This window comes from Mesorhizobium sp. LHD-90 (assembly GCF_030929505.1).
Lineage (GTDB): Bacteria > Pseudomonadota > Alphaproteobacteria > Rhizobiales > Rhizobiaceae > Kumtagia.
On record NZ_JAVFVV010000019.1, the window covers coordinates 1 to 55,884 of the forward strand.

Annotated in this window: 55 protein-coding genes (1 of these 55 only partly in view); 32 read left to right on the forward strand and 23 right to left on the reverse strand. The window is 65.2% G+C overall.

What is annotated here, in order from left to right; all coding sequences use genetic code 11:
- Positions 1 to 163 precede the first annotated feature (163 nt).
- Positions 164 to 385, reverse strand: coding sequence for a 50S ribosomal protein L31 (gene rpmE / locus RB623_RS23250; RefSeq protein WP_308059404.1), 222 nt, complete (start codon positions 383 to 385; stop codon positions 164 to 166).
- A gap of 172 nt (positions 386 to 557) precedes the next feature.
- Between rpmE and RB623_RS23255 the strand changes: the two genes are divergently transcribed.
- Positions 558 to 2,345 carry an ABC transporter transmembrane domain-containing protein gene (locus RB623_RS23255; RefSeq protein ID WP_308059405.1) on the forward strand — a complete coding sequence of 596 codons (1,788 nt, stop codon included), beginning with the start codon at positions 558 to 560 and terminating at the stop codon, positions 2,343 to 2,345.
- A gap of 4 nt (positions 2,346 to 2,349) precedes the next feature.
- Here RB623_RS23255 and RB623_RS23260 read toward each other — a convergent pair whose 3' ends face one another.
- From RB623_RS23260 to RB623_RS23285, 6 genes are all read right to left on the reverse strand, one after another.
- Positions 2,350 to 2,781, reverse strand: a complete 432-nt coding sequence (locus RB623_RS23260) for a type II toxin-antitoxin system VapC family toxin (protein WP_308059406.1) — start codon at positions 2,779 to 2,781, stop codon at positions 2,350 to 2,352.
- Positions 2,778 to 3,050, reverse strand: a complete 273-nt coding sequence (locus RB623_RS23265; RefSeq protein ID WP_308059407.1) for a hypothetical protein — start codon at positions 3,048 to 3,050, stop codon at positions 2,778 to 2,780. The genes RB623_RS23260 and RB623_RS23265 overlap by 4 nt, the downstream gene beginning before the upstream one ends.
- Before the next feature lie 66 nt (positions 3,051 to 3,116).
- Positions 3,117 to 4,265: an amidohydrolase gene (locus RB623_RS23270; protein WP_308059408.1), complete on the reverse strand. Its 1,149-nt coding sequence runs from the start codon at positions 4,263 to 4,265 to the stop codon at positions 3,117 to 3,119.
- Positions 4,266 to 4,304: 39 nt separating this feature from the next.
- A complete protein-coding gene (locus RB623_RS23275; RefSeq protein ID WP_308059409.1) occupies positions 4,305 to 5,078 on the reverse strand; it encodes a glucose 1-dehydrogenase in 774 nt (257 codons plus the stop codon).
- 31 nt (positions 5,079 to 5,109) lie between these two features.
- A complete protein-coding gene (locus RB623_RS23280) occupies positions 5,110 to 6,762 on the reverse strand; it encodes an FAD-binding dehydrogenase (RefSeq protein WP_308059411.1) in 1,653 nt (550 codons plus the stop codon).
- 237 nt (positions 6,763 to 6,999) lie between these two features.
- The gene (locus RB623_RS23285; protein ID WP_308059412.1) at positions 7,000 to 8,043 is read right to left on the reverse strand and encodes a 2-dehydropantoate 2-reductase; all 1,044 of its coding nucleotides are present in this window, start codon (positions 8,041 to 8,043) and stop codon (positions 7,000 to 7,002) included.
- A 114-nt stretch (positions 8,044 to 8,157) separates the two neighbouring features.
- On the opposite strand from RB623_RS23285, the gene RB623_RS23290 reads away from it, so the two are divergent.
- Positions 8,158 to 8,511: a DUF1304 domain-containing protein gene (locus RB623_RS23290; RefSeq protein ID WP_308059414.1), complete on the forward strand. Its 354-nt coding sequence runs from the start codon at positions 8,158 to 8,160 to the stop codon at positions 8,509 to 8,511.
- A gap of 130 nt (positions 8,512 to 8,641) precedes the next feature.
- Here the strand turns inward: RB623_RS23290 and RB623_RS23295 are convergent, their stop codons facing one another.
- The 7 genes from RB623_RS23295 to RB623_RS23325 form a co-directional block, all read right to left on the reverse strand.
- A complete protein-coding gene (locus tag RB623_RS23295; RefSeq protein ID WP_308059415.1) occupies positions 8,642 to 9,673 on the reverse strand; it encodes a peptidoglycan -binding protein in 1,032 nt (343 codons plus the stop codon).
- A 1-nt stretch (position 9,674) separates the two neighbouring features.
- On the reverse strand, positions 9,675 to 10,694 hold the full coding sequence (locus tag RB623_RS23300; RefSeq protein ID WP_308059416.1) for a MotA/TolQ/ExbB proton channel family protein: 1,020 nt from the start codon (positions 10,692 to 10,694) through the stop codon (positions 9,675 to 9,677).
- A 272-nt stretch (positions 10,695 to 10,966) separates the two neighbouring features.
- Positions 10,967 to 11,647, reverse strand: coding sequence for a hemolysin III family protein (locus RB623_RS23305; protein ID WP_308059417.1), 681 nt, complete (start codon positions 11,645 to 11,647; stop codon positions 10,967 to 10,969).
- Positions 11,648 to 11,769: 122 nt separating this feature from the next.
- Positions 11,770 to 12,570, reverse strand: coding sequence for an inositol monophosphatase family protein (locus RB623_RS23310; protein ID WP_308059418.1), 801 nt, complete (start codon positions 12,568 to 12,570; stop codon positions 11,770 to 11,772).
- Between the two features lie 17 nt (positions 12,571 to 12,587).
- The gene (gene efp, locus RB623_RS23315) at positions 12,588 to 13,154 is read right to left on the reverse strand and encodes an elongation factor P (protein WP_308059419.1); all 567 of its coding nucleotides are present in this window, start codon (positions 13,152 to 13,154) and stop codon (positions 12,588 to 12,590) included.
- A gap of 89 nt (positions 13,155 to 13,243) precedes the next feature.
- A complete protein-coding gene (locus RB623_RS23320) occupies positions 13,244 to 14,254 on the reverse strand; it encodes a tetratricopeptide repeat protein (protein WP_374121731.1) in 1,011 nt (336 codons plus the stop codon).
- A 3-nt stretch (positions 14,255 to 14,257) separates the two neighbouring features.
- Positions 14,258 to 14,914 carry a thiamine phosphate synthase gene (locus RB623_RS23325; RefSeq protein ID WP_308059558.1) on the reverse strand — a complete coding sequence of 219 codons (657 nt, stop codon included), beginning with the start codon at positions 14,912 to 14,914 and terminating at the stop codon, positions 14,258 to 14,260.
- Positions 14,915 to 15,079: 165 nt separating this feature from the next.
- On the opposite strand from RB623_RS23325, the gene RB623_RS23330 reads away from it, so the two are divergent.
- Together RB623_RS23330 and RB623_RS23335 are read left to right on the forward strand one after the other, a co-directional pair.
- Positions 15,080 to 15,850 carry a sulfite exporter TauE/SafE family protein gene (locus RB623_RS23330; RefSeq protein WP_308059420.1) on the forward strand — a complete coding sequence of 257 codons (771 nt, stop codon included), beginning with the start codon at positions 15,080 to 15,082 and terminating at the stop codon, positions 15,848 to 15,850.
- Positions 15,851 to 16,020: 170 nt separating this feature from the next.
- The gene (locus tag RB623_RS23335; RefSeq protein ID WP_308059421.1) at positions 16,021 to 17,199 is read left to right on the forward strand and encodes an OpgC domain-containing protein; all 1,179 of its coding nucleotides are present in this window, start codon (positions 16,021 to 16,023) and stop codon (positions 17,197 to 17,199) included.
- Here the strand turns inward: RB623_RS23335 and RB623_RS23340 are convergent.
- A complete protein-coding gene (locus RB623_RS23340) occupies positions 17,156 to 18,073 on the reverse strand; it encodes a LysR family transcriptional regulator (protein WP_308059422.1) in 918 nt (305 codons plus the stop codon). The two genes, RB623_RS23335 and RB623_RS23340, sit on opposite strands and share 44 nt — an antisense overlap.
- Before the next feature lie 178 nt (positions 18,074 to 18,251).
- Between RB623_RS23340 and RB623_RS23345 the strand changes: the two genes are divergently transcribed.
- From RB623_RS23345 to RB623_RS23395, 11 genes are all read left to right on the forward strand, one after another.
- Positions 18,252 to 18,716, forward strand: a complete 465-nt coding sequence (locus RB623_RS23345) for a DUF1348 family protein (protein ID WP_308059423.1) — start codon at positions 18,252 to 18,254, stop codon at positions 18,714 to 18,716.
- 47 nt (positions 18,717 to 18,763) lie between these two features.
- Positions 18,764 to 19,396, forward strand: coding sequence for a pyridoxamine 5'-phosphate oxidase family protein (locus RB623_RS23350; RefSeq protein WP_308059424.1), 633 nt, complete (start codon positions 18,764 to 18,766; stop codon positions 19,394 to 19,396).
- A gap of 75 nt (positions 19,397 to 19,471) precedes the next feature.
- Positions 19,472 to 21,118, forward strand: a complete 1,647-nt coding sequence (locus RB623_RS23355; RefSeq protein WP_308059425.1) for an acyl-CoA synthetase — start codon at positions 19,472 to 19,474, stop codon at positions 21,116 to 21,118.
- A 177-nt stretch (positions 21,119 to 21,295) separates the two neighbouring features.
- A complete protein-coding gene (locus RB623_RS23360; RefSeq protein ID WP_308059426.1) occupies positions 21,296 to 21,697 on the forward strand; it encodes a hypothetical protein in 402 nt (133 codons plus the stop codon).
- Positions 21,698 to 22,026: 329 nt separating this feature from the next.
- Positions 22,027 to 22,563 (forward strand): DUF1465 family protein, encoded by a 537-nt coding sequence (locus RB623_RS23365; protein WP_308059427.1) that lies wholly within the window; start codon positions 22,027 to 22,029, stop codon positions 22,561 to 22,563.
- A 213-nt stretch (positions 22,564 to 22,776) separates the two neighbouring features.
- Positions 22,777 to 23,289, forward strand: a complete 513-nt coding sequence (gene ruvC, locus RB623_RS23370; RefSeq protein ID WP_308059428.1) for a crossover junction endodeoxyribonuclease RuvC — start codon at positions 22,777 to 22,779, stop codon at positions 23,287 to 23,289.
- A gap of 47 nt (positions 23,290 to 23,336) precedes the next feature.
- Positions 23,337 to 23,957 carry a Holliday junction branch migration protein RuvA gene (ruvA, locus tag RB623_RS23375; RefSeq protein ID WP_308059430.1) on the forward strand — a complete coding sequence of 207 codons (621 nt, stop codon included), beginning with the start codon at positions 23,337 to 23,339 and terminating at the stop codon, positions 23,955 to 23,957.
- 59 nt (positions 23,958 to 24,016) lie between these two features.
- Positions 24,017 to 24,319, forward strand: a complete 303-nt coding sequence (locus RB623_RS23380; protein ID WP_308059431.1) for an AbrB/MazE/SpoVT family DNA-binding domain-containing protein — start codon at positions 24,017 to 24,019, stop codon at positions 24,317 to 24,319.
- Entirely contained in the window at positions 24,306 to 24,704 is a 399-nt protein-coding gene (locus RB623_RS23385; RefSeq protein ID WP_308059432.1) for a PIN domain-containing protein, read from the forward strand. The genes RB623_RS23380 and RB623_RS23385 overlap by 14 nt, the downstream gene beginning before the upstream one ends.
- A complete protein-coding gene (ruvB, locus tag RB623_RS23390; RefSeq protein ID WP_308059433.1) occupies positions 24,701 to 25,741 on the forward strand; it encodes a Holliday junction branch migration DNA helicase RuvB in 1,041 nt (346 codons plus the stop codon). Before RB623_RS23385 ends, ruvB begins: the two co-directional genes overlap by 4 nt.
- 169 nt (positions 25,742 to 25,910) lie before the next feature.
- Positions 25,911 to 26,819, forward strand: coding sequence for a metallophosphoesterase (locus RB623_RS23395; protein WP_308059434.1), 909 nt, complete (start codon positions 25,911 to 25,913; stop codon positions 26,817 to 26,819).
- A gap of 14 nt (positions 26,820 to 26,833) precedes the next feature.
- On the opposite strand, the gene RB623_RS23400 is transcribed toward RB623_RS23395, so the two are convergent.
- Complete coding sequence (locus RB623_RS23400; protein WP_308059435.1) at positions 26,834 to 28,084, reverse strand: cellulase family glycosylhydrolase; 1,251 nt, start codon at positions 28,082 to 28,084, stop codon at positions 26,834 to 26,836.
- A gap of 52 nt (positions 28,085 to 28,136) precedes the next feature.
- Here RB623_RS23400 and ybgC point away from each other — a divergent pair, with 52 nt between their 5' ends.
- Entirely contained in the window at positions 28,137 to 28,616 is a 480-nt protein-coding gene (ybgC, locus tag RB623_RS23405) for a tol-pal system-associated acyl-CoA thioesterase (protein ID WP_308059436.1), read from the forward strand.
- 4 nt (positions 28,617 to 28,620) lie between these two features.
- Here ybgC and RB623_RS23410 read toward each other — a convergent pair whose 3' ends face one another.
- On the reverse strand, positions 28,621 to 29,400 hold the full coding sequence (locus RB623_RS23410; protein ID WP_308059437.1) for an acyltransferase: 780 nt from the start codon (positions 29,398 to 29,400) through the stop codon (positions 28,621 to 28,623).
- Between the two features lie 235 nt (positions 29,401 to 29,635).
- On the opposite strand from RB623_RS23410, the gene tolQ reads away from it, so the two are divergent.
- The 9 genes from tolQ (at position 29,636) to ftsH (ending at position 39,332) form a co-directional block, all read left to right on the forward strand.
- The gene (tolQ, locus tag RB623_RS23415; protein WP_308059438.1) at positions 29,636 to 30,352 is read left to right on the forward strand and encodes a protein TolQ; all 717 of its coding nucleotides are present in this window, start codon (positions 29,636 to 29,638) and stop codon (positions 30,350 to 30,352) included.
- A gap of 10 nt (positions 30,353 to 30,362) precedes the next feature.
- On the forward strand, positions 30,363 to 30,821 hold the full coding sequence (gene tolR, locus RB623_RS23420) for a protein TolR (RefSeq protein ID WP_308059439.1): 459 nt from the start codon (positions 30,363 to 30,365) through the stop codon (positions 30,819 to 30,821).
- A 7-nt stretch (positions 30,822 to 30,828) separates the two neighbouring features.
- Positions 30,829 to 32,037: a TonB C-terminal domain-containing protein gene (locus tag RB623_RS23425; RefSeq protein ID WP_308059441.1), complete on the forward strand. Its 1,209-nt coding sequence runs from the start codon at positions 30,829 to 30,831 to the stop codon at positions 32,035 to 32,037.
- Positions 32,038 to 32,128: 91 nt separating this feature from the next.
- Complete coding sequence (tolB, locus tag RB623_RS23430) at positions 32,129 to 33,391, forward strand: Tol-Pal system beta propeller repeat protein TolB (RefSeq protein WP_308059559.1); 1,263 nt, start codon at positions 32,129 to 32,131, stop codon at positions 33,389 to 33,391.
- A gap of 311 nt (positions 33,392 to 33,702) precedes the next feature.
- Positions 33,703 to 34,206, forward strand: a complete 504-nt coding sequence (pal, locus tag RB623_RS23435) for a peptidoglycan-associated lipoprotein Pal (protein ID WP_308059561.1) — start codon at positions 33,703 to 33,705, stop codon at positions 34,204 to 34,206.
- A gap of 87 nt (positions 34,207 to 34,293) precedes the next feature.
- Positions 34,294 to 34,644 carry a hypothetical protein gene (locus tag RB623_RS23440; RefSeq protein WP_308059442.1) on the forward strand — a complete coding sequence of 117 codons (351 nt, stop codon included), beginning with the start codon at positions 34,294 to 34,296 and terminating at the stop codon, positions 34,642 to 34,644.
- 156 nt (positions 34,645 to 34,800) lie between these two features.
- Positions 34,801 to 35,808: a tol-pal system protein YbgF gene (ybgF, locus tag RB623_RS23445; RefSeq protein ID WP_308059443.1), complete on the forward strand. Its 1,008-nt coding sequence runs from the start codon at positions 34,801 to 34,803 to the stop codon at positions 35,806 to 35,808.
- A gap of 146 nt (positions 35,809 to 35,954) precedes the next feature.
- The gene (gene tilS / locus RB623_RS23450) at positions 35,955 to 37,283 is read left to right on the forward strand and encodes a tRNA lysidine(34) synthetase TilS (protein ID WP_308059444.1); all 1,329 of its coding nucleotides are present in this window, start codon (positions 35,955 to 35,957) and stop codon (positions 37,281 to 37,283) included.
- Between the two features lie 108 nt (positions 37,284 to 37,391).
- Entirely contained in the window at positions 37,392 to 39,332 is a 1,941-nt protein-coding gene (gene ftsH, locus RB623_RS23455; RefSeq protein ID WP_308059445.1) for an ATP-dependent zinc metalloprotease FtsH, read from the forward strand.
- A gap of 428 nt (positions 39,333 to 39,760) precedes the next feature.
- Here the strand turns inward: ftsH and RB623_RS23460 are convergent, their stop codons facing one another.
- Positions 39,761 to 40,759, reverse strand: coding sequence for a hypothetical protein (locus tag RB623_RS23460; RefSeq protein ID WP_308059446.1), 999 nt, complete (start codon positions 40,757 to 40,759; stop codon positions 39,761 to 39,763).
- Between the two features lie 533 nt (positions 40,760 to 41,292).
- On the opposite strand from RB623_RS23460, the gene glmM reads away from it, so the two are divergent.
- The 5 genes from glmM to serA all read left to right on the forward strand — a co-directional run bounded on the left by glmM (position 41,293) and on the right by serA (position 48,204).
- Positions 41,293 to 42,645: a phosphoglucosamine mutase gene (glmM, locus tag RB623_RS23465; protein WP_308059448.1), complete on the forward strand. Its 1,353-nt coding sequence runs from the start codon at positions 41,293 to 41,295 to the stop codon at positions 42,643 to 42,645.
- A 419-nt stretch (positions 42,646 to 43,064) separates the two neighbouring features.
- A complete protein-coding gene (locus tag RB623_RS23470) occupies positions 43,065 to 43,892 on the forward strand; it encodes a porin family protein (protein WP_308059449.1) in 828 nt (275 codons plus the stop codon).
- A gap of 201 nt (positions 43,893 to 44,093) precedes the next feature.
- Positions 44,094 to 44,924, forward strand: a complete 831-nt coding sequence (locus RB623_RS23475; protein WP_308059450.1) for a porin family protein — start codon at positions 44,094 to 44,096, stop codon at positions 44,922 to 44,924.
- A gap of 354 nt (positions 44,925 to 45,278) precedes the next feature.
- Positions 45,279 to 46,457, forward strand: a complete 1,179-nt coding sequence (locus RB623_RS23480) for a phosphoserine transaminase (RefSeq protein WP_308059451.1) — start codon at positions 45,279 to 45,281, stop codon at positions 46,455 to 46,457.
- Positions 46,458 to 46,605: 148 nt separating this feature from the next.
- Entirely contained in the window at positions 46,606 to 48,204 is a 1,599-nt protein-coding gene (gene serA, locus RB623_RS23485) for a phosphoglycerate dehydrogenase (protein WP_308059452.1), read from the forward strand.
- Positions 48,205 to 48,232: 28 nt separating this feature from the next.
- Here serA and RB623_RS23490 read toward each other — a convergent pair whose 3' ends face one another.
- On the reverse strand, positions 48,233 to 49,129 hold the full coding sequence (locus RB623_RS23490; RefSeq protein ID WP_308059453.1) for a fructose bisphosphate aldolase: 897 nt from the start codon (positions 49,127 to 49,129) through the stop codon (positions 48,233 to 48,235).
- A gap of 318 nt (positions 49,130 to 49,447) precedes the next feature.
- Here RB623_RS23490 and RB623_RS23495 point away from each other — a divergent pair, with 318 nt between their 5' ends.
- Entirely contained in the window at positions 49,448 to 50,737 is a 1,290-nt protein-coding gene (locus RB623_RS23495; RefSeq protein WP_308059454.1) for an adenylosuccinate synthase, read from the forward strand.
- A gap of 69 nt (positions 50,738 to 50,806) precedes the next feature.
- Positions 50,807 to 52,834 carry a hypothetical protein gene (locus RB623_RS23500; protein ID WP_308059455.1) on the forward strand — a complete coding sequence of 676 codons (2,028 nt, stop codon included), beginning with the start codon at positions 50,807 to 50,809 and terminating at the stop codon, positions 52,832 to 52,834.
- 22 nt (positions 52,835 to 52,856) lie between these two features.
- On the opposite strand, the gene RB623_RS23505 is transcribed toward RB623_RS23500, so the two are convergent.
- The 4 genes from RB623_RS23505 to RB623_RS23520 form a co-directional block, all read right to left on the reverse strand.
- The gene (locus tag RB623_RS23505; protein ID WP_308059457.1) at positions 52,857 to 53,156 is read right to left on the reverse strand and encodes a CcdB family protein; all 300 of its coding nucleotides are present in this window, start codon (positions 53,154 to 53,156) and stop codon (positions 52,857 to 52,859) included.
- Entirely contained in the window at positions 53,156 to 53,398 is a 243-nt protein-coding gene (locus tag RB623_RS23510; RefSeq protein ID WP_308059458.1) for a type II toxin-antitoxin system CcdA family antitoxin, read from the reverse strand. The genes RB623_RS23505 and RB623_RS23510 overlap by 1 nt, the downstream gene beginning before the upstream one ends.
- A gap of 75 nt (positions 53,399 to 53,473) precedes the next feature.
- The gene (locus RB623_RS23515) at positions 53,474 to 55,288 is read right to left on the reverse strand and encodes an ABC-F family ATP-binding cassette domain-containing protein (RefSeq protein WP_308059460.1); all 1,815 of its coding nucleotides are present in this window, start codon (positions 55,286 to 55,288) and stop codon (positions 53,474 to 53,476) included.
- A gap of 11 nt (positions 55,289 to 55,299) precedes the next feature.
- On the reverse strand, positions 55,300 to 55,884 hold the 3' portion of the coding sequence (locus tag RB623_RS23520) for a thiamine diphosphokinase (RefSeq protein WP_308059461.1). It continues 63 nt past the right edge of the window; the window shows 585 of its 648 coding nt (coding positions 64-648); its start codon lies off the right edge, out of view; its stop codon occupies positions 55,300 to 55,302.

The window sequence follows — 55,884 nt, forward strand, 5'->3', positions numbered from 1 at the left end:
GGGACCAACTGATCCAACGTCACAATTTCGAGCGCGGTCTGTTCGGGGACGGGTCGCTTCAACATGACCCAGTGAATCAAAAACCCCCGGCTAATGCCAGGGGTTTGTCAGCAGTCTGAACCCCGCCGAAGCGGGGCTTTGAAAACCGTCGCTGTGCCGCGGCTTAGATGCCGAGATTGGCGAACTTGTTCTTGAACTTGGAGAGGCGGCCGCCGCGGTCGAGCAGCGTCTGCTGGCCGCCGGTCCAGGCCGGATGGGTGGTCGGATCGATGTCGAGGTTCATCGTGTCCCCTTCCTTGCCCCAGGTCGAGCGGGTGAGGTATTCCGTACCATTGGTCATGACGACCTTGATGGTGTGGTAGTCGGGATGGATCTTCTCTTTCATCGGTCTGTTCCTGGCTATCGCGGGCATGCCGGCCGAGCCCTGCGGCGATGCGCGCACTGTCAAAACGAATGAAGCCGCAGCTATGGAACTGCCGCGGCCACAAAAACGGTCGGCCGGCCTATACACCAGCCGGATTTGAATCACAAGGCCGCCGCGCCCTGGAAGGAAACCGATGGAGGAAACGAAAAGGCGCTCGCTGAAGCCGCTCCGCCGCCTGCTGCCCTACGTGCTGCGCTATCGGGTGCTGGCGATCGGCGCGGGCATTTCGCTGGTGGCGGCCGCCGCAACGACGCTGACCTTGCCGCTCGCGGTGCGCCGGATGATCGACCACGGTTTCTCGTCCTCGGACTCCACCTTCATCGCCAATTATTTCTCGATGCTCGTCGTCCTGGCGGCGGTGCTCGCGGCGGCTTCGGCGGCGCGGTACTATTTCGTCATCACGCTGGGCGAGCGCGTGGTCGCCGATTTCCGCCGCGACGTGTTTTCGCATGTCACCACGCTCTCGCCGGCCTTTTTCGACACGGTGCAGTCCGGCGAGATCGTGTCGCGGCTCACCGCCGACACCACGCAGATCAAGTCGGCGGTCGGCGCCACCGCTTCGGTGGCGCTCCGCAACATCATCCTCGGCCTCGGCGCGGTCGGCATGATGATCGTCACCAGCCCAAAGCTGTCCGGGCTGGTGATCGTTGCCATCCCGGTCATCGTGCTGCCGCTGGTCGCCTTCGGCCGCTCGGTGCGGCGCAAGTCGCGCATGGCGCAGGATACGCTGGCCGAGGCGTCGGCCTATGCCAGCGAGCAGATCGGTGCGATCCGCACGCTGCAGGCTTTCACTAACGAGACATTGGTGACCGGGCGCTTCGCGCGGTCGGTCGAGGCAGCCTTCGAAGCAGCCCGGTCTTCCGTCTTCGCGCGCGCGCTGCTCACCTTCTTCGCCATTTTCACCATCTTCGCGTCCGTCGTCGCGGTGCTGTGGTTCGGTTCGCGCGACGTGCTTTCGGGCGAGATTTCGCCCGGCACGCTGGGTCAGTTCCTGCTCTACTCGGTGTTCGCCGCCGGCGCGCTTGGGGCATTGTCGGAAGTGTGGGGCGAACTCAGCCAGGCCGCCGGAGCGGCCGAGCGGCTGACGGAACTGCTGGCGGAGACGCCGGCGGTCGCACGGCCGGCCGATCCGAAACCGCTGCCGAAGAAGCCGGCGGGCTCGGTCGAGTTCCGCGACGTCTTTTTCTCCTATCCGTCGCGGCCCGACCTGCCGGCGCTGCATGGCTTGAGCTTTTCGGCCAGACCGGGAGAACGAATTGCGGTCGTCGGTCCGTCGGGTGCCGGCAAGAGCACGATCTTCTCGCTGATCCTGCGCTTCTATGATCCGCAATCCGGCACGGTTCTGGTCGACGGCGTCGATACAGCAACGGCCGATCCCGCCGAGCTGCGTGCCAGGATCGCCATCGTGCCGCAGGACGTGACCGTGTTCGCTGCGACGGCGAGCGACAATATCGGCTTCGGTCGGCCCGGGGCGTCGGTTGGAGAGATCGAGGCAGCGGCCCGCGACGCATTTGCCGACGAATTCATCCGCAAACTGCCGGATGGTTACGAGACGCAGGTCGGCGAGCGCGGGGTGACGCTGTCGGGCGGCCAGCGGCAGCGTATCGCGATTGCCCGCGCCATATTGCGCGATGCGCCGATCCTGCTGCTTGACGAAGCCACTTCGGCGCTCGACGCGGAGAGCGAGAGCGCGGTGCAGACCGCGCTGGAACGGCTGATGCAGGGACGCACGACGATCGTCATCGCCCACCGCCTGGCGACCGTGCTCAAGGCCGACCGCATCCTGGTCATGGATGGCGGGCGGATCGTCGAGCAAGGCACGCACGACAGTCTCGTCGCCCAGGGCGGGCTTTACGCGCGGCTGGCCGAATTGCAATTCGCCGACGGCAAGGTGACGGGCTTCTCAAGGGCGGCGGAGTAGCGGTTCAACCGGGACGCCAGTCGGCCAGCAGCGTCACGTGGCCGAAATGCCCCGCCTTGGCGACGTGGCGAGCGTCGGCGGTGACGAACATGCCACCACGCTGGATCGCCATGGCATGGTAGATGCTGTCTTGCGATCCCGCATAGCCTGCGGCTTTGTTGCCCGTCGTCGCGATCCGTTCCGCCAGCAAAAGATCGCTTTCGGCCGGTTCCGAGATTTCCAGCCGGGCGACGCGTAGGCGCCCGAGCAAACCCATGATCGCTTCGAACGGGACGCCATGCCGGAGCCCGATCGACAAGGCCTCATACAAAAGCAGGCTTGGCGCGACCAACGGCAATTCCGCTTCCAAGGCATGAGAAAACAATGCCTCGGCCTGGTCGTGGTCCGGTTCGTCGAGAAACAGCTTCGCGAAAACGGACACATCGACAACGATCATTCGTCACCATGGCGGGACGCCAGTTCCTCATCGCGCCGCGTCCGGATTTCCCGCAAGGTCTCCACCGCGCCGGGGCCTTTTAGGGGATACGGTTTGAAATCTCGAATTGCCGCCAGCGCTTCCCGCTTTTTGACGCCCCGCAAAGCTTGCTCGATCGCGTCTTCAACGAAACCCGATCGCTTGCTTTTGGGCACAGAGCGCTCGAGCCGACGCTTGACGTCGCGGGCGATTGAAAACGTCGCGCGTTCCTTCGGACCGGATGCGTTCATTGCCGTATCTCCTGCGCGTATCGTATCCTCATACTGTTTCGTATGCAAATTTCGGTCGTACGCCTTTCACCCGAGCAGATTGCGTGCAGTGCGCATAAAAATGCGGGCGCCGATGGCGATCAGGTCGTCAGGAAAGTCGTAGTCCGGATTGTGCAGGGCCGGCCGGCCGACGCCGGCGCCAAGGTAGAACATCGCTGATTTCGACGAGCGCCCGAAGATACCGAAATCCTCGGAGCCGCGCATCGGCAGTTCTTCCTCGTCGTGTGAAATGCCCTCGGCGTCGAGCGCAGCGCGCAGATGCTCCACGGCTTCCGGCGCGTTGAGGCTGGCGACAAAAATCTCGTGATAGTCGATCGTGTGGCGCAGGCCTTCCTTTTCGGCGGCTTCGCGCACCAGCGTTTCGGCCGCCGCGCAGAGGCCGGCCATCCGCTCGTCGAGGCGGGTGCGCAGCGTGGCGCGGATCTCGGCATGGCCGGGCGCGATGCCGAAAACCGGCTCGCCCATCGACGCATGGGTAACGGTGACCATGGCGAAATCGTCATCGTGAAAACTGCCGCCGCCGAGTTTCGCCAGCGCCGGCATCAGCCGGCTGACGGCGAGCATCGGCGAGATGCCGGTTTCCGGCATGGAGGAATGGGCCGTCTTGCCGTCGAGCACGATGCGCATGCCGCGCGAGGCGCAATTGACGACGCCGGGCTTCAGCCGGACATGGCCGAGCGGCGTGCCGGGCAGATTGTGCAGCGAGAAAGCGAAATCCGGCCGGATCTTTTCGTAGCGCGGATCGGCCACCACGCCTGCCGCCCCGTCGCCGGTTTCCTCCGCCGGCTGGAACATCAGCACGACGCGCCCGCGCGCCGGAGCGCGGCGGCCGAACTGGCGTGCGAGCGCGGCGAGGATGGCGGTGTGGCCGTCATGGCCGCACATATGCGACTTGCCTTGTATGGTGGAGCGGTGCGGGATTTCCGGCAATTCTGCGATGGGCAGCGCATCGAGTTCGCTGCGGAAAAGCACGGTCGGCCCCGGTTCGACGCCGTTGAAAACCACCGCGACCCCGTGGCCGCCGAGGCCGGTGAGCACGTCGCTCGGGCCGGTGTCGGCGAGGAAATCGACCACCCGCTTTGCCGTCCGCTCCTCCTCGTTGGAGATTTCCGGATAGCGATGCAGCTCGCGCCGGAAGGCGACGAGATCGGCGATATCTCGATTGGTCAGTTCCATGTGTATTCCGATCCCTGCGTTATTGGCGGCATGCTGTCCTCAGCGCGCCGTCCAGCCGCCGTCGATGATCAGCGTCTGGCCGGTTATCAGCGAAGCGGCGGGGGAGGCAAGGAAGGCGACCGCGCCTGAGACTTCGGCCGGCCTGCCGATCCTGTGGAGCGCGGCGATGCGCTCGATCACGTCGGCCTTGAAATCGGGGTTTCCAAGGGCTTCCGACGTACCGTCTGTTTCGATGAAAGTCGGGGCGACGGCGTTGACGGTGATGCCGTGCCTGCCCCACTCGACCGCCATGCATTTGGTCATGTGGGCGATCGCGGCCTTGGTCAGGCAATAGATGGCCTCGCCGGGAAGTGCGATAAAGCCAGCCTGCGAACTCATGTTGACGATGGCGCCGCCCTTGCCGCGCGCCATCATCTTCTTCGCGACGCGCTGGGCGATGAAAAAGCTTGCCTTGACGTTGTAGCCGACGGTCCAGTCGAATTCTTCCTCGGAAAAATTCTCGACCGGCCCCTCGGTGCCGCCGCCGGCATTGTTGACCAGAATATCGACGCTGCCAAAATGCTTTTCCGCCTCGTCGACCGCTGCGTAGGACTGTTTCAGGTCGAGAACGTCCATCTGCAAGGGCAGCGCCTCGCGGCCGAGCGTCCTGACGTCGGCGGCGGTGCCGCCGTCCTGGTTGCGATCACGAAGCCCGAGAGCGATGTTGGCGCCGGACTGCGCCAGCGCCAGGCAGATCGCCCGGCCGAGGCCGCGCCCGGCGCCGGTGACCAGCGCGGTCTTTCCTGAAAGGTCGAAACTCGGCAGTTCGCTCATCGAATTCCCTCCTTCTGTCGTCTGATGCGTATCAGCGGGCGGCCGCCCGGCCGGCGTTGCGCCCCGAAAAGATGCAGCCGCCGAGGAACGTGCCCTCCAGTGCGTTGTAGCCGTGATAACCACCGCCGCCGAAACCGGCGGCCTCACCCGCCGCGTGCAGGCCGGGGATCGGCGCACCGACGGCGTCCAGCACCTGTCCGTCGAGGTCGGTGTGGATGCCGCCCAGTGTTTTTCGGGTTAGGATGTTCAGCTTGACGGCGATTAGTGGGCCGTTGGCCGGGTCGAGGATCTTGTGCGGTTTTGCGGTGCGGATGAGCTTGTCGCCGAGATAGGCGCGGGCGCCGCGCATCGCTGTGATCTGCGCGTCCTTCGAAAACGGATTGTCGACCTCGCGGTCGCGCGCCTCGATCTGGCGTTTCAGCCGCTCCAGGTCGAGCAGAGGAGAATCGGTCAGCCGGTTCATGCCGGCGACGAGGTCGGAAAGATTTTGCGCGACCACAAAATCCTCACCCTTGTTCTTGAATGCCTCGACTGGCGGCGGCGCGCCCGCGCCGCGCCGGCTACGCAGCACGTTGAGCCAGCTCTTCGACGTCAGGTCCGGGTTTTGTTCGGAACCGGAGAGCGCAAACTCCTTCCTGATGATCTTCTGGGTCAGCACGAACCAGGAAAAATCGTAGCCGGTCGAGAGGATGCGCTTCAGCGTCGACAGCGTGTCGAAGCCGGGCAGGCAGGGTGCCTCCAGCCGCTCGCCGAGCGCGTCGAACCACAGCGAGGACGGACCGGGCAGGATGCGGATGCCGTGGTTCGGCCAGATTGGCGCCCAGTTGCGCAGACCCTCGGTATAATGCCACATGCGGTCGGCGTTGATCACCGCCGCGCCCGCCTCCTGCGCAATGCCGATCATGCGGCCGTCGACATGCGGCGGCACGCCGGCGACCATCGAACGCGGCGGCTCGCCCAACCTGTCGCGTGGCCAGTTCTTTCGCACCAGATCGAAATCGCCGCCGATGCCGCCCGACGTGATCAGCACTGCGTCGGCGGCAAATTCGAAATCGCCGATGACCGTGCGGCCGGATTTCTGGCCGCGCCCGACAGTTGACGGTTCCAGCAATTCGCCGGTGACGCCGGTGACTGAGCCGTTCGTTTTCGACAGGTGCGTCGCCCGATGGCGGAAGCGGAACTGCACGCGGCCGGCGGCCTCGTGCTCACGCACGCGCCGGATGAAAGGCTCCAGCACGCCGGGGCCAGTGCCCCAGGTCAAATGGAAACGCGGCACCGAATTGCCGTGGCCATGCGCGTGGCCACCGCCGCGCTCGGCCCAGCCGACGACCGGGAACCAGCGCATGCCTTGCGCGTAAAGCCAGGGCCGCATCTCGCCGGCTGCGAAATCGACATAGGCCTCGGCAACCTTGCGCGGCCAAAAATCCTCTGGCCGGTCGAACTGCGCCGAACCGAGCCAATCCTGCAGCGCCAGCGCGCGGCTGTCGCGGATGCGCATGCGCCGCTGCTCCGGGCTGTCGACAAAGAACAACCCGCCGAGCGACCAGAACGCCTGGCCGCCCAACGAGTTTTCGCCCTCCTGGTCGAGGACGATGACGCGCTTGCCGGCATCCGCCAGTTCGGCAGCCGCCACCAGCCCAGCCAGCCCGGCGCCGACGACGATGGCATCGGCTTGTTCGGCCATCTTTCCTCCCGTTTATGCGGCGCATACAAAGCGCAACGGATTTAACCGCCTCGTACCCCCACCCCTAGCCCCTCCCCACAAGGGGGAGGGGGACTTTGCGGCCGCTATGCCGACCAAAACCGTCGATGATTGGTGCTTAGCGGAGATGCATCTGGTCCCCCTCCCCCTTGTGGGGAGGGGCTAGGGGTGGGGGGTATACTCATACGCGATAGTCCTGCTTTTCCGTGACTGTACCGGCTAGCGGGCCGAACGCAATTCTGCGAGCAGGTCCGGGCCGCTCCAGCGGCGGCGATTGCCGCTCTCGGCGCAATGCACCAGTTCGACCAGTTTTAGGTTGACCGGGGCTGGGACCCCGTTCTTCTTCGCCAGCCGGACGACCTCGCCGTTCAGCCAGTCGACGTCGGTTTTTCGGCCGGCGTCGAGCGCGTCGATCATCGACGAACGAGCGGCGGCATCGACCTCCAATACGCTGCCGGCGATCCGCAAAAATAGCCAGTCGGGAAGCCCGAGCAGCCACGGCACCAGCGCTGGCGGCAGCGCGGTCAGTTTTGCCGGGCGGATGCCGGCGGCTTTCATCGCCGCCAGCGCCTCGCGCTGCGCCATGGCAAGGCATTGCCTATAGGCGCGCTGCGACAGTTCCTCGCGCAAGGTCAGGCCCGACAGGCCGCTGACGGCGTTGTTGAGATTGAGCAGCAGCTTTCCCCATTGCACGGGCCGAAAGTCTGCGTGTTGCGTGAGCGGCAATCCGGACTTCTCGAAGGCCGGCAGGAAGGGAGCCAGCGCCGCGCTTTGCTCGACGTCGAGTGCACCCTGGGTCGCCTGCTTGAAGGCAGGGCCGGGAAGCTGCACGACATTGAACGGCACCATGCCCGCCAATACCGTCCGGCCGGGCAGCGCCTCGCGTAAAATTTCCTCGTTGCCGATGCCGTTCTGGAAGCTGACGACGATCGCCTCCGGCGGCGCATGGTCGGCCAGCACGGCAGCCGCGTCCGCCGTGTCGCCAGCCTTGACGGTGACCAGCACGAGGGCGGCGTCGCGAAGGGCCTGCGGATCGGTGCGATAGTCGACCGAACCGGGTTCCAGCCAAAAGTCGGCGCCGCGATGGTCGGCGAGCCGCAAGCCGCCTTTGGCGATCGCCTCGCCGAACCGGGCGCGGCCGATGAAGCGCACTTTTGCGCCGGCCGCGGCCAGCCTGCCGCCGACATAGCAGCCGATGCTGCCGGCGCCGAAGACGCAGATCGGTCCCGATGAAGAGTCCGGAATGCCGCCGTCGATCGTCATCGCTCTTCCCGCAATCCTGTTCGCCCGACAGGACACCGACTCGCCGGTTGACGCAAGGCGCGGTGATGCGCTCAGCTTGGCAAGGGCGTCGACACGCCGGCGGGAGGGCAAAAAATGATCGCGAATGTGCTGATCGGCGTGGTGGCGCTGCTCCACCTCTATTTCATGTATCTGGAGATGATCGCCTGGGACCAGCCGCTGGGTCGAAAAGTGTTTCGCACGACACCTGAGTTCGCGGCGGCTTCGAAGGCGCTGGCGGCCAACCAGGGTCTTTACAACGGTTTTCTCGTGGCCGGACTCGTCTGGGGGCTCTGGCTCGGCGAGGCGGGGTTTGCGATAAAAGTGTTTTTCCTTGCCTGCGTCGTCATCGCCGGCGTGTTCGGCGCGGCAACCGTGTCGCGCCGCATCCTGTACGTTCAGGCCGCGCCGGCCGCCTTGGCGCTTATCTGTCTCTACGCAGGCCTGTGAAAGCAGGCCGACCGCCGGCGGCCGCTGAATTTCAGATTGAGGCAGAGGCGTTGCGGTCGGATGGTCGTGCCGAGACGGCTTTCCGCAGTTCGTTGGCCCTCCATGCGGATGTCGTAGCCGCGCCTCGATCTCACCTTTCCGTAAGCTTCAGCTCGATGCGGCGGTTGCGGTTGCGCGCCTCGTCCCCGTCGGCGGGGTCGAGCGGCTGGTATTCGCCAAAACCGGCGGCGACGAGGCGATTTGCCGGCACGCCGTTGGCGATCAGGAATTTCACCACCGAGGTGGCGCGCGCCGACGACAGCTCCCAGTTGTCGCGGTAGCGCCCTGTGCCGGAAAGCGGCCGGTTGTCTGTATGGCCGTCGACGCGCAGCACCCAGTTGATCTCCGGCGGGATTTCCTTCTGCAGTTCGATCAGCGCCTGCGCCAGCTTGGTCATCTCGACGCGGCCGTCCTCGTTGATCTCGTCCGAGCCGATCGGGAAGAGCACTTCCGACTGGAAGACGAAGCGGTCGCCGACGATGCGGATGTTCTCGCGGTCGGACAAGATCTCGCGCAGCCGGCCGAAAAAGTCGGAGCGGTAGCGATTGAGTTCCTGCACACGCTGCGCCAGAGCGACGTTCAGCCGGCGCCCGAGATCGGCGATCTTGGTGTTGGATTCGCGGTCGCGCGACTCCGAAGCGTCCAGCGCGTCCTCCAGCGCGGCGATCTGCTTGCGCAGCGCCGATATCTGCTGGTTGAGCAGCTCGACCTGGGAGAGCGCCTGCTGGCTGATCTGGCGTTGCGAATCGAGTTCGCCAGAAAGCGTACCGATGCGCTGATCCGCAGCCGCGCCGGCGCCGGCGCCGCGGTCGAGCAGTTGCTGCAAGCGGGAGCGTTCGGTCTCGGCAGCCTGCAGCGAGGCCTGGAGGTTGATGAGCTGGTCCTCGGCGTCCTGGGTGCTGGATTTCTCCAGCGCCAGCAACTGGGTGAGTTCGTTGATCTGGGAGTTGAGGCGGGTCAGCGCCTCGTCCTTGCCGGAGATTTCGCGCGACAGCAGGAACTGCGCCAGCACGAAGACCGACAGCAGGAACATGATGGCGAGCAGCAGCGTCGACAGCGCGTCGACGAAACCCGGCCAGTAGTCGATGCGGCGGTCGTTGCGGCGCGCGCGGGCCAGCGCCATGTCAGTTCATCTCCCGCTTCTTCAGCGCTTCGGCAATCCTGTCGAGCGTGGTGCGCAGCGCCTTCTGTTCCTGCGACTGCGCCTCCACCCAGTCGCGCATGATCTGCTGCTCGCTGCGCATGTTCTTGACCAGGCCGGAAATGCCGTCGGCCAGATTGGCCATGGCGGTGGCGACGCGCGGATTGGAGCCGCCGTTCTCCTGCAAAGCGCGCAGCCGCTCGCCGAGCACCTTCAATTCGTCGGCGGCGCCGGAGCGCGCCAGCTCGGACGGCACGGCGACGTCGGAGGACAGGTCGGTGACCGAGGACAGCCAGTTCTCGAGCTCGGTGTAGAAGCGCGTCTGCGCCCGGCCGGCCTGCAGGTCGAGGAAGCCGAGGATCAGTGATCCGGCCAGACCGAACAGCGACGAGGAGAACGCCGTGCCCATGCCGGCAAGCGGCGCCGACAGGCCGGCCTTCAAGGCTTCCAGCACGGCTGCCGTGTCGCCGGATCCCGCATCGAGCGACTGGATGGTCTCGCCGATCGAGCCGATGGTGCCCAGAAGGCCCCAGAATGTGCCGAGCAGGCCGAGGAAGACCAGCAGCCCCACCAGATAGCGCGAGACGTCGCGGCTTTCGTCGAGGCGTGTGGCGATCGAATCCAGCATGGTGCGCATCGAATTGGTCGACAGCGCCATGGCCGAGGAGCGGCTGAGCATCGCCTTCATCGGCGCCAGCAGCACCGGCTCGTTCGCCTCCGAGCCGGCGCGGAACGAATTCACCCAGCGCACCTCGCGGAACAGCCGCATCACCTGGCCGAAGGCGAGCAGGATGCCGACCAGCAGCACACCGGCGATCAGCCCGTTGAGGCCCGGATTGGTGGCAAAGGCCGACGTGATCTGGCGGGTGAGGATCGCCGCGATGAAGGCGACGATCGCCAGGAAGATCAGCATGGACAGCAGGAAAACCTGCGGGCTCGACAGCTTGTAGGGATCGAACTGATCGGTCGTTTCGCCGCCCCCGAGATTTTTCAAGAAGGACATCAGAGCAATGTCCGATCAGATTGGTCGGGCCGGTTTGAGCGTCCTTCGGACCCTTCGGACTTTGTCTCGACCGCACCTCCAGTGCGGCCATTCGACAAAGCCCTCGACCTTGGCCCAAACCGTCGCCGGCAGAATGGTTCAATCTGGTCGGACATTGCTCTGGTGCCCCGAATCCATGCCGCATTTTCCTTTGCCCGGGACTCTAAACGGAAATGTGACGAAAATGAAAGGCGCGGCGCCCGCAATGCGTTGAGCGGCGCGGGTTTGCGCGGTCAGGCCCGGCCGATCACCAGGCAGTCCATCATCGCTGCCAGATGCAGCCCGGCGCCGGCAACCACAAAACCATGCCACGCGGCGGACTGGAATTTCAACCGCTGCCAGGCGAAGAAGACGACGCCGCAGGTATAGGCGATGCCGCCGGCGACGATGAGCCACATCGTCGTCTCGGACAAGGTCGCGACCAGCGAACGCGCCACCACAACACCGCTCCAGCCGATGGCGAGATAGAACACCACCGACAGGCGGTCGAAGCGGCCCGGCACGAAGATCTTGATCGCCATGCCGGTCGCCGCGGCGCCCCAGACCAGCGCGGCCATGCCGCCGGCGAGCGCCGGATCGTCGAGTTGCGCCAGGAAGGGCGTGTAGGTGCCGGCGATCAGCAGATAGATCGCCGCGTGGTCGAGCCGGCGAAGTTTCCATTTCGTCGGCGACACCGGCCACAGGTTGTAGGCGAAAGAGATCGACATCAGCGTCAGCAGCGACGCGACGTAGAGCAGCGTCGCCACATATTCCCAAGGGCCGGTGTGGAAGGCGGCGAAGGCGAGCAGGATCGAGCCCGCCGATATCGCCGCGACGAGGCCGACCGCATGAACGACGCCGTCGGCGATCAACTCCGCCCTCGAATAGGCGAAGCGGCCACGAAACGGGATGTCGATGGCGGAAATGTCGTTCATCGCCCTCATGCCAGCAAGGAGCCCGATATCAGCATTCCGGGCAGCAGGCTGGCAAGCGGCGGATGGTCGCGGGCGTGGCGGAGCCTGAAGCTTCGTTCGAACCGAGACGCCCGAACCCCGGCTCAGCGCGCGCTGACGGGTTTCTTGATCGTCTTCAGCAGTGCCTTGTGGATCGCTTCGTTGCCGGCGACGACGGTGTGGTCGTCGAACATCGCCTGCCCGCCATCGAAATCCGACACGAAGCCGCCCGCTTCGCGGATCAGCAGCATGCCGGCGGCGATGTCCCAGGGGTGCAGGCCCGATTCCCAGAAACCGTCGAAGCGGCCGGCGGCAACATAAGCGAGGTCGAGCGAGGCGGAACCCAGTCGGCGGATGCCTGACACCTCGCCCATGACGTTGCGCAGTTCGACCAGATAGTTGCCATGAGCGGTCATGCCGAGATGCGGCACGCCTGTGCCGATCACCGCGTCCGACAGTTTTGCGCGCGCCGCAACCCGCAGGCGGCGGTCGTTCAGGAAGGCGCCGCCGCCGCGCTCGGCGGTGTAGAGTTCGTCCATGGCCGGGTTGTAGACAACGGCGGCGACGACATGGCCCTGGCGCTCAAGCGCGATGGACACGGCGAAGATCGGCAGGCCGTGCAGGAAATTGGTGGTGCCGTCGAGCGGATCGACGATCCAGCGGTGCTGGTCGTCGTCGCCAGCAACCGCGCCGCGCTCCTCCATCAGGAAACCGTAGCCGGGCCGGGCGCGCGACAATTCGGTGAAGACGATCTCTTCCGCCTTGCGGTCGGCCTGGCTGACATAGTCGCCGGGACCCTTCAGCGAGACTTGCAGGTTCTGCACCTCACCAAAATCGCGCGACAGCGAGCGGCCGGCCTTCATAGCGGCCTGGACCATGACGTTGAGGAGAGCGGAGCGGGCCATGTCAAGAAACTCCGGCGTCAGTCAGCACGGCGCAGATAGGCGACTTCGCTGGTGTCGACCAGGATGCGCTCGCCGGCCTCGATGAAAGGCGGCACCAGCACGCGGATGCCGTTCTCCAGGATCGCCGGCTTGTAGGACGAGGCCGCCGTCTGGCCCTTCACCACCGGATCGGCCTGGGTGATCTCAAGCACCACCTGGTCGGGCAGGCGGATGCCGATCGGCTTCTCCTCGTAGAGTTGCACCGTCACCATCATGCCGTCCTGCAGGAAGGCGGCGCGGTCGCCGACGAAATCCTTCTGCAGTTCGAGCTGCTCGTAGCTTTCCGTGTCCATGAAGATCAGCGCGTCGCCCTGCTCGTAGAGGAACGAAAAGTCCTTGAGTTCGAGATCGACCTGCTCGACCGTCTCGGCGGAGCGGAAGCGCTCGTTGAGCTTTGTGCCGTTGATGAGGTTCTTCAGCTCGACCTGGTTGTAGGCGCCGCCCTTGCCGGGCTTCACCGTGTTGGTCTTGACCGCCACCCACAGGCCGCCCTGGTGCTCGATGACGCTGCCCGGACGGATTTCGTTGCCGCTGATCTTGGCCATTTCTTAGGTTTTCCGGAAAAGGGATGTCGCCGGCGGGCGATCTTGGCGCCTCCAGACCATAAAACGGCCGAAGAGGCAAGGGAGCGCGCCTATCTCAGCCGGTTCGCGCGCTCCAGCGCCTGCTTGATCTCCTCGTCGGTCAGGCCGTCGAAAAAATCCTCCATCGTCGGATCGACCAGCCCTGATCGGCGGGCGAGGATATACCAGGCCGCTGCCAGCCGGTTGTCCGGGTCGGTGCCCAGCCCCTGCATGTAGAGTTTCGCGACCTCGTTCTGCGCCGCGACATTGCCGCCGCGCGCCGCGCGCAGCATCCAGCCGAAACCGGACTTGCGGTCGCGCTCGCCGCCGCGCCCGGCCATCAGCCAGCGGCCGAGGTCGAGCTGCGCGGTATCGTAATTCTGGCGCGCGGCAAGCAGCAGCCATCGGCGGGCCTCGGCCTCGTCCTTGCGCTTGCCGCCGCTGCCATTGGCGTAGAGTTGGGCCATGGCGTATTGCGCATCGGCGAGGCCGCCGTCGGCGGCACGCTGGTAATAGGCGACGGCCTTTTCCAGCCCGCGCGCGTCCGGCTCGCGCTTCACCAGCATCTGGGCGAAGTTGAACTGGGCGAACAGATTGCCGGCCTCGGCCGCCGCCTGCATCAGCGCATAGGCCTCCTTGTCGTCCTTCTTGACGAAGCGTCCGTCCATCAGCACCAGCGCATACTGGAACTGCGCTTCCGGAACGCCCCGCTCGGAAGCGCGCGCATACCATTGCGCCGCCTTGGCCTCGTCGCGTTTCATGCCGAGGCCGCGCGACAGGATTTCCGCTACCAGCGTCTGCGCCGCCGGGTCGCCGTTTTCGGCGCGCGGCAGGGCAAGGTTGTAGGCGGTGATGTAGAGCCCACGCTGGAAGGCGCCATAGGCGGCGTCCGGCAGCTTGCCGAAGCGCTCCGGGTCGACATTGTTCTCGCGCGTCAGGCCGCCGGAAAAGCGCTCCGGATCGGCCGGGATCACCTTGAGCGGGTCGCCCTCCGTTTCCACGGCGGACGCCGGCATGGCCGCCGAAGCGGCAAGCGCCAGAGCGAGCAGGACGAGACAAACACGATTCCTGGACAGCGGCACGGTCTAGTCCCCGAATGCCGGGGCGGTGCGATCGAGGATCGCATTGGCGCGTCCGACCGCCGCACGCGGGTCGACGCCGTCGCCGAACACCGCGCTGGAAAGCGCCACGAACTCCGCCCCGGTGGCGGCGACCGCCTCGACGGAGGCGACGTCCGAGCCGCCGAGCACGATGCAGGGAATCTCGACGACCGCCGCCCACCACTGACCGAGCGCGAGATTGCGGCGGTGCGGCTCCGGCTTGGTGTCGAAACCGAAGCGGCCGAAGAAAATATAATCGGGCTGGGTCTCGCCGAGTTCCAGCGCGTCGTCGCGGGTGGCCGCGCCGCCGGCGCCGACGATCATCTTGCCTTGCCAGCGCCCGACCGCCTCCCCGAGCTCGTCCTTGCCCGCCTGCAGATGGATGCCGTCGGCGCCGACGCGGCCGGCGATGCGGCTGTCGTCGGCGACGATGGCGGCGATGCCGGCGGTCTGGGCGAGACGCACGACCGGCGCGGCGAAATCCTGGAACGACGCTTCGTCGCCCCGCGCCGGGATGATGATCGAGGCGATGTCGCCGCCGGCCGCGGCCTCCAGCAGGCGCGGGCCAAACGTCTCGGCGCTTTCATCCCGCGGGGCGATCAGCACGAGGCGGCAGCGGTTCGGGGGCGATTTGTCGGTCATGTCGATGCGGCGCAGCGCCTTGTGATCTCGATTCAAGCGGAAGCGCGGAGCCATGCCGCGCGATCGTGTTTGCATTTTGGCATAGAGCAGGCGGCCGGTTTTGAACAGGGCGCACTCGCCAAAGCCGGCGGCGCGCGTTAGGAGAGGCGCGAAAGGCCCCTCCGCATGCTTCCTCTCCTCACCGACCCGTGGTTCTACGCCGCAGCGATCCCGGCCGTCATCCTGGTTGGCCTGTCGAAGGGCGGCTTCGGCGGCGCCGTGGGTTTCGTCGGCGTGCCGCTGATGTCGCTGGCGATCTCGCCGGTGCAGGCGGCGGCGATCCTGCTGCCGATCCTGGTTCTGATGGACATCGTCTCGCTGTGGAGCTGGCGCGGCGTCTACGACCGCGCCTTGCTGGGGTCGATGCTGCCCGGCTCGCTTGCCGGCATCGGCGCCGGCTGGCTGACAGCCTCGCTGGTGACGGCGGACATGGTGCGCCTCATCGTCGGGGCGGCGGCGCTGGTCTTCGTGCTGCGCTGGGTCTTCCAACAGCTTCGCCACGGCGCCGCCCACAGGGCGGAGCGCAACGGCGTCATGGCCGCATTCTGGGGAACCGTGGCCGGCTTCACCAGCTTCGTCGCGCATGTCGGCGGCCCGCCTTTCCAGGTCTACGCCCTGCCGCTCAGGCTCGACCCGAAGGTGCTGTCCGGCACCGCCGCCATCTTCTTCGCCGTCAGCAACGCCGTGAAACTCGGGCCCTATTTCGCCCTCGGCCAGTTCGACACGGCCAATCTCGCTGCTTCCTTTGCGCTGATGCCGATCGCGCCGTTGGCGACGCTTGCCGGCGCGTGGCTGGTGCGCCGCATGCGGCCGGAGATCTTTTATCCGTTCACCTACGCCACCGTCGCGCTGATCGCGGTGAAGCTGCTGTGGGACGGCGCAGCGCAGCTATTTTAGCAGCGCTGAGCGAGGCCGAACCTCCGGTCGAAATATTTCGTGATCGCGTCGCAGCCGAAAGCCCAAGGCTTTTCAACAGGCTCGCCACATCGCTGCCGCATCCGGCCGCCAGTGGCAGATTCGGGTAATGCGGCGGGAACTTTATCCGGACGAGGGGCTTTAACGCCGCGATGACCATTCGTGCGATCTCACAGCGGGACACCCGCATCGACGTGTTCAGAGCGCTGGCGCTGCTGACGATCTTCGTCAACCACGTGCCCGGCACGATCTTCGAGCACGTCACCCACAAGAATTTCGGTTTTTCCGATTCGGCCGAAGCCTTCGTGCTGATTTCCGGGATCGCGCTGGGGCTGGCCTACGGGATGAAATTCGAGCCCGGCAACCGGCTGCTGCTGACGCTGAAGGCGTGGCGGCGCGCCGGCACGCTCTATGTCGCCCATATCGTGACGACGGTGGCGACGCTGGCGATCTTTTCGGCCTCCGCGCTGTGGTTCGCGCGGCCAAAACTGCTGGAGATGATCAATATCGGCGCGCTGGTCGAGGACACGCCGCGTGCGCTGGTCGGTCTCGCCACGCTCGGGCACCAGGTCGGCTACAACAACATCCTGTCGATGTATGCCGCGGTGCTGCTGATCCTGCCGCTGTTCCTGCTGCTCAGTCGCATCAACCTGGTGCTGATGGTGACTGTATCGGGGCTGGTGTGGTTCGCGGCCGGCTACTGGCAGATCGCGCCGGAAAACTATCCGACCGACGGGTTCTGGTTTCTCAACCCGCTGTCCTGGCAGTTCCTGTTCGTGATCGGGATGGCCTGCATGCTGCACGTGCGGCGCGGCGGCACGATCTGCTACAGCACGCCGCTGGCGGCGATCTCGCTGGCCTACATCGTGCTTTCCTTCGTCTGGATCCGCTGGCATCTGTGGGGGCTGGAGGCTTCGGTCGACCTGCCTGTGGTGCTGGCCGGCTTCGACAAGACGTTTCTGTCGCTGCCGCGGCTGCTGCATGTGCTGGCGCTCGCATATCTGATCGTGGCGATCCCGTCGCTTTCCAACCTCGCCCGCACCAGCCCGGACAACCCGCTGGCGATCCTCGGAAAGCACTCGCTGCCGGTGTTTATCGCCGGCACGGTGCTGGCCATGGTGGCGCAGGTGCTGAAGGCCGTCTATGGCGGCCACCTGCTGTTCGATGCCAGCCTGATCGCCGCCGGCATGGCGCTGCAGTTCGCGCTCGCCTATTGGCTGGAATGGCTGCCGTCGATCGGCTGGGGCGGCAAGCGCCCGGCACAGCCGCGCGTTCCACAGGCCGAGGTTACGCGGGAGATGCAAGCGGGCTTGGTGCGAGCCTCCCCCTGAGCTGCGGCGCGGCGAACTCAAGGAAGGCACGCAGTTTGAGCGGCAAGAGCCCGTGGCCGGCATGCACCAGGCTCACCGGCAACGGCGCCGGCTCGAATTCCTGCAGCAGGATCGCAAGCCGTCCCTCCTCGACCGCGCTGGCCGCCTGATAGGAGAGAACACGCGTGATGCCGACGCCGGCGGCTGCGGCGTCGATGGCTGCCTCGGCGGTGTTGACGGTGAGACGCGGTTTGATGGGAACCGATATTTCGGACTTGCCGGCGCCGAAGGTCCAGGCCGCCAGGGAGTTCAGTCCCTCGAAGGTCACGCAGTCGTGCAGAGCGAGGTCGGCGGGCGTCTTCGGGGCGCCGTGCCGGGAAAGATGGCCGGGACTGGCGCAGATCACGCGCCTGACAGTGCCAAGCTGCGTGGCCACGAGGCTGCTGTCGGGGAGCTGGCCGATGCGCAGGGCGACATCGATATGGTCTTCGAGAAGATGCACCACCCGATCTGACAGAACCAGGCGCATGTCGATCTCCGGATAGGTTTTCAGGAAGTCCGACACGACGGGCAACACATGCAGACGGCCGAACACGACCGGCGCGGTCAGTGTCAGATCGCCACGTGGCGCGCTGTATTCGCCGCCAGCGGTCCGTTCCGCGTCGCCGACCTGTTCGAGGATACGCCGGCACGCCGCGACATAGGTTCTGCCTGCCTCGGTCAAGGTCAACTGGCGTGTCGAGCGATTGAGGAGGCGTGCCTTCAGATGTGCCTCCAGGCTGGAAATCTTCCGGCTGACACTGGCGAGCGGCATGCCCAGTCGCCGCCCCGCCGCCGAGAGGCTGCCGGCGTCGACCACGTCGAGGAGTACGGTCATGGCTTCGAGCCGGTTCATGATTCTTCCATTTTTCGGAAGGGCGACTATCAGTATCGCCATCTAATTCCGAATTTTGCAATGGCTTATATGAGGCTCGGATGCAGGGTTGCTTTCGGGCGAAATGGCCGGGCAAAGCGAAAAGACGGACCGGGCGCCTCGGTTCAGAGAGCGGCGCCCTCAAACAGGAGATGAACCGATGAGCCGACCGCCCTTGCCGCCATTTACAGCCGCGACCGCCGCGCAGAAGGCGCGGATGGCCGAGGATGCATGGAACAGCCGCGACCCCGCCAAGGTCGCGCTTGCCTATTCACTCGACAGCCGCTGGCGCAACCGCGCTGAATTCATTCAGGGCCGCGAGGCGATCGAAGCCTTCCTCCAGCGCAAATGGGGCCGGGAGTTCGAATATCGGCTGATCAAGGAGGTGTGGGCCTTTCACGACAACCGTATCGCCGTGCGCTTCGCCTATGAATGGCACGACGACAGCCGCAACTGGTTCCGCAGCTACGGCAACGAGAACTGGGAGTTCGACGGCGAAGGCCTGATGCGTCTGCGCATCGCCAGCATCAACGACCAGCCGATCGCCGAAAACGAACGCAAATATCACTGGCCGCTCGGCCGCCGGCCGGACGACCACCCATCGCTTAGCGACCTCGGCCTTTAGACAAGGCGGATCATGGACGGCGTTCCGTTCCCGCCAAGGGGATTTTCATGGACAGTCACCCGACCTATTCGAGCGACATCGCTTTCACGCCGTCGGTCAAGGCCGTGCAGAGCCGCAAGGGATCGCGAAATGCCTATGAGCGCGTCGAGGCGAATGGCGGCTGGCAGACCCGGATCATGCCGGACCTTGCCGCCTTCCTGGCGGAGCAGACCAGCGTGTTTCTCGGCACGGCCAGCCATGACGGCCAGCCCTACATCCAACACCGCGGCGGTCCGCCGGGGTTTCTCAAGGTACTCGGTGACACCACGATCGGTTTTGCCGACTATGCCGGCAACCGGCAGTACATCACCACCGGCAATCTCGCCGAGAACGCCAGGGCCTACCTGTTTCTGATCGATTATGCACACCGGCGGCGCGTCAAGATATGGGGCACGGCGCGGGTGGTGGAGGACGATCCGGAATTGGTCGGCCGGCTGATGCCGGAAGGATACAGGGCGCGCGGCGAGCAGGCGATCCTGTTCTCGGTGGGGGCCTGGGACGTCAACTGCCCGCAGCATATTCCACAACGTTTCGACGCGGCCGACGTTGCGGCGGCTCTCGCCGAGCGGGATGGCCGTATAGCTGCGCTAGAGGCTGAAATCGCGGCGCTGAGGGAAAACGCTTCCTCGCCAAGCGGCTGAATTGCGGCGGAAGGGTCTGCAATTCTGGAAGAGTTTGCATTAGGTTCCCCCACCAGGAGACAACGGGGGAAAACCTTGACCAATATCTACGAGATCGGGCTGGACCGGACCGCGGCCAACCACCAGCCGCTTACGCCGCTCACCTTGCTGGAGCGTGCGGCCAAAACCTATCCGGACCACACCGCGATCATCGACGGCAGATCGAAAACCAGCTACCGCGACTTCTGGCGGCGCTCCTTGCAACTCGCCTCGGCGCTGGCGCAAAAAGGCATCGGCAAGGGCGACACGGTCACCGTCATGCTGCCGAACACGCCGGCGATGCTGGAGGCGCATTTCGGCGTGCCGATGACGAAGGCCGTGCTGCATTCGCTCAACACGCGGCTCGACGCCGCGGTGATCGCCTTCCAGCTCGACCATGCCGAATCGAAGATCGTCATCGTCGACCGCGAGTTTTCCGGCGTGATGAACCAGGCGCTGGTGCTGGCCAAGGTCAAACCGCTGGTGATCGACTATGACGATCCCGAATATCCCCAGGACGCGCCCTATGCCAAGGGCGAACGGATCGGTTCGCTCGACTACGAGGCCTTCGTGCAGTCGGGCGATCCGGATTTCGCCTGGCAAATGCCGGACGACGAGTGGGACGCGATCTCGCTGAACTACACATCCGGTACCACCGGCAACCCGAAGGGCGTGGTCTACCATCATCGCGGCGCCACCCTGATGGCGCACACCAACACCGTCCATGCCGGCATGACCAAACACGCCGTGTATCTGTGGACGCTGCCGATGTTCCATTGCAACGGCTGGTGCTTTCCATGGACGCTGGCCGTGCAGGCCGGCACGCATGTCTGCCTGCGCTGGGTACGGCCGAAGGCGATGTATGATGCCATCGCCGACCACGGCGTCACCCATCTTTGCGGCGCGCCGATCGTCATGGCGACGCTGATCAACGCCGAGGAGAAGGACAAGCGCGCCTTTTCGCAGCAGGTGACCTTCAACACCGCGGCAGCGCCACCGCCTGAATCGGTGCTGTCGGGCATGGCTGACGCGGGCTTTGCCGTCACCCATCTCTACGGACTGACCGAGACTTACGGGCCCGCCGTGGTAAACGAGTGGCACGGCGAATGGGACGCGCTCGACCGCGGCGGCCGCGCCGCGAAGAAGGCGCGGCAGGGCGTGCGCTACGCCTCGCTGGAAGGGCTGACGGTGATGGACCCCGAAACGATGACGGAAACGCCGGCCGACGGCGAGACGCTGGGCGAGGTGATGTTCCGCGGCAACATCGTCATGAAGGGCTATCTGAAGAACCGCAAGGCGACCGACGAGGCTTTTTCGGGCGGCTGGTTCCATTCCGGCGATCTCGGCGTCATGCACCCCGACGGCTACATCCAGCTCAAGGACCGCTCAAAGGACATCATCATCTCCGGCGGCGAGAATATTTCGTCGATCGAGGTCGAGGAGGCGCTCTACAAGCATCCGGCGGTGGCCTTCTGCGGCGTGGTGGCGCGCGCGGACGACAAATGGGGCGAGGTCCCGGTGGCCTATGTCGAGCTCAAGCCGGGCAAGGCCGCGACGGAAGCCGAGATGATCGAGCATTGCCGTTCGTTGCTGGCGCGTTTCAAGGTTCCGAAAAGCGTGACATTCACCGAAATCCCCAAGACTTCCACGGGAAAGATCCAGAAATTCCGGCTGCGCGAGATGGCCAAAATCCGGGAATCGTAACCGGAGCGTAACGGCCCGTATCGTATTGTTGCGACGCCGGCATGAGTCCGAAACAGTACGGATGTCTAAGAGCCGTGTCCTGAACAAGGACTCTGACGGCATCCGCCGACAGACAGCCGGTCCGCGCGGGGCGACCGGCGTAGCTCCCTCGGTATTCGGACTGAAAAGGACAAAGCAATGCACGGCGTTGCACGGAATTTCTTCACGCTCGCCATCCTCTACGCGATCTGCGGCATGGCGCTCGGGCTGCATATGTCGATCACCCACGACCATTCGCAGATGCCGGTGCACGCGCACGCCATGGTGGCGGGCTGGCTGATGTCGGCGGTGTTCGCCTTCTTCTATCACCTCATGCCGGCGGCCGCGGCGTCGCGGCTCGCCGCCGTGCATTTCTGGCTGACGGCCGTCAGCGGCGTGGCGCTGATCGTCGGGCTCTATTTCCTGCTCGCCGGCAAGGCCGCGGTCGAACCGGTGGTGGCCACCGCGTCCATGGCCTTCTATGCCGGCATCCTGCTGTTTGCAGGAATCGCGTTTTCGGCGATGCGCAAGCCGGTTGGAGTGCAAACTGTCTCCCGATGATACAGTTTCGGGCCGGTCGGTAAAAAATAGTCCGGCCCGTTAAGCGTCCATTAAGCATTATGGTTCATTACTGTGCGTATCCAGTTATCTGGATTCTTACCGAGTGGTTGGAGCCACTTCGTTTGACGCCTCCCTGTTAACTCTCGAGAGCCGCGTTCCCGCGGCTCTTTTTTTTGTTCACGCTCCGGCGGCGACCGCGTTAACCCTTTATTAAACATGTCCTTGCCTTCGCCGGCGCGCGGGAGCATCTTTCGCAGGCGAGGGGAATCGGCAAAAAGCGCCATGTCCGGCAAACGAAGCCGGCGCGATTTTCCTCCGCCGGGGCGAGAATGACGGGCAGACTTTCGATGGGCAGCGGACAACCGATCAAGCTGGCGGAACGCCGGGTGTTCTCGGATTCCTTCAAGCCGCTCTATAATGAAGGCATGAGCCTGGTGGAGCGCGCCGCCGAATATCTCGACGGCCCTGGCCGCGTCGAGGCGCGGAAGCTGTCGCGCATGGCCGCCACGCTCTATGCCGCCGAATCGATGCGGCTGACCACGAGGCTGATGCAGATCGCCTCCTGGCTGCTGTTGCAGCGCGCCGCCAATTCCGGCGAGATGACACGCGACCAGGTCGCCTCGGAGAAATCCAAGGTGCGGCTGGATACGGCCTCGGCGCCGGACAACGCGATCGGCTGGAACGAATTGCCGGAAGCTTTTTTGGCGCTGGTCAACAACTCGCTCAGCCTGCAGAACCTGGTGCGGCTGATGGACGAGGAGATTTATGGGCGCAACGCCGGCATGACGGACATGCCCCCGCCGCGCCGCAGCAATCCGGTTTCCGACCAGATCAGCCTGCTCAACACGGCTTTTGCCCGCGGCTGACAAGATTCGGGTGAGGCCGGTCTGCAAATGGCGGCAGACTGCGCTTCCGGTGCTCACATACTTTAAGCACGCTCCGCTCGTCGCTTCGCGACCCCGCCTGCCACCATTTTCGACTCCGCCTGACCTGAATCTCAACAATCTGAACCGGCACGTTCGTTTTCGTTTCGTTCACATTTTCCTGACAGGCATGCGGCGAAGGGATAGGCTTCGCCCATGCAGGAAACGATTCGCATCATCGGCATAGACCCAGGCCTGCGGCGGACCGGCTGGGGCATCGTCGAGCAACAGGGCAGCGTGCTGCGCTTCGTCGCGTCCGGCACGGTGAAGTCGGACGAGAAGGCCGACCTTGCTGCGCGGCTCTGCCAGTTGCATGACGGGCTGTGTGCGGTGCTCGATGCGCACCGGCCGCGCGAGGCGGCGGTCGAGGCGACCTTCGTCAACAAGGACGCGACCGCGACGCTGAAGCTCGGCCAGGCACGCGGCATCGCCATGTTGGTGCCGGCCCGCGCCGGGCTGCCGGTTTCCGAATACGCGCCCAACGCGGTGAAGAAGGCGGTGATCGGCGTCGGCCACGGGGAGAAGCGGCAGATACACATGATGGTGAAAGTGCTGCTTCCCAAGGCGACATTCGAGGGCGACGACGCGGCGGACGGGCTGGCCATCGCCATATGCCACGCGCATCACCGGCAAAGCATAGGCTACCGGCTGGCGGCGCTGGCGGGCTGACATTGCATGGCGGTTGAGGAGTTGTCCTGGGCCAAGGGGGCATCTGAATGATCGGCAAGCTCAAGGGCGTGGTCGACGAGATCGGCGAGGATCACTGCACGGTCGACGTGCACGGCGTCGGCTATGTCGCGCATTGCTCGACGCGCACGCTGGCTTCGCTGCCCGGGGCCGGCGAGGCGGTGACGCTGTTCATCGAGACCTATGTGCGCGAGGACATGATCCGCCTCTACGGTTTTCGCACCGGACTGGAGCGGGAGTGGTTCCGCCTGCTGATGGGCAATGTGCAGGGCGTCGGCGCCAAGGTGGCGCTCTCGGTTCTGTCGACGCTGGAGCCGGCCGACCTCGCCAATGCCATTGCGCTGCGCGACATCGCCATGGTTTCGCGCGCTCCGGGCGTCGGCAAGAAGGTGGCGGAGCGCATCGTCACCGAACTCAGGACCAAGGCGCCGGCTTTCGCGGGCGCCGCGTCGGGCACGATCGGGCTGAAGCAGGAGCTTGGCGAGGGCGTCGCGCCGGCGCCGGTGGCCGATGCGGTCTCGGCGTTGACCAATCTCGGCTATTCGCGCGACACCGCGGCAAATGCCGTGGCGGCGGCGCTGAAGGCCGCGGGCGAGGGCGCGGATTCGGCGAAGCTGATCCGGCTGGGGCTGAAGGAACTGGCGCGGTGAGTTGCGAAGCGTTCTTATCCTTACTATTGTCAAGAAGTAAGGAATTCGGAGACAGGATCATGGGCGCCAGAGCTAAGATCACCTCCAAGGGGCAGATCACCTTGCCCAAGGAAGTACGCGACCGTCACCATCTTAAGCCGGGCGATATCGTGGAATTCGTAGAGCGCGACGGCGAAACGATCGTCAAGCCACGAAACATCCGGGCGGTCGATCTGGCGGGGATCCTGGGACCTCCACCCTCGGGAAAGGGGCTTTCCATCGAGGAGATCGATGAGGCCATCATGGACGCCGTGGTCGAGGACGACGAACGCATTCAGCGGGAATGGCACCAGGAGCGCGAGGCATCGCGTGATCGGCGTTGATACAAACGTCCTCCTGCGGCTTCTGATCGTCGACGATCCCGCCCAAAACGCGGCTGCGAAGGCCTTTTTCGGCCAGCGCTCGGCTGACGATCCCGCATTCATCAGCGGGATCGTGCTCGCCGAGACAGTATGGGTGCTGAGAAGGCGGTTGAGCTATTCGAGGCGGGATGTCGAGGATGTTGTTCGACGTTTGCTGAGCAGTGCCGAATTGGTTATCGAGGATGGCGCTCGACTGAGCTCATTGTTCTCGACATCGACCGGTCCCGGAACGGACATCGCTGATTTTCTGGTTGCGTGGGCATCGGAGAGGATGGGTTGCGGGCGTGTTGTTACCTTTGATGTGCGAGCCGCGCGCGCCATCCCCTCCATGGAATTGCTCGTATGAGCCAACCCGCCCGCCTCATCTCCTTCGAAAAGCGCGGTGAGGACGCCGATGCGACGCTGCGCCCGCAGACACTCGACGAGTTCGTCGGCCAGGCGGCGGCGCGCGCCAATCTCAAAGTGTTCATCGAGGCGGCAAAGGCGCGAGGCGAGGCGCTCGATCACGTGCTGTTCGTCGGGCCACCCGGGCTGGGCAAGACGACGTTGGCGCAGATCATGGCGCGCGAACTCGGCGTCAATTTCCGCTCGACCTCCGGTCCGGTCATCGCCAAGGCGGGCGACCTCGCAGCACTTCTGACCAATCTCGAGGACCGCGACGTTCTGTTCATTGACGAGATCCACCGGCTGAACCCGGCGGTGGAGGAAATCCTCTATCCCGCGATGGAGGATTTCCAGCTCGACCTGATCATCGGCGAGGGCCCCGCGGCGCGCTCGGTGAAGATCGAGCTGGCGCGCTTCACGCTGGTCGCCGCAACCACGCGGCTGGGGCTGCTGACCAACCCGCTGCGCGACCGTTTTGGAATACCGGTGCGGTTGAACTTCTATTCCGTCGAGGAACTGGAGAGCATCGTGCGGCGCGGCGCGCGCATTCTGCAGATGCCGATCGCCGACGACGGGGCGCTGGAGATCGCCAGGCGAGCGCGCGGCACGCCGCGCATCGCCGGCCGCCTGCTGCGGCGGGTGCGCGACTTCGCCAGCGTCGACGGCGCCGAAAAGGTGTCGCGAAAAGTGGCCGACGAGGCGCTGCGCCGGCTCGACGTCGACGCGCTCGGGCTGGACCAGCTCGACCGCCGCTATCTCACCATGATCGCGCAAAATTTCGGCGGCGGGCCGGTGGGTATCGAGACGATTTCGGCCGGCCTGTCGGAGCCGCGCGACGCCATCGAGGACATCATCGAACCCTATCTCATCCAGCAGGGTTTTATCCAGCGCACGCCGCGCGGCCGCGTGCTGACGGCCAACGCCTGGAAACATCTGGGCTTGGAGCCGCCGCGCAATCTCGCGGCAATTCAGGCGACTTTGTTCGAGGACGATGCGTAGGGCGCCGGGTTGCGTCAACCGGAGGCCTGGAACCGAGTTCGGCGACACGGAAACGGCGTTGTTCGCTTCTGCGCAAAAACTCCTGGACTTGGTCCGTTTGCCGACGCTTTGAAGCGGTCTGATATGCTCCTGCGACGGGCATCCTGCCCCTCCGCTTTCGGGGCATCCGATGATCACCAGGCGCGGCTTCTTGAAACTTGTCGGCGGGTCGCTGCTGGCGACGCTGGCGCTGGGCGGCTATGCCTTCGGCGTCGAGCCGCAGCTTCTGACGCGGGTTAAACGTTACGCGTTGAAGCCGCCAGGCTGGCCGGGCGATCTAAAACTGCGCATCGTGGCGCTCGCCGACATCCATGCCTGCCGGCCGTGGATGCCGCCCGAACGGATCGAGAGACTGGTGGAACACGCCAACGCGCTGGAACCGGACGTGATCGTGCTGCTCGGCGATTATGTCAGCGGTACGTCGCTTGCGACCGACTGGGTCAAGGCGGCCGAATGGGCGCCGCTGCTCGGCGGCTTGAAGGCGCCGCTCGGGGTGCATGCGGTGCTGGGCAACCACGACTGGTGGGAGGACCTTGCGGCGCAGAAGGCCGGGCGTGGGCCTACGATTGCCCGCTCGGAACTGGAGAAAGCGGGTGTCCCGGTATTGGAAAACGACGCCATCCGCCTGGAGAAAGACGGAAAACCGTTCTGGATCGCCGGGCTGGGCGACCAGCTTGCGCTGCGCCCCGGCAAGCGCTGGGGCCGCAAGGGATTTCGCGGATTGGATGATCTGGATGCGACGCTCGAAAAAATCACCGACCGCGCGCCGGCAATCCTGCTGGCGCACGAGCCCGACATCTTTCCGAAAGTGCGGCACCGCATCTCGCTGACGCTGTCGGGCCATACCCATGGCGGCCAGGTGCGGCTGCTCGGTTATGCGCCCGTCGTGCCGTCCCGCTTCGGCAACCGCTACGCCTACGGCCATATCGTCGAGGACGGCCGCCACCTGATCGTCTCCGGCGGGCTGGGATGCAGCATCCTGCCGGTGCGTTTCGGCATGCCGCCGGAAATCGTGCAGATCGATCTCGGGGACGCTTGAGCCGGCTCGGGTCGTCAGGGAAGCTCCTGCACCATGTCGAGCACATTCGGTTCGGCCTTCTTGCCCTCGAACGATTCGACGACGCCGAAGGCGCCGCCGTAACTCCAGATCGACCAGGCGTAGCCGTGCTTCTCAGCATTGCCGATCATGTCCTTGTAATAGGCGGCGCGCTGGCCCGGCGGCGCCACATAGGAGCCCTGCCATTCCTGGCGGATCATGCCGAACTCGCCGAGCAGGATGGTTTCGGGCGGAATGCCGTTCTTCTCGGCCCAGGCGGCAACGGTGGCGAACGGCTTGTCCATGACCGCCGACAGTTTTTCCTTCGTATCGATCTCGCCCAAAAGCTCGTCGAGATAGGATTTCATGCCGGCGCGGCCCGACCATGGCGCCTCGGCGTCGATGCGTTTCTTGATCGCAGCGACGATCGTGTCCAGCTCCTCGCGCGGCACTGCATAAGGCGGGTAGGGGATGCCCGATACGTAGCTGATGAAATCGCCCGTCCAGGTCGCGCCCTGATGCGTCAAAAGGAACGGGTCGTAGGCATGGAAACTCCACATCAGATTGTCGTCCGGAAAGGATTTCGGATCGAGCGCGGCCAGACCCCCGGCGCTGCCCCAGCAGGCGCCGGAAAGCACCAGCGTCAGCCGGGTCGCGGAGGACCGCGCCGCCGCGAACAGCCGGTGCAGCCTGTCGGCCCAGGCGCGCGCCTCGGCGCCCTCGCATTCGGTGGTCGGCTCGTTCATTAGTTCGAAGGCGACGCGTTCCGGGTCCTCCGCCGCCAGTGTGCGGGCCATGCGCCGCACCAGCTCGACATAGCGGTCGAACAGGGTGTCGTCGGAAAGCACCTCATTCGTGCCGAGCGAGCGGTTGCCGCCGGCCGGCACGAGATGCATGTCGACCACCACCTTCAACCCGGCGGTGTTGACCAGCCGCACCGAGTCGCGGACCGAAGCCAAAAGTTCCTCGGTCAGCCCGGCGGAGCGTTCCGACAGGAAGGGCAGCGGATCGACCGGCATGCGCACGAAATCGAAACCGTCGGCTTTCAAGGCCTCGAGGTCGGCGGCCTTCAAAAACTTCCGCCATTCGGGAAAGGGAAGGAGAAGGCTGCCGTCAGCCCATTTTTCTTCTGGCGGCCAAGTGGTCCAAATGTCGAGATTGATGCCGCGCTTGGCCGAAAAACTCGCGGCCGAGGCCGGCGCGGCGGCGCAGGCGAACAGCGCGGCCGCCAGCAGCCAGGCCTTGAACGGAGAAGTCATAAATGCCATCCGGTTTGGTCGCCGCGATTGGTGTCAGCAAGTCTTGGAAAAGGGAAGCGCGATGGGCGATCATGATGAAGAATCCGCCCTGACCGCGGGCTTGACCGGCATGCTGACCAGCGCTGGCCACCGGCTGGCGGCGCGTGTCTATTATGCCGACACCGATTTCTCCGGCGTCGTCTACCACGCCCGCTATCTCGAATTTTTGGAACGCGGCCGCTCGGATTTTTTGCGCATGGCGGGCGTGCATCACACCGAACTCGCTGATGGAAAGCATGGCGAGCGCATAAGCTGGGTGGTTCGGCGCATGGAGATCGATTTCGTCGCGCCGGCCCGCATCGACGACATCTTGACGGTGGACACTCGCACCGAAGAAATTTCCGGCGCGCGTATCTTCATGGCGCAGACTCTGTCGCGCAACGGCGAGATTCTGGTGAGGGCGCGGGTGGAAGCGGCGATCGTCGGCGAGAACGGGCGTCCGAGGCGCTTTCCAAAGGAGTGGCTGCCGGCCTTCATGTCGGAAGCCGGTGTCGGGAGATAAGACCTCAGCCTTTCCAGTGGTCCAGTTCTCGTTCGCTGAAGCGCCTTTTCCGCGCGCCGTTCCAAGTTATTCCCTTCTTGATGACGCGGGCCGGCGCACCGGCCAGGATCACCCCTTCCTCCTCGAACTGACCATTCACGAACGACATCGCCGCCACGACGCTGTCGGACGGAACGGTAGCGCCTTTGGTGATTATCGCCCTCAGGCCAACCCAGACATGGTCGCCGATCTGAATTGAAGCAGGTGTGTTCGTGCGCTTGCCGGTCCTGCGGTCGACGACGGAATGCGCGTCCGTCGTCCGGATTTCGATCTCGCGCGAGAACATGCACCGCTTGCCGATGCGGACATCGCAATTCTCGGCGCAAAGGATGTAAAGGCCCTTGGCGCCGGAATTGTCGCCGATGACAACGCTCTGGTCGTTGCCGCTCACGAAGATCTTTCCCTGAAAGGAGCAATCCACCCCGATCAGCACCCTGTTGTTGTCGCCCGCGAATTCTACCGTACCCTTGAATCGGGAGTCCTTTCCGATCCGAAAGAGGTTGCCGGTTCCGTTGGTCACAACGGCCCACCCTCGCAGGGAGCGCGCCTGGGATGCATCGAGCCGGCCGCCCCGGCCCATGCGGTTGAATATCGGCCACGACACAACGCGGTTCAGTGCGAACCAAATTGCGGCAAGATTGGTCGGGACGGTCATGGATTGCATATACTGCAACCGCGATTGGCGTGGGTAGCGATCGACCGTAAATTTTCGTCCGGTTGTGCAGGCATCCTCCAGCGTCGACATCCAGGCGCCGCGGGCGGTCCGATCCTAACATCTCGTTAACCATAACGGTCCATGAAGGAACTGGTGAAAATCGACGGCGAAGGCCGCCTTCGTTTCACCAAACTTTGTCTTGAAAAGGCCGCATCGGCACATTTCAGGGCAGGTGCGCCTAGCGCGCCGCGACACGACGGAACGGAATGCTGCCAAGGGGCTGGCCGGGGGCTGATGCCCGGATCTCTTTAAGGACTGTCTGACGATGGAAAACCTACCTCTCGCCGAGCCAGGCGTGCAGTTGTCAGTTTGGGCGTTGTTCCTGCAAGCCGGCTGGGTGGTCAAGCTGGTGATGATCGGCCTGCTCGCGGCGTCGATCTGGACCTGGGCGATCGTCGTCGACAAGCTGCTCGCCTATTCGCGTATGCGCCGTTCGTTGAACCGCTTCGAGCAGGTGTTCTGGTCGGGGCAGTCGCTCGACGATCTCTACCGCACGCTGTCGGAGCGCAAGCCGACCGGCATGGGTTCGATCTTCGTGGCCGCCATGCGCGAATGGAAGAAGAGTTTTGAGAAGGGCGCCAAGTCGCCCATCGGATTGCAGAATCGCATCGACAAGGCGATGGATCTTGCCCTCACCCGCGAGATGGAGCGGCTGGAAGGCCAGCTCGGCTTCCTCGCCACGATCGGCTCGGCCGGTCCGTTCGTCGGCCTGTTCGGCACGGTGGTCGGCATCATGACCTCCTTCCAGGCGATCGCCGGCTCGAAGTCGACCAACCTCGCCGTCGTCGCGCCCGGCATCGCCGAGGCGCTGCTCGCCACGGCGATCGGCCTGCTCGCCGCCATCCCCGCCGTCATCGCCTACAACAAGCTGTCGTCGGACGCCGGTAAGCTGGCTGTGCGCATGGAGGGATTCGCCGACGAGTTCTCGGCCATACTCTCGCGCCAAATCGATGAAAAAATCCCGCAGCAGCGGGCGGCCTGAGGACTGAACGATGGGAATGTCGGTAGGCGCGGCACGGTCGGGACGCGGCGGGCGCGGCCACAGGCGGCGAGGGCGCCATCATGGCCTGATGTCGGAAATCAACGTCACGCCCTTCGTGGACGTGATGCTGGTGCTGCTCATCATCTTCATGGTGGCAGCACCGCTGCTCACCGTCGGCGTGCCGATCGACCTGCCTGAGACGCAGGCCAAGGCGATGAACGCCGACACGCAGCCGATCACGATTTCGGTGAACCAGGCCGGCGAGATCCACCTGCAGGAGACGGTGATTCCGATCGACGAGGTGGTGCCGAAGCTGCAGGCGATCGCCAAGACCGGCTATGAGGAGCGCATCTTCATTCGCGGCGACAAGACCGCTGACTACGGCACCGTCATGAAGGTCATGGCCGAGATCAGCGCCGCCGGTTTCAAGAACATCGGCCTGGTCAGCCTGCCGGAACAGGGCACCTGAAACGGCAATGAAGGCCGGCCTTACAACATCGGTGGTCCTGCACGCGGCGGTGCTGGGCTTCGGCCTGTTCTCGCTGTCGGCGCCGGCGCCGCTCGAAGTCGCCGACGTCGAGGCCCTGCCGGTCGACATCGTGCCGCTTTCGGAGATGACGCAGATCCAGGAAGGCGACAAGAAGGCGCCTATGGCCGAAAAGGCGGCGCCGACGCCGACGGAGCGGCCGGACGTGGTCGAGAACGCTGAGAAGATCGGCGACAACGACATCGACACCGAAAACCCGCCGACGCCGGACGGCAAGCCCAAGCCGGTGAAGACGGCGGAGGCGGCCGCGCCCGCGCCCACGCCGGTGGCCAAGCCGGCGCTGGAAGACACGCCGAAACCCAAGGAAGAGCCGAAACCTGTCCCGGCGACAGAACTTGCGCCGGTGCCGGCGCCGCAAGAAGAGGTCAAGCCGGAGCCGGTCAAAGAGCCCGAGCCGAAACCCGAACCCGTCAAGCAGCCTGAACCGGCAGTCAAGCCGGAACCCAAACCCGAACCGGTGAAACAGGCGGAGCCGAAACCCGCCGAACAACCGGAGGAGACGGTCGCAGCCATCGAACCGGTCAAGCCGGACGCCATCGCCGAGGCGATTGCCGAGGAGAAGCCGGCGCCGGCCGAGGAGAGCGTGCAACTGCCGAGCAGCGCACCGGCGCCGCAGGCGAAACCGCGCCCGGCGGAGGCGCAGACGGCGAAGGCGAACGAGCGCAAGGCATCGGAAAAGCCGGTCAAGGAAGCTTCATCTAAGCCGAAATCGGACGACACCGGGTCGATCGAGGATCAGATCAACAGCGTGCTGAACAAGGACAAGGCCAAGGGCGGCGGAGCCAAACGCTCGACGCAGACGTCCGCGCTGGGTGGCGAGAAGAACAAGGGCGGCAAACTGTCGAGGGGCGAGGAGGATGCCTTCCTGCGCCAGTTGCAGAATTGCTGGAGCGTGCCCGCCGGCGCCGAGAATGGAGACAGCCTGACCGCGGTCGTCGCCTTCCAGGTGGACCCGGGTTCGCTGAAAGTCACCGGCCGGCCGCAGGTCGAAACCTCCAGCGGCAACCGCGCCTTCGACCAGAGCGCGGTTCGCGCCATCATGAAATGCAGCGACCAGGGCCTGCAACTGCCGCTGGGCAAGGAAGACATCTGGTCGGACGTTGCCATCACCTTCGACCCGCGCGGCATGTATTTCTGAGCCGCAGCTAGGCCAAACGGAATGAAGAGGTTTTGTATCGATGCATAAGCTGCTGAGAGCAATCGTATCAATCGGTCTGCTGGCCGCCGGCATGCTCGGCGCCTTCGTGCCGGCCGCGCAGGCCCGGCTCGAACTGACGCTGGACAGGGGCGTCGTCGAGCCGATGCCGATCGCCATCACCGATTTCCTCGGCCAGGGTCTCGGCGCGGAGATTTCGCAGATCGTCGCCGCCGACCTGCAGCGGTCCGGCCTGTTCGCGCCGATCGACAAGGGCGCCTTCATCGAGAAAATCTCGAATCCGGACGCGGTGCCGCGTTTCGACGACTGGAAGGTCATCAACGCGCAGGCGCTGGTGACCGGCCGCGTCACCCAGGAGGGCGACGGGCGCATCCGCGCCGAGGTCCGGCTCTGGGACACGTTCGCCGGCGAGCAGTTGATCGGCGAGCAGTTCTTTTCCAGCCCACAGAATTCGCGCCGCGTCGCCCACATCATCGCCGACGCCATCTATGAAAAGATCACCGGCGAAAAAGGCTATTTCGACACGCGCGTCGTTTTCATCGACGAGTCCGGCTCCAAGAACGACCGCAAGAAGCGGCTGGCCATCATGGACCAGGACGGCGCCAATGTACGCTATCTGTCGGACGGCCGCGCCATCGCGCTGACGCCGCGCTTCTCGCCGACGCGCCAGGAAATCACCTACATGTCCTATGAAAGCGGCCAGCCGCGCGTCTATCTCTTGCAGATCGAGACCGGGCAGCGCGAACTCGTGGGCAATTTCCCGGGCATGACCTTTGCGCCGCGCTTCTCGCCGGACGGGCAGAAGGTGATCATGAGTCTGCTGCGCGACGACGGCAATTCCAACATCTACGCCATGGACCTGCGCAGCCGCACGACGACCCGGCTGACCGATTCCAATTCGATCGACACCTCGCCCTCCTACTCGCCGGACGGATCGCAGGTCGTGTTCACCTCGGACCGCGGCGGACAGCCGCAAATCTACGTGATGGGCGCCGACGGCTCGGGCCAGACCCGCATCTCCTTCGGCGGAGGCAGCTATTCGACACCGGTGTGGTCGCCGCGCGGCGACCTGATCGCCTTCACCAAGCAGGCCGGCGGCGAGTTCCAGATCGGCGTGATGCGCACCGACGGTTCGGGAGAGCGCATCCTGTCGTCGGGCTTCCAGCAGGAAGGGCCGACCTGGGCGCCCAACGGCCGCTACATCATGTTCTTCAAGGAGGCGGCCGGCTCCGGCGGCCCGCGCTTGTTTTCGATCGACCTCACCGGCCGCAACGAACAGCCGATCCCTACCTCGCATTTTGCGTCCGACCCGGCGTGGTCGCCGCTGCTCGAATAGAGCCATATTGATATTCAGGTGAGGCTGGCCTGCAAATGGCCATTTTCGGCTCAGCCCGACCTGAATCTCAATACGCCCCGACCTTCTCAAGAAGACCGACATTTGGTCGCAACGCGGCGAAGTTTCACTACCTCGCCGCCTTTTCGTCGCATTTCCGCCTAGGGTGCGCGCGACTTCTGGCATGGGCGGCGGGCCGTGGACGGCGGCCTGAAAGAGAGCGTTAACCATGTCCCTTGAGCGACGGTTAACCCAAACGTGGTTACTCAACGCTCAATGATTTCACTCGAATCCGAACTAAGGAGAGGCGGATGATGCGCCGCATCGCAAAGCTTACAACCAATCCGGTCATGATTGCGCTGGTCGCGACCCTCGCCATAGCGGGCTGCGCCAACAAGAAGACGCCGAACAATGCGGCCGAACTCGGCCTCGGCGCCGGCGCGGCGACGCCTGGCTCGGCGCAGGATTTCACCGTCAATGTCGGCGACCGCATCTTCTTCGACACCGATTCGTCCGCCATCCGCGCCGACGCCCAGCAGACGCTGACCCGCCAGGCGCAGTGGCTGAACAAGTACAGGCAGTACGCGATTGTCGTGGAAGGCCATGCCGACGAACGCGGCACGCGCGAGTACAATCTGGCGCTGGGCGCTCGCCGCGCCGCGGCGACGCGCGATTTCCTCATCGCCCGGGGTGTGGCCGGCGGCCGCCTGAAGACCATCTCCTACGGCAAGGAGCGTCCGGTCGCGGTCTGCGACGACATCTCCTGCTGGTCGCAGAACCGCCGCGCCGTCACCACGCTGAGCGGCGCCGGAAGCTGATTGCCTCTGAACCCGGCTCGACGAACCTGCAACGGCGGCCTTCGGGCCGCCGTTTGCGCTTCCAAGGCAGTGTGGTATGAAAGCCACATGAGCGACGAGCCCGACAATCTCATCCTGCGGATGCTGCGCGATTTGCGCGCGGAGATCGGCGATATGCGATCGGAGATGGCGACCAAACGCGATCTGGTGGGGTTGGGGGCGGAACTCCGCTCGGAAATGCATTCGCTGCGGGCAGACGTCGCCTCCGACATTGCCACCTTGCAGGCCGAGGACAAGACAACCCGCAAGGAATTGGGCGACCAGATCGTCGGGTTGCGGCGCGCGGTGATGGAATATCACAGTTCGGTCATCGGCCATGGCGTGCTGATCAGCGAATTGGAAGCCCGGATGCGGCGCGTCGAGCAGCATCTTGACCTGCCGGCCCTGGACCCGAATTGATCCTCGGACGCCCCGGTTCAAAGGCGCCTTGCGCGAAACAAAATTTGGCCGAAGTCTCGCGGCCTGATAGAAAGCCGATGCGTGCCGCGTCGGAATGCGTATTGCTTCGTTCCTGTGGCTCGCCCAACCGCAGCCTCCAGCAGCCATGAGACGCCCATGTATTTTCGATCCATCCTGAGCGGCACGCTCGCCGCCATGTTCCTTTCGGTCGTAGCCGCCGAGGCGCGCGACGTTGCCGCCGCCGACCACGGGATCTCGGTGCAGCATCCGGCGTCGGGGCTGCCGGGTGTGTTCGACGCCGCCCCGGCCGAGAGGGGCTATCAGGTGGCGCAGGCAGCCGATCCACGCGTCGGCGCGCTGGAGGAGCAGATCCGCAAGCTCAACGGGACGATCGAGGACCTCAACTACCAGGTCATCCAGTTGCAGGAGCAGATCCGCAAGATGCAGGAGGACAACGAGTTCCGCTTCCAGGAACTCGAGAAGAAGTCCGATGCACGCGCTGGCGGAGGCAACCGCGCCGTCGCCGGCGGCACGACCGCGCCGGCGACGGAGGACAAACCCGCTGGCGACAGTGTCGAGGGCGTGATCGCCAACGACACGACCAATGCGACCGGATCCGGTCTCGGCGCGTCGGAGAAGACATTCGGCACGATCACGGTCGACAAGAACGGCAACGTGCGTTCGGTCGATCCCGGCGCCGGCGCGAATCCTGCCGCGCCAAGCGCCGGCGCGCCTGCCGGCAAGGAGAACGGCTCGGTGGTGGCGGCGCTGCCGCCCACCGACGATCCGGAAGAGCTCTACCGCAACTCCTACCAGTTCATCCTATCCGGCGACTATGCGACGGCCGAGACCGGTTTTCGCAACCACATCGAACGTTTCCCGCAGAACGAACGGACTGCCGACGCGCAGTTCTGGCTGGGCGAGGCGCTGCTGGGGCAGAAGAAATACCGCGACGCGGCCGAGACCTTCCTCGCCGCCAGCAAGGCTTACCCGAAGGCCAAGAAGGCGCCCGACATGCTGCTCAAGCTGGGCGTGTCGATGGTCGGCCTGAACCAGCGCGAAGTGGCCTGCGCGACCTTCAGCGAGGTCGGCAAGCGTTATCCGAACATCTCCTCGGCGCTGAAAGAGCGCGTCAAACAGGAACAGGCGCTCGCCGCGTGCTAGAGCAGTTTGCATTCAGGCCGGCCCATTCTGCCGGCGACGGTTTGGGCCAAATCCGTCGGGCTTCGTCTTGTCCGGGCATTAGCCCGGCCGGCGCCAAAGCCTTCGACCTTGGCCCAAACCGTCGCCGGCAGAATGGGCCGGCCTGAATGCAAACTGCTCTAAGCCCGCCGGGCGAGCTTCTCGCTCCTTTCAGCGCTTTTGCATTCGAGCGCCGCACCGCAGTCGTCGCAGCGGTTTCCGGCGGAAGCGATTCGACAGCCCTGCTGCTTCTTCTCAAACGCCACATCGACCGTTTCGCGCGTCCCGTCCGTTTGATCGCGGTGACGGTGGACCATGGCCTGCGGCCCGAGGCGGCCGGCGAGGCGCGAGCAGTCGGACGGCTGGCCGCGAAGCTCGGCGTCGAGCACCGCATCCTGCGATGGACAGGTCCGAAACCCGAGACCGGCGTGTCGGCGGCGGCACGCGAGGCGCGCTACCGGCTGCTGGCGCAGGCGGCTGAGGAAGCCGGCACCGATATCGTCGTCACGGCGCACACCGCCGACGACCAGGCCGAGACCGTGTCGATGCGCCGGCGGCGCGGCGACGGGATGGGGCTCGCGGGCATGGCGCCTGCGACGCTGTTCGATGGAAAGGTCTGGATCGCGCGGCCCTTGCTCGAAACGCGGCGCGAGACCTTGCGCGACTTTCTCACGGCGAGCGCCGTCGGCTGGTTCGACGATCCGAGCAATGTCGATCCGCGTTCGGAGCGGGCGCGGGTCAGGGCGGAACTGAGTTCTGGCGAGCGTGCGGATGATGCATTTCGCGACCTGCTCGAGCTTGCGAAGCGTTCGGCCGGGCAGCGGATCGACGTTGGACGCCGCGCCGCCTCGCTCGTCACAGCCCTTGCGCGCGAAGTGGAGCCGGGCCTTATCTTGCTAGACCGCTCCTTGCTGACGGCCGAGGACGGTGTGGCGGCCGCCTTCGCGCTGCGTGTCCTGCTGGCGGTAAGCGGCGGTGCTGCGCTGCTGCCCGACGAACAGCGGACGCAGTCGTTGCTGGAAAAGCTCGGAAAGCCACCCTGCCGCGCCACTTTGTCGCGAGCGCTGATCGCGTCGCGCCGCGACGGCATCTGGGTGGCGCGCGAGCAGCGGTCCCTGCCGACGCCGCAGGCGGTGTACGACGGCATGATCTGGGACGGACGGTTCCGACTGTCAGGGCCTCGGTCCGGCAGTGCGACGATAGCTGCCGTGGGCGCCGGCAACGCGCGCCGGACCGCGGCCGGCGACGGCCTTCCCGGACAACTGGCGCGCGCCGCGCGGGCAGCGCAACCGGCCCAGGAGGGGACGGACGGATGGCAGGCGGCACCGGTCGCCGGGCCCTATGCGCGCTTCCTGTCGGCCTTCGATCTCGACATGGCGCGCGCCGTTTCGTCGCTGGTCGGCGGGTCCGCAATTCCCGATCCGCCATGCGCCGGTCACAATGTCGGAAGAGCTTAACCGCTCGGAGGGGTTTTGCTTGGCAATATGGGCTGCTCTCCCTATGTTAGGCGGGACCAAACGTTACTCTGGACGCATGCCCGGTTTCGGGTGTGAGCGGGATATTTGATGAATCCGAACTATCGCAACCTCGCGCTGTGGGCGATCATCGCAGTATTGCTGATCGCCCTGTTCAACCTCTTCCAGACCAGCCCGCAGGCGCGGGGCGGCACGACCGAGGTGGCCTATTCGGATTTCCTGAAAGATCTGTCGTCCGGACGCATCAAGACGGTCACCATCGTCGGCGACCGCATCTCCGGCACCTATTCCGATAACTCCAACGGCTTCCAGACCTATTCGCCCGGCGACGCGACGCTGGTGTCGCGGCTGGAGGAAAAGGGCGTGACGATCTCCGCGCGGCCTGAGACCGAGGGTTCCGGCGGCATCCTCAATATGCTGATCGGCTGGCTGCCGATGATCCTTATCCTCGGCGTGTGGATCTTCTTCATGCGCCAGATGCAGTCCGGCTCGGGCCGGGCCATGGGTTTCGGCAAGTCGAAGGCCAAGCTGCTGACGGAAGCGCACGGCCGCATCACCTTCGCCGACGTTGCCGGCGTCGACGAGGCCAAGCAGGATCTGGAAGAAATCGTCGAATTCCTGCGTGATCCGCAGAAGTTCCAGCGCCTGGGCGGCAAGATCCCGCGCGGCGTGCTGCTTGTCGGCCCTCCCGGCACGGGCAAGACGTTGCTGGCGCGCTCCGTCGCCGGCGAGGCCAACGTGCCGTTCTTCACCATTTCCGGCTCGGACTTCGTCGAGATGTTCGTTGGCGTCGGCGCAAGCCGTGTGCGCGACATGTTCGACCAGGCCAAGAAGAACGCGCCCTGCATCATCTTCATCGACGAGATCGACGCGGTCGGCCGCCATCGCGGCGCCGGCCTGGGCGGCGGCAATGACGAGCGCGAGCAGACGCTGAACCAGTTGCTGGTCGAGATGGACGGCTTCGAATCCAACGAATCGATCATCCTGATCGCCGCCACCAACCGTCCCGACGTGCTCGATCCGGCGCTGCTGCGCCCCGGCCGCTTCGACCGCCAGGTCGTGGTGCCCAACCCCGACATCAACGGCCGCGAGAAGATCCTCAAGGTGCATGTGCGCAACGTGCCGCTTGCGCCGAATGTCGACCTCAAGGTCGTGGCCCGTGGAACGCCCGGCTTCTCCGGCGCCGACCTGATGAACCTCGTCAACGAGGCTGCGCTGATGGCGGCGCGCCGCAACAAGCGGCTCGTCACCATGCAGGAGTTCGAGGACGCCAAGGACAAGGTGATGATGGGCGCCGAGCGCCGCTCGACCGCCATGACCCAGGCCGAGAAGGAACTGACTGCCTATCACGAGGCCGGCCATGCGATCCTGGCGCTCAACGTGCCGTCGGCCGACCCGCTGCACAAGGCCACCATCATCCCGCGTGGCCGCGCGCTGGGCATGGTGATGCAGTTGCCCGAGGGCGACCGCTATTCGATGAGCTACAAATACATGGTGTCGCGGCTTGCCATCATGATGGGCGGCCGCGTCGCGGAGGAATTCAAGTTCGGCAAGGACAACATCACGTCGGGCGCTTCCTCCGACATCGAGCAGGCCACCAAGCTGGCGCGCGCCATGGTCACCCGGTGGGGCTTTTCCGACAAGCTCGGCCAGGTAGCCTATGGGGACAACCAGGAAGAGGTGTTCCTCGGCCATTCGGTGGCGCGCACCCAGAACGTCTCGGAAGAGACCGCCCAGATCATCGACGCCGAGGTGCGCCGGCTGATCGACGAGGCCTACTCCTTCGCCAAGCAGGTGCTGACCAAGAAGAAGAAGGAATGGATCGCCATCGCAGAGGGCCTGCTCGAATACGAGACGCTGTCTGGTGACGAGATCAAGCAACTGATCGCCGGCAAGAAGCCGTCGCGCGATCTCGGCGACGACACGCCGCCGAGCCGCGGATCAGCCGTGCCGAAGGCCGGCGCCTCCGGCGGCCGCCGCAAGAAGGGCGGCGAGCCCGAGAGCGGCATGGAGCCCCAGCCGCAGGGGTGAGGAACGGTCGGCCGAAGGCCGATCAATCGACAACGATTTGTCGATTGAAGTGACGAACGCCCGGAGCCATAGCGGAGGGCAAGACCGGTTCGCGTAGCGAGTTCGCCGTGCCTGGGCACGGCGAAAGGTTTTGAACGCCCGGGAGTTTCCGAAGGCAGCGAGAACCGGGCAGGCCGAGCGGTCCAGCGGAGCCGGACGTCATCGTCATGTGGATTGATGCCGGCGGTCCGGAACGTCAGCCGCCAGCGCTCTGGATTCTCTTCGCGGCCTCACCCTTGCGAGTCGATGAGCTTTTTTGCCTCTCGCCTGCCGAGCGCGATCCAACTATCCGCACTCCGACGGTGCGCCTCCAACATTCGCACATTGTCCAACAAAAAGCCGGCAGCGCCATCCGCGCCGCCGGCAAAAGGCTCGAAACTCGCTGACGGTCAGGAGTTGGTGGCCGCCTTCAGCCTGGCGTTGCACAGGCTGTAATAGCCGCCGCCCTTCTGGATCCAGCGCACACCGCCAAGCGTATCGGCGTCCTTGTTGGCGTAATATTGTTCGAGGCAGGTGTGCATGCGCGCCTTGCCGGGATTCTCGCTCGAGAATTTACGCGAGATCGCGGTCGGGAATTTCATGCCGCGCGGCGCCCTCGCGGTCGGCGTTTCGGGCTCGCTGGTGTAGTTGGCCTCGTCGATGCTCGGGACGGTGTCGTCGTCGGCCGCATTCGCACCGCAGGACGATTTTCTGAAATCGTTCCATTTCATGCCGTTCAGCGTTCCGCCAGCCTTGGCCTGCTGGTACTTGGCGCTGCATTCGGCCATCGTCAGTCCCTTGCCCTCCGAGGCTGCCGCCTTCCTGGACTTTTCGGCCTTGGCCGGAGCGGCAGCAGTGGCGCTTGCTCCGGGACCGCATTCGGCCTTGCGGAAGTCGTTCCACTTCATGCTGCCGAGTGTGCCCGCCTCCTTGGCTGCATTATACTTCGCGCTGCATTCGGCCATGGTGAGGCCCTTGGCGGTTTCGTCTTCGGTTTCGGACGAGGCTGCCGCCTTCCTGGATTTTTCGGGCTTGGCCGGAGCTACTGCAGTCGCGCTCGCTCCGGGACCGCATTCGGCCTTGCGGAAATCATTCCACTTGGCGCCGCCGAGCGTGCCAGCCTCCTTGGCGGCGTTGTATTTGGCGCTGCATTCGGCCATGGTCAGGCCCTTGGCCGTTTCATCCTTGTTCTCGGCCGCGGGTTCCGGTTCTGCGGTTGCGCTGGCGTCACTGCCGCATTCGGCCTTGCGAAAATCGTTCCATTTCATGCCGCCAAGCGTTCCGGCTTCCTTGGCGGCGTTATACTTGGCGCTGCACTCGGCCATGGTCAGCGCGCTCGCCGGGGCAGCCATAAAAAGTGATGCCAGGACGGCGAGGCAGGAAAGGGTGGCAAGTCGAGTGATGAGCATAGGGCACCTCCTGCTACCGCTCACAAGAACTACGGCCGTAACCATAGCGTGCAACAAAGCGTCCGGCCAGTGGATTGCGCGGTGCCCCGCGGGCTAAAGCGGCGTGCGGGGAGTAGGGGATGCCATTTCACGCCGCTTGCCACGGGCATGCCATATTGTGCTAAGATCAATTGCTTCCTCATGAGGGGGACGGCATTGGGCAACATCGCTATCCTATGGGAACGGACAGGCATGCCTTGCGATCGCCGCCAAGCGGAGGGTCGGGTGTCAGCATCCTCGTGTCATCAAAAGATTAAATAAAAACAGTTTATTGGTTCGTTCCAGACTTAGGTCTGAGGCCGAATCGAACTTTCAGTTGGGGCAAGGCGGCGTCAAGCTGCCGTCGTGCAATCGCGGATCATTGAGCGAAGTCAAAACCCAGATCAGAAATGACTTCTAAGGATTCGTAACAGATACTCACACTTTGTGATGCCGGCCGGCCGCGTGAATTGTGGCAAGGCGGGCCTCATCGAGTTTGTTTGGGGACCACCTGAATGACAAGAAAGTATTTTGGAACGGACGGTATCCGTGGACGGGCCAACAAATATCCCATGACCGCCGAGGTTGCGATGAAGGTCGGCATGGCGGCCGGCCTCTCCTTCCAGCGCGGCAAGCACCGGCATCGCGTCGTGCTCGGCAAGGATACGCGGCTCTCGGGCTACATGATCGAAAACGCCATGGTCGCGGGTTTCTGCGCGGCCGGCATGGACGTCTTCCTGCTCGGCCCCATCCCGACCCCCGCCGTCGCCATGCTGGCGCGGTCGCTGCGCGCCGACATCGGCGTGATGATCTCGGCCTCACACAACCCCTACTACGACAACGGCATAAAGCTGTTCGGGCCTGACGGCTACAAGCTGTCGGACGAGATCGAGATGCGTATCGAGAGCCTGCTCGACAGCGACGTCGACATCGCGCTGGCCGATGCCGACGGGCTCGGCCGGGCCAAGCGCGTCGACGGCGTGCACGACCGCTATATCGAATTCGCCAAGCGTACCCTGCCGCGCTCCATGTCGCTCGCCGGCCTGCGCATCGTCATCGATTGCGCGCATGGCGCCGGCTACAAGGTGGCGCCCGCCGCGCTCTGGGAACTCGGCGCAGAGGTCTTCACCATCAACAACGAGCCGAACGGCTTCAACATCAACCAGGATTGCGGCTCGACCCATCCGGCGAGCCTTGCCAAGAAGGTGCACGAGGTGCGGGCCGATATCGGCATCGCGCTCGACGGCGACGCCGACCGCATGATCATTGTCGATGAGAACGGCACGGTCGTCGACGGCGACCAGATCATCGCACTGATCGCCGAGGCCTGGCAGCAGAACGGTCGCCTCGCCGGCGGCGGGGTTGTGACCACGATCATGTCCAATCTCGGTCTCGAGCGCTTCCTGTCAGACCGGGATCTTCAGCTCTTCCGCACCCAGGTCGGCGACCGCTACGTGGTCGAGCACATGCGCGCGCACGGCTTCAATGTCGGCGGCGAGCAGTCCGGCCACATCATCCTGTCCGACTTCTCCACCACCGGCGACGGGCTGGTCTCGGCGCTGCAGGTGCTCGCCTGCATCAAGCGCTCGAACAAGCCGGTGAGCGAGCTGTGCCGAAAATTCGAGCCGGTGCCGCAGCTCCTCAAGAATGTCCGTATCTCCGGGGGCAAGCCGCTCGAATCCGCCACGGTGAAGGCCGCAATCGAGGACGCCCGCAACCGCCTCGGCAAGGCCGGCCGGCTGGTGATCCGCCCCTCCGGAACCGAGCCGCTGATCCGCGTGATGGCCGAGGGCGACGACCGCAGCCTGGTCGAGGCGGTCGTGGACGATCTGGTCGGCGTGATCTCCGAACTGCGCTCCGCCGCCTGACGACGCGCTTCCCGCAAGCGCCGCCGCGGCGCTTGCGACCGTCTTTGGCGGGGCGGGGATTCTCCCCGGGCACAGGCGTCGGCATCGCACCGGTGCTTCTCAGCTCGCGGTGCACTGTTTTTCCGACTGCGCCCGGCGGCCGGAGGTGACCTAGCCGTAGCGCCTTCCCGGTCCCACCGGGGGCGATCCGCGAACCCCTGTCCGGTGCGGTTTCCGCGTCGGCGGATGGAGCGGCGCTGCAGGCAACGATCGAATCAGCCCTTTCGCGCGCCCGGGAGCCGCTTGCGGACGCTTTTTCCGATCACCGATCATGGTTAAGCAACAGGGTTAAGCGCACTTTAACCTTTACCATTCATCATCCACGTGAGTTCAACCTCTTTCGGGCGAGTGCCTGGTCCCGAGGAACGTGGGGTACTGAAATGTTCAGACTGGGAATTGCGGGCCTCGCGGCCGTGCTTGCAAGCAGCGCCGCCGTGCCGGCGCTGGCGGCGGACTATGCCGAGCCGCCGGTTGTGGTCGAGGCGCCGGTCGAGCCGGTCTACGATGCGCCGGATATCGGCGGCTGGTACATCCGCGGCGACATCGACTATCACTGGATGGATTTCCGCGGCGCCGAATACACACTTTATGGCGAGCCTCTCGGCCAGACCGGCAGTCTCGACGGCGACCTCAAGGGCGCCATGTCGCTCGGCGCCGGTATCGGTTACCAGATCAACGACTATTTCCGCGTCGACCTGACCGGCGACTATTTCTTCGAGTCGGATTTCGACGGCAGCACGAGCGGCATCTGCGGCGGCGTGCTCTGCACCTCTTCCGACAGTTCTTCGGTCGAAGCCTTCCTGCTGCTGGCCAACGCCTATGTCGACCTCGGAACCTATTACGGCTTCACGCCGTATGTGGGCGCCGGTATTGGCGGTGCCTATGTCAAATGGGACACGCTGAAGAACACCGACGACAATGGAAGTTTTGAACATGAGGGCGACGGCGACTGGCGCTTCGCCTACGCGGCGATGGCCGGTGTCTCCTATTGCGTGACCGACCGCACCAAGCTGGACGTCGGCTACCGCTACTCGCACATCGACGGCGGCAAGATGTTCGGCTTTGCGGAGGGTGCCGGCCCCGGCTACGACGACGGTTTCAACACGCACGAAGTGCGGGCCGGCCTGCGCTACCAGTTCAGCGGCCGCACTGGCTGCGAAGCTCCCGTTCCGGTCGCCTACGAACCGGCGCCGGTCTACAAGCAGTAATCAAAAGTCCACTTTCATAGATCCGAACCGCCTGGCCCGTGCCGGGCGGTTTTGCTTTGTGCCCTTTTGATCTGGGGTTTTAACAAACGTCGTAAACCATCAGTTAGCCTTAACGTCCATTTAACCGTTATAGTTAACAATGCTTCTCGATCGCGATGGATGAACTGTCCGAGTCGTTGTCGCACGAGGAGGTCCCTGCCCATGATTGCTGCCAGACGCGCCGCGCTGCTGCTCGCGGCCACCCTGCTGCCCTCGGTGTCCGCGCTCGCCGCGGATTACGATCCGCCGGTGATCGTGGAGGCGGCGGAGGAATACGTTCCCGTCGAAGTGGGCTCGGGCTGGTATCTGCGCGGCGACATCGGCTACATCGTTTCGCAGGACACCGGACGATACACATACAGCGTCTCCGATGGGGTGAACTCCGGCAGCTCTTCCTTCGACAGCGCCTCGCTGGACAATGATTTCACCTTCGGCGCCGGTGTCGGCTACAGCTTCAACGAATGGTTCCGTGCCGAGGCGACGGTCGACGGTTTCCGCTCCGACTTTTCCGGCAGCACCAGCGCCGCGGTGCCATGTTCAGGCGATCCGGCGCTCGCCGGCACCGGCTGCCGTTCCAAGGATGGCACGGACATGTCCGCCATCAGCGTCATGGCCAACGGCTATGTCGACCTCGGCACCTATGTCGGCATTACGCCTTATCTCGGCGCCGGCCTCGGCTTCAGCTATGTCAGTTGGTCGGACCTCGGCTCTGACTACTTCTGCGTGGACGGCGCCGCGGCCTGCCCCAGCCCGGCCTTTGTCGGCAGCAGCAGCATGGGCGGCGAAAGCGACTGGCGCTTCACCTATGCGTTCATGGCCGGCGCGGCCTACGATCTCACCAAGGAGCTCAAGGTCGACATCGGCTACAGGTACAAGCACATCGACGGCGGCGACATGTTCGCCTGGTCCAGCGATGGGCTCAGCATCAAGGGCAAGGACAGCGACCTTCAGCAGCACGAGATTCGCGTCGGCCTGCGCTACGAGCTCTGGTAAGCCGGCAAACCAGTTTCCGACATCCTAGTGTCGTGATTTCGAAGTTCGCTTCATTGTTGATATCAGCCACTTAGGCGAACTTCGAAATCAAAACGACACTAGAATCAATTAGTTGCTAGTGTCCCTCAGATTCCGAAATTCATTCTGAGTGTGATATCAAATGCGGCGAATTTCGGAATCAGGACACTAGCGCGGCGGGCCTTTGCCCGCCGCTTGCGTTTTGGTCTGCCGCTGCGTCATCCTGTTCCGGATACGACGAAAACTTTGCCCTTGACGGCACAGGACCGACCGAATATCCCCGCCAGCGGGCCACCCCTCCCCAACGAGGGGCTTTCTATCTGGAAGGATAGCCATATGACGACGACCGTCTCCAAGCCCGGACTCCGTCCGGCAAACCCCGATTTTTCATCCGGTCCCTGCGCGAAACGTCCCGGCTGGTCGGTCGAGGCGCTGAAGAACGCGGCGCTCGGCCGCTCCCACCGCGCCAAGATCGGCAAGACCAAGCTAGAGCAGGCAATCGCGCTGACGCGCGAGGTGCTGCAGGTTCCAGCCGACTACCGCATCGGCATCGTGCCGGCCTCCGACACCGGCGCCGTCGAGATGGCGATGTGGTCGCTGCTCGGGGCGCGCGGCGTCGACATGCTTGCCTGGGAAAGTTTTGGCGCCGGCTGGGTGACCGATGTCGCCAAGCAGCTCAAGCTCAAGGACGCGCGGATCTTCGAGGCGCCCTACGGCGCGCTGCCCGACCTCCAGAAAGTCGATTTCGACCGCGACGTAGTGTTCACCTGGAACGGCACAACCTCGGGCGTGCGCGTCGCCGACGCCGATTTCATCCCGGCCGCGCGCGGCGGCCTGACCATCTGCGACGCCACTTCCGCCGCCTTCGCGCAGCGGCTGGACTTTTCCAAACTCGATGTCGTGACATTCTCCTGGCAAAAAGTCCTGGGCGGCGAGGGCGCGCATGGCATGCTCATCCTGTCGCCGCGCGCTGTCGAGCGGCTGGAGACCTACAAGCCCGACTGGCCGTTGCCGAAGATCTTCCGCCTGACCTCGGGCGGCAAGCTGATCGAAGGCATTTTCAAGGGCGAGACGATCAACACGCCGTCCATGCTCTGTGTCGAGGATTATCTGGACGCGCTGGAATGGGCGAAGTCGGTCGGCGGTCTCGACGGGCTGGTCGCCCGCGCCGAAGCCAACGCCGCCGTGCTGGCCGACTGGGTGGCGCAGAACCCGGCGGTGGATTTCCTCGCCGAGGTTCCCGAGACGCGGTCCAACACCTCGGTCTGCCTGCGCTTCGTCGACCCGGTGGTCGCTGGTCTCGACGATGCCGGCCAGCAGGCTTTTGTGAAGGCATTCACGGCCGCACTTGAGGCGGAGAAGGTGGCCTATGATATCGCCAGCTACCGCGACGCCCCGCCCGGTCTGCGCATCTGGTGCGGCGCGACCGTCGAGACCGACGATGTGCGCAAGCTGATGCCCTGGCTCGACTGGGCCTTCGCGCAGCAGAAGGCAGCGCTGAAGGCCGCGGCATAGCCGCCAGCCACCCTCCCCTGGAGGGGGAGGGTCGACGCGAAGCGTCGGGGTGGGGTGCGATCCTCATCCCTTTCAGATTAGTTCACCCCACCCCGGACCTACGGTCCGACCCTCCCCCTCCAGGGGAGGGTGGCAAAAGGAAGCTGCCATGCCCCGCGTTCTCGTTTCCGACAAACTCTCCACCACTGCCGTGCAGATCTTCAAGGATCGCGGCGTCGAGGTCGACTACCTGCCCGATCTCGGCAAGGACAAGGACAAACTGCTCGAAGTGATCGGCCAGTATGACGGCCTCGCCATCCGCTCGGCCACAAAAGTCACGGAAAAGCTGATCGCCGCCGCGACCAATCTGAAGGTCATCGGCCGCGCCGGCATCGGCGTCGACAATGTCGACATCCCCGCCGCCTCGCGCCGCGGCATCATCGTCATGAACACGCCATTCGGCAATTCGATCACCACCGCCGAGCACGCCGTGGCCATGATGTTCGCGCTGGCCCGCCAGATCCCGGAAGCCAATGCCTCCACCCATGCGGGAAAATGGGAAAAGAACCGCTTCATGGGGGTCGAGATCACCGGCAAGACGCTGGGCGTCATCGGCTGCGGCAATATCGGCTCGATCGTGGCGACGCGCGGCGTCGGCCTGAGGATGCATGTGGTTGCCTACGACCCGTTCCTGTCGGAGAGCCGCGCCACCGAGCTCGGCGTCGAGAAGGTCGAGCTGGACGAGTTGTTCCGCCGCGCCGACTTCATCACGCTGCACACGCCGCTGACCGACAAGACACGCAACATCATCGACGCGGCGGCCATCGCCAAGATGAAGAACGGCGTGCGCATCATCAATTGCGCGCGTGGCGGGCTGATCGTCGAGGCCGACCTGATCGCCGCGCTGAACAGCGGCAAGGTGGCGGGTGCCGGCATCGACGTGTTCGAGACCGAGCCGGCGACCGAGCACCCGCTGTTTGGCATGGAGAACGTGGTGACGACACCGCATCTCGGCGCATCGACCAGCGAGGCGCAGGAGAACGTCGCCCTGCAGGTGGCCGAGCAGATGTCCGACTACCTGATCAAGGGCGCGGTCTCCAACGCCATCAACATGCCGTCGATCACGGCGGAGGAGGCGCCGCGGCTGAAACCCTTCATCAAGCTGGCGGAGGTGCTCGGCGCCTTTGTCGGCCAGGTGACAGAGGAGCCGATCAAGGAGGTGGAGCTGCTGTTCGACGGCTCCACCGCCGCCATGAACACGCGCGCCCTGATCAGCGCCGCACTCGCCGGCCTGATCCGGCCGCAGGTGGCCGACGTCAACATGGTGTCGGCGCCGGTCATGGTGAAGGAGCGCGGCATCGTCTTGTCCGAGGTCAAGCGCGACAAGTCCGGCGTCTTCGACGGCTACATCAAGCTGACGGTGACCACCGAGAAGCAGACGCGCTCGATCGCCGGCACCTGCTTTTCCGACCACAAGCCGCGCTTCATCCAGATCAAGGGCATCAATCTCGACGCCGAAGTGGGACAGCACATGCTCTACACGACCAACCCCGACGCGCCGGGCATCATCGGCCTGCTCGGCACCATCTGCGGCAAGAACAACGTCAACATCGCCAACTTCCAGCTCGGCCGCAACCGGCCGGGCGGCGACGCCATCGCGCTGCTCTATCTCGATGCGCCGTTCCCGGAGGACGTGCTGGCCGAGTTGCGCGCCAACCCGAAGATCGTCTCGGCCAAGCCGCTGAAGTTCGACGTGGCGGCCGCCTGACTGATCGTCGGGTCGGCCGCCAGCCGGCTCAGCTTTTCACGGTCGAGGCCGCATAGATCTCGTCGATCGATTTCTTGAGCGCGGCCTGGAACTCGGCGTCGCTCATCGAATGCCTGAGATCCTCGGCGAGCGCCCGCGAAAAACTGGCGATCATGCCGTGGTTTTCGGCCAGCCGCCTGCAGGCGTCGGCGCGGCTGTAGCCACCCGAAAGCGCCACCACGCGGGCGACGCGCGGATGCTCGACCAGCGGCGCGTAAAAATCCGGCTGGTCGGGGATCGTCAGCTTGAGCATGACTTTCCGGTCCTGTGGCAGGGCGTCGAGCCGGCCAAGAATCTCGCCGCGCAGGATGGCCTCCGCGCCCGGTTTGTCCGGGCTCTTGATCGAGACTTCCGGCTCGATGATCGGCACCAGCCCGTGCGCGGCGATCTGCGCGGCGACGTCGAACTGCTGCGCCACGACAGCGGCGATGCCGCCCTTCGACGGCAGGTTGATGACCGAGCGCATCTTGGTGCCGAACACGCCGAGTTTCACCGCGCGTTCCAGCAGCGGGTCCAGCGTCGGCATCGGCTTCATCAGGCTGACGCCGTCGCTATCGGCCTCCAGCCCCTTGTCCACCTTGAGGAACGGGATGATGCGCCGGTCCTCCCACAGGTAGGTCGGCACCGGCTTGTCGCCGGCCGTGCCGTCCATGGTACGCTCGAACAGGATGGCGCCGAGAATCTTGTCGCCGGTGAAGGCCGGCGCGGACATGATGCGCACCCGCATCTCGTGCACCAGCCTGAACATCTCCGCCTCGCCGCTATAGGCGGTCTCGGGAATGCCGTAGAGTTTCAGCGCGCCGGGCGTCGATCCGCCGCTCTGGTCGAGCGCCGCGATGAAGCCGGGGCTTTGCGAAATCCGCGCCATCATTTCGGTATTGCTCATGCCGTTCTCCCTTTTGTCGTGAGGGACGCTGGACGCGTGTCCTCTTCGCCTGCCTGTCGATCAAGTTTGGCACGGAGTTTGAAAGCATCGCAATCGGCATGTCGCAACGCGACGGGCAGGCTGCGGCCGCGCATCCTGCCCGGCGACCGCGTCGCCCCGATAGCCGGTGGTCCATAAACATCGGAGCAGGAGAAAATTCCGCGAAAAATCCTGGTCTCCACGGCGATTCTGCTGATATCCGTGGTCGCGCTCGCGAGACCTTGCGGCTATAGAAGCCCGTTGCCCGGGTTCCGGGCTGTCTGCATTTGAGGATATGACATGGCCAACGTTGTGGTCGTCGGCTCGCAGTGGGGCGACGAGGGAAAAGGCAAGATCGTCGACTGGCTGGCCGACCGCGCCGATGTGGTCGTGCGTTTCCATGGCGGCCACAATGCCGGCCACACGCTGGTCATCGACGGCGTCAGCTACAAGCTCGCCTTGCTTCCCTCCGGGCTGGTGCAGGGCAAGCTTTCGGTCATCGGCAACGGCGTCGTCGTCGACCCGCACCATTTCGTCATGGAGTTGGAGAAGCTGCGCGCACAGGGAGTGACCATCACCCCGGAGGTGCTGCGCGTCGCCGACAACGCGCCGCTGATCCTGTCGCTGCACCGTGAGCTTGACGGCTTTCGCGAGGACGCAAACGCCGGCCTGAAGATCGGCACGACGCGGCGCGGCATCGGTCCTGCCTATGAGGACAAGGTCGGCCGCCGCTCGATCCGGCTGATCGACCTGGCCGAGCCCGACACGCTGATGCCCAAGATCGAGCGGCTGCTCACCCATCACAACGCGTTGCGCCGCGGGCTGGGGCTGGTCGAGGTCGACGCGAATGCCATCCATCACGAACTGACCTCGATCGCCGACAAAATCCTGCCCTTCATGGACCAGGTCTGGCGCGTGCTCGACGAGAAGCGCCGCGCCGGCGCACGCATCCTGTTCGAGGGCGCGCAGGGCGCGCTGCTCGACAACGACCACGGCACCTATCCCTTCGTCACCTCGTCGAACACGGTGGCGGGGCAGGCCGCGGCTGGCTCCGGTCTCGGCCCGACGGCGATCGGCTACGTGCTCGGCATCACCAAGGCCTACACCACCCGCGTCGGCGAAGGGCCTTTCCCCTGCGAACTCGACGACGAGGTCGGACGCCACCTGGCGACGGTCGGCCGCGAGGTCGGCGTCAACACCGGTCGGCCGCGCCGCTGCGGCTGGTTCGACGCGGTGCTGGTGCGCCAGACGGTCAAGACCTCGGGCATAACCGGCATCGCGCTGACCAAGCTGGACGTGCTCGACGGCCTGAAGGAGATCAAGGTCTGCGTCGGCTACGAGCTGGACGGGCAGAGAATCGACTACCTTCCTGCCTCAATGCGGGCACAAGCTGCGGTTAAGCCGATCTACGAAACCCTCGAAGGGTGGTCGCAAACGACGGCCGGGGCGAGGAGCTGGGCAGAATTGCCGGCCCAGGCGGTGAAATATGTGCGATACATCGAGGAACTGATCGGGGCGCCCGTCGCGCTCCTCTCCACCAGCCCGGAACGGGACGACACGATACTTGTGACGGATCCGTTTCAGGACTAGTTTTGGCCACCCCCTAACCGACGCTCATCGAGACGCCCGCACAAACCGGGATCACAGGTCGACACCAGAATGGCAGATTTCGTAGCGGTCCTGAAGAAGACCCTGGAAGGTTTGAGCGACACCACGCCCGCCATGCGCGAGAAGGTGTACGAGAAGGCGCGCATCACGATCGCCGGAAAGCTCGCCGCGATGAACCCGCCTTTGCCGGAGGGCGTCGTCGTCAAGCAGAAGCAGGCGCTTGAGGAAGCGATCGTCCAGGTCGAGAAGGAATATCGCAAGCCGGCCGACCCGCTGAGCGAGCTGGAAAGCGTCTTTGCGTCGCTGAAAAATCCCGACCCGAAGATCGTGCTGCGGGACACCGCGGCGAAGCCGCCCGCGGCCGAAAGGGCGCAGCCGGCGCCTGCCGCGCCGAAGCCGGCATCCGCGCCGGCCGCCGTTCCTGCGGCGGCGAAAACGGTCGCGCCAAGCCCCGCTGCGCCTAAATCGCAGGCAGCTCCGCCGGCTCCGGCAAAATCCTCGACGCCGCAAGCCAAGGCAGAACCGGCGTCGCCGGCGGTCAAGGCGGCCTCGCCGGCAGCCAAGGCGGTGGTCATTCCGCCTCCTCCGTCCCCGGACGAATCCGCTCCCGCCGACGCCTTCGTCGAGGACGAAGTGGTGGAGGATGACGGCGGACCGCCGTTCCTGCCGGGGCGGGATGACGGCGAGACGATCGTCGGCGACGAAGAGCCCGAGCGCCGCAGGGGCTATGGCCGGCTGATCGCCGCCGGCGTCGTGCTGGCTATCCTCGCGGGCGGTGGCTACGCGGCATGGGCGAACAGGGACAAGGTGGAGCAAATGCTGGCGGGCCTCGGCCTGCCGGGGCTGGGCCAGTCGCCCGGCGCGCCGGAAGCGACGCCGGCCGCCGAACCCGCGCCCGACGTCGCGGCGGTGCAGCCGCCCGCTGAGCCGGAGCCCGCCCAGCCGGCGCCGGAAGCGGCGGCTCCCGAGCCGCCTGTCGAGGAGGGCCCGCAGAAATTCACCCAGCGGCTCAATGCGGACGGCACAGAGACTGATGCCGGCCCGGCAAATGCGCCGGCAGCAATCGGCGAAGGCACGTCGATCGCCGCCGTCACCCAGCCGTCAATGCCGTCGGCCGAACCCGCCGCGCCGGCTCCCGCCGATCAGCCGCCCGCGGCGACGCCCGGCACGCCGACCGAAAATCCCGCCGAGACCGCACAGGCGCCCGGCGAGCCGCCGCCGGCCGATGCGCCGCAAGCGCCGGCGGCCGCGGGCGAAACCCCGGCTGCACCGGCGGATGCTCCCGCCACCGGGCCGACGGATACTCCCGGCCAGCCCCCCGAGACCGCGGCCGCGCCAACGGACGCCCCTGCGCAGCCAACGCCTCCCGAGGCTGCAGCCGCACAGCCGCCTGCGACGGAGACGCCGCCGGCAACACCCACGACGCCCGAGCCGGGCACGCCGCCGGCTACGGCCGAAACGCCCGCCGCCGAACCGGCCGCGCCGGCCCAGCCTGCGCAGACCGCACAAGGCGAGCCGGGGGTTGCCGTCGGGCAACGCGCGATCTTCTACGAGGAGCGCACCAACGTCGCCGACGCCTCAGCGGAGCCGGGCTCGATCGTCTGGTCGATGGTGCAGGAATCGCCGGGCGGCGACCTGCCGCCCGAACCGGCGATCCGCGCCGAGGCGACCATTCCCGGCAAGGACGTCCAGTTGCGCATGACCATCCGCCGCAACGCCGACCAGACGCTCCCGGCCAGCCACATCATCGAGATGATCTTCCTCACCCCGCAGGGGTTCGAGGGCGGCGGCATCGACAATGTGCTGCGCGTCTCGCTCAAGGGGTCCGAGCAGGAGGCCGGCAGTCCGCTGCTCGGCATTCCCGCGAAGATCGCCGACGGCTTCTTCCTGATCGCGCTCAATGACACCAAGCCGGAGGTCGAGGCGAATACGCGGCTGCTGCGTGCCCAGTCGTGGATCGACGTGCCGATTCAGTACAAATCCGGCCGGCGCGCCCTGTTTACGATGGAAAAGGGCATTCCCGGTACAAAAGTGTTCGACGAAGCGCTGAAGGCTTGGCAGGCGGCGAGCAGCGGCTGACGGCTGGGGTCGAGGCCGCGGGTCAAAATCCCTGGAACAGCATCTCCAGCGCCCCGGCGATGTCGTCGCCGTGGCGGGCGAAGTTGGTTATCGGTTCCGGCAGGCGCGACGCCGGGATCGTCGCGATCAGATGCGTGAACATCACATATTGCCTGCCGTCGATGATGAAGGCGGGGTTGAGCCGGCGTATGGCCTTGACCGACACCGAGGCCGGCAGCAGGGGCGCCACCACCCGCGTGTTCAGGTCGCTCAGCAGGTCGGCCTGGAGTTCGAGCAGGAAACCGTCGCCCGACGGGCTGGGAAACACGTCGTACTTCGCCATCAGGCCTGGCCCGGCTCGTGCAGCGGCAGGGATTGCTTTTCGGCGTAGTCGTTTAGGCTCTGGATGATGTCGCGGTTCTCGATCTTCCAGAGCCGCGCCTTTTCCTCGCCCACGGCTCCGGCGACGCTCTCCTCGGCGACGCGCGAGATGTTGATGTCGAGATTCTTGGCCTCGGCGACGAGACGGGCGTCGAGGGACAGATTTGCCGGTTTTCGCACTACGGAACGGGCCCCGGCGCGCATTACGCATCCCCAATCGCGCATAGTCTATGCGCACGGACTCTGGCGTTGCAGCCGGTCGGAGGCAAATCTGGCGGGTTACCCCTCCATTTCCTCACGCAGCATTTCGAGCTCCAGCCACTCGTCCTCTAGCGTTTTCAACGTCTCGCGCTCCTTGTCCAGCGCGGCGATGGTCTTCTGGAAGCCGCCGGGGTCGCGCGTGTAGAAGGCCGGATCGGCAATGCGGTCCTCCAGTGCCGAGATCGACGCCGTCACTGCCTCGATCTTCTTGGGCAAGGTTTCCAACGCGAATTTCTGCTTGAAGGAGAGTTTTTGCGCCGGCGCCTTGGCGGCGGGTGCAGGCGCGGCGTCGGCCTTCGGCGCGGGAGTGGCCGTCTTCGCTTCCTTCCGGCGGTCCGTCAGTTTGGTGCCGCCGCGCTGCGCCAGCATGTCGGAATAGCCGCCGGCATATTCGACCCAGCGGCCTCCGCTATCCGGGGCGATCACGCTGGTGACGGTGCGGTCGAGGAAGTCGCGGTCATGGCTGACCAGCAGCACCGTGCCCGCATACCCCGCCACAAGCTCCTGGAGCAGGTCCAGCGTCTCCATGTCGAGATCGTTGGTCGGTTCGTCGAGCACCAGAACGTTGGATGGCCTCGCCAGCACGCGCGCCAGGATCAGCCGCGCCCGCTCGCCGCCCGAAAGCTCGCGGATGGGCGTGCGCGCCTGCTCGGGCTTGAACAAGAAATCCTTCATGTAGGAGACGACGTGCCGCTGCTCGCCATTGACCACGAGGTTTTCGCCGCGCCCGTCGGTGAGGAAATGCGAAAGCGTCTCCTCGGGATCGACCGCCCGCTTCTGGTCGAGCGTGGCGATCTCAAGGTTGACGCCGAGCCGTACCGAGCCGGTGTCGGGCTCCAGTTCGCCGGTCAGCATCTTGAGCAGCGTCGTCTTGCCCGCGCCGTTAGGGCCGACCAGGCCGATCCGCGCCCCACGCGCGATGCGGGTCGAGAAGTTGTCGACCACGACGAGTTCGCCGTAGCGCTTGCCGATAGCCTTTGCCTCGATGACCAGCTTTCCCGACTCCGAGGCGTCGGTCGCCGCCAGCGTCGCAAGGCCTTCCGGCCCGCGATGGCCGCGCAGTCTTACGCGCATATCCTGCAGCTCGCCCAGGCGGCGCATGTTGCGCTTGCGCCGGGCGGTGACCCCATAGCGCAGCCAGTGCTCCTCGCGCACGATCTGGCGGGCCAGCTTGTGCTGGTCGCGTTCTTCTTCCTCCAGCACCGTGTCGCGCCAGGACTCGAAATGTCCAAACCCCTTGTCCAGCCGGCGGGTCTGGCCGCGATCCAGCCAGACCGTGGCGCGGCTGACGCGTTCGAGGAAGCGCCTGTCGTGGGAGATCACGATGACGGCCGAACTAGACCGGTTGATCTCCTCCTCCAGCCACTCGATGGTTTCGAGGTCGAGATGGTTGGTCGGCTCGTCGAGCAGCACGATGTCGGGCTGAGGGGCGAGCACCCGCGCCAGCGCTGCCCGCCGCGCCTCGCCGCCCGACAGCGCCTCCGGCTTCTCCTCGCCGCTCAGGCCGAGGTTTTCCAGCAGATAGGTCGCGCGATAGGGATCGTCGGCCGGGCCGAGGCCAGCCTCGACATAGGCCCTGACGCTGGCGAAACCGTCCATGTCGGGGATCTGCGGCAGGTAGCGCACCGTCGCCGAAGGCTGGCGGAACACCTCGCCGTCCTGCGGCTCGATCATGCCGGCGGCGATCTTCAAAAGCGTCGACTTGCCAGAGCCGTTGCGGCCGACCAGCGCGATGCGGTCGCCGGCCGAGGCTGACAGCGCCGCGCCGTCGAGCAGCGGCGCGCCGCCGAAGGTCAGCCGGATGCCGTCGAGGGCAAGCAGCGGGGGAGCCATGGCGGTTCCTTCTAGTCCTGTGCGGTCTGAGTGACTGCCGGATGCACGATCAGCATCGCGCGGCCGTCTTCGAGGGTGATTTCCAGCGGCCCGTCCGTCTCGTTGGAAATGGTCCACGACGAGCCGAAAGGCACGGTTACATCGTGCAGGGGCCACTTTGCGCCGGTCACCGTCAAGCCCGTCAGTTCGGAAAACGCGATGACGCTGAACAAGGTATTGTTCGGAAAGGAAAATCGGGACTTCTCGCGGAGCGGGAACCCCTCCTGCCGGCCGCTCGTCAGCGCGACCGGAATTCCCTTTTCCATCAAGCGGATAGCGAGCGTCAGGTGCAGGAATTCATGGTCGCTGCGCGGTCCCCCGAAGGCACCCACCAGCAGCAGCGAGGTGGCGCCGCGCTCAAGCGCGATGTCGGCGGCAAGCTCGCCGTCGGTCTTGTCCTTCTCCCGCGGAAACCCTTGCCTTTCAACGGCTTGCAAGCGCTCCGGCAAGTCTTCCGGCTCCGAATCGAAATCGCCCACCCACAGCTCCGGCACCACGCCGAGCGCTTCCGCGTGCTTCATTCCGGCATCCGCCGCGATGGTTCTCGTGCCCTTTGC

Coding starts and splice junctions, on each gene's coding strand:
- rpmE (WP_308059404.1), bottom strand. CDS start 385: ATGAAAGAGAAGATCCATCCCGACTACCACACCATCAAGGTCGTCATG.
- RB623_RS23255 (WP_308059405.1), top strand. CDS start 558: ATGGAGGAAACGAAAAGGCGCTCGCTGAAGCCGCTCCGCCGCCTGCTG.
- RB623_RS23260 (WP_308059406.1), bottom strand. CDS start 2,781: ATGATCGTTGTCGATGTGTCCGTTTTCGCGAAGCTGTTTCTCGACGAA.
- RB623_RS23265 (WP_308059407.1), bottom strand. CDS start 3,050: ATGAACGCATCCGGTCCGAAGGAACGCGCGACGTTTTCAATCGCCCGC.
- RB623_RS23270 (WP_308059408.1), bottom strand. CDS start 4,265: ATGGAACTGACCAATCGAGATATCGCCGATCTCGTCGCCTTCCGGCGC.
- RB623_RS23275 (WP_308059409.1), bottom strand. CDS start 5,078: ATGAGCGAACTGCCGAGTTTCGACCTTTCAGGAAAGACCGCGCTGGTC.
- RB623_RS23280 (WP_308059411.1), bottom strand. CDS start 6,762: ATGGCCGAACAAGCCGATGCCATCGTCGTCGGCGCCGGGCTGGCTGGG.
- RB623_RS23285 (WP_308059412.1), bottom strand. CDS start 8,043: ATGACGATCGACGGCGGCATTCCGGACTCTTCATCGGGACCGATCTGC.
- RB623_RS23290 (WP_308059414.1), top strand. CDS start 8,158: ATGATCGCGAATGTGCTGATCGGCGTGGTGGCGCTGCTCCACCTCTAT.
- RB623_RS23295 (WP_308059415.1), bottom strand. CDS start 9,673: ATGGCGCTGGCCCGCGCGCGCCGCAACGACCGCCGCATCGACTACTGG.
- RB623_RS23300 (WP_308059416.1), bottom strand. CDS start 10,694: ATGTCCTTCTTGAAAAATCTCGGGGGCGGCGAAACGACCGATCAGTTC.
- RB623_RS23305 (WP_308059417.1), bottom strand. CDS start 11,647: ATGAACGACATTTCCGCCATCGACATCCCGTTTCGTGGCCGCTTCGCC.
- RB623_RS23310 (WP_308059418.1), bottom strand. CDS start 12,570: ATGGCCCGCTCCGCTCTCCTCAACGTCATGGTCCAGGCCGCTATGAAG.
- efp (WP_308059419.1), bottom strand. CDS start 13,154: ATGGCCAAGATCAGCGGCAACGAAATCCGTCCGGGCAGCGTCATCGAG.
- RB623_RS23325 (WP_308059558.1), bottom strand. CDS start 14,914: ATGACCGACAAATCGCCCCCGAACCGCTGCCGCCTCGTGCTGATCGCC.
- RB623_RS23330 (WP_308059420.1), top strand. CDS start 15,080: ATGCTTCCTCTCCTCACCGACCCGTGGTTCTACGCCGCAGCGATCCCG.
- RB623_RS23335 (WP_308059421.1), top strand. CDS start 16,021: ATGACCATTCGTGCGATCTCACAGCGGGACACCCGCATCGACGTGTTC.
- RB623_RS23340 (WP_308059422.1), bottom strand. CDS start 18,073: ATGAACCGGCTCGAAGCCATGACCGTACTCCTCGACGTGGTCGACGCC.
- RB623_RS23345 (WP_308059423.1), top strand. CDS start 18,252: ATGAGCCGACCGCCCTTGCCGCCATTTACAGCCGCGACCGCCGCGCAG.
- RB623_RS23350 (WP_308059424.1), top strand. CDS start 18,764: ATGGACAGTCACCCGACCTATTCGAGCGACATCGCTTTCACGCCGTCG.
- RB623_RS23360 (WP_308059426.1), top strand. CDS start 21,296: ATGCACGGCGTTGCACGGAATTTCTTCACGCTCGCCATCCTCTACGCG.
- RB623_RS23365 (WP_308059427.1), top strand. CDS start 22,027: ATGACGGGCAGACTTTCGATGGGCAGCGGACAACCGATCAAGCTGGCG.
- ruvC (WP_308059428.1), top strand. CDS start 22,777: ATGCAGGAAACGATTCGCATCATCGGCATAGACCCAGGCCTGCGGCGG.
- ruvA (WP_308059430.1), top strand. CDS start 23,337: ATGATCGGCAAGCTCAAGGGCGTGGTCGACGAGATCGGCGAGGATCAC.
- RB623_RS23380 (WP_308059431.1), top strand. CDS start 24,017: ATGGGCGCCAGAGCTAAGATCACCTCCAAGGGGCAGATCACCTTGCCC.
- ruvB (WP_308059433.1), top strand. CDS start 24,701: ATGAGCCAACCCGCCCGCCTCATCTCCTTCGAAAAGCGCGGTGAGGAC.
- RB623_RS23395 (WP_308059434.1), top strand. CDS start 25,911: ATGATCACCAGGCGCGGCTTCTTGAAACTTGTCGGCGGGTCGCTGCTG.
- RB623_RS23400 (WP_308059435.1), bottom strand. CDS start 28,084: ATGGCATTTATGACTTCTCCGTTCAAGGCCTGGCTGCTGGCGGCCGCG.
- ybgC (WP_308059436.1), top strand. CDS start 28,137: ATGGGCGATCATGATGAAGAATCCGCCCTGACCGCGGGCTTGACCGGC.
- RB623_RS23410 (WP_308059437.1), bottom strand. CDS start 29,400: ATGTCGACGCTGGAGGATGCCTGCACAACCGGACGAAAATTTACGGTC.
- tolQ (WP_308059438.1), top strand. CDS start 29,636: ATGGAAAACCTACCTCTCGCCGAGCCAGGCGTGCAGTTGTCAGTTTGG.
- tolR (WP_308059439.1), top strand. CDS start 30,363: ATGGGAATGTCGGTAGGCGCGGCACGGTCGGGACGCGGCGGGCGCGGC.
- RB623_RS23425 (WP_308059441.1), top strand. CDS start 30,829: ATGAAGGCCGGCCTTACAACATCGGTGGTCCTGCACGCGGCGGTGCTG.
- tolB (WP_308059559.1), top strand. CDS start 32,129: ATGCTCGGCGCCTTCGTGCCGGCCGCGCAGGCCCGGCTCGAACTGACG.
- pal (WP_308059561.1), top strand. CDS start 33,703: ATGCGCCGCATCGCAAAGCTTACAACCAATCCGGTCATGATTGCGCTG.
- RB623_RS23440 (WP_308059442.1), top strand. CDS start 34,294: ATGAGCGACGAGCCCGACAATCTCATCCTGCGGATGCTGCGCGATTTG.
- ybgF (WP_308059443.1), top strand. CDS start 34,801: ATGTATTTTCGATCCATCCTGAGCGGCACGCTCGCCGCCATGTTCCTT.
- tilS (WP_308059444.1), top strand. CDS start 35,955: ATGCAAACTGCTCTAAGCCCGCCGGGCGAGCTTCTCGCTCCTTTCAGC.
- ftsH (WP_308059445.1), top strand. CDS start 37,392: ATGAATCCGAACTATCGCAACCTCGCGCTGTGGGCGATCATCGCAGTA.
- RB623_RS23460 (WP_308059446.1), bottom strand. CDS start 40,759: ATGCTCATCACTCGACTTGCCACCCTTTCCTGCCTCGCCGTCCTGGCA.
- glmM (WP_308059448.1), top strand. CDS start 41,293: ATGACAAGAAAGTATTTTGGAACGGACGGTATCCGTGGACGGGCCAAC.
- RB623_RS23470 (WP_308059449.1), top strand. CDS start 43,065: ATGTTCAGACTGGGAATTGCGGGCCTCGCGGCCGTGCTTGCAAGCAGC.
- RB623_RS23475 (WP_308059450.1), top strand. CDS start 44,094: ATGATTGCTGCCAGACGCGCCGCGCTGCTGCTCGCGGCCACCCTGCTG.
- RB623_RS23480 (WP_308059451.1), top strand. CDS start 45,279: ATGACGACGACCGTCTCCAAGCCCGGACTCCGTCCGGCAAACCCCGAT.
- serA (WP_308059452.1), top strand. CDS start 46,606: ATGCCCCGCGTTCTCGTTTCCGACAAACTCTCCACCACTGCCGTGCAG.
- RB623_RS23490 (WP_308059453.1), bottom strand. CDS start 49,129: ATGAGCAATACCGAAATGATGGCGCGGATTTCGCAAAGCCCCGGCTTC.
- RB623_RS23495 (WP_308059454.1), top strand. CDS start 49,448: ATGGCCAACGTTGTGGTCGTCGGCTCGCAGTGGGGCGACGAGGGAAAA.
- RB623_RS23500 (WP_308059455.1), top strand. CDS start 50,807: ATGGCAGATTTCGTAGCGGTCCTGAAGAAGACCCTGGAAGGTTTGAGC.
- RB623_RS23505 (WP_308059457.1), bottom strand. CDS start 53,156: ATGGCGAAGTACGACGTGTTTCCCAGCCCGTCGGGCGACGGTTTCCTG.
- RB623_RS23510 (WP_308059458.1), bottom strand. CDS start 53,398: ATGCGCGCCGGGGCCCGTTCCGTAGTGCGAAAACCGGCAAATCTGTCC.
- RB623_RS23515 (WP_308059460.1), bottom strand. CDS start 55,288: ATGGCTCCCCCGCTGCTTGCCCTCGACGGCATCCGGCTGACCTTCGGC.